General features: G+C 60.9%; 49 protein-coding genes (1 of these 49 cut by a window edge). 26 read left to right on the forward strand and 23 right to left on the reverse strand.

Annotated elements, in window-relative coordinates; translation table 11 throughout:
• Positions 1-718: 718 nt before the first annotated feature.
• The 3 genes from M5C71_RS30330 to M5C71_RS30340 are packed head-to-tail and all read right to left on the reverse strand — an operon-like array spanning position 719 to position 2487.
• On the reverse strand, positions 719-1390 hold the full coding sequence (locus M5C71_RS30330) for a GNAT family protein (protein WP_103499202.1): 672 nt from the start codon (positions 1388-1390) through the stop codon (positions 719-721).
• A 17-nt stretch (positions 1391-1407) separates the two neighbouring features.
• Positions 1408-1854 (reverse strand): GNAT family N-acetyltransferase, encoded by a 447-nt coding sequence (locus M5C71_RS30335; RefSeq protein ID WP_248769460.1) that lies wholly within the window; start codon positions 1852-1854, stop codon positions 1408-1410.
• 9 nt (positions 1855-1863) lie between these two features.
• Complete coding sequence (locus M5C71_RS30340) at positions 1864-2487, reverse strand: FMN-binding negative transcriptional regulator (RefSeq protein WP_177104106.1); 624 nt, start codon at positions 2485-2487, stop codon at positions 1864-1866.
• A gap of 90 nt (positions 2488-2577) precedes the next feature.
• Here M5C71_RS30340 and M5C71_RS30345 point away from each other — a divergent pair, with 90 nt between their 5' ends.
• Positions 2578-4128, forward strand: a complete 1551-nt coding sequence (locus M5C71_RS30345; protein ID WP_248769461.1) for a PLP-dependent aminotransferase family protein — start codon at positions 2578-2580, stop codon at positions 4126-4128.
• 86 nt (positions 4129-4214) lie between these two features.
• Positions 4215-7565: a DUF6543 domain-containing protein gene (locus tag M5C71_RS30350; RefSeq protein ID WP_248769462.1), complete on the forward strand. Its 3351-nt coding sequence runs from the start codon at positions 4215-4217 to the stop codon at positions 7563-7565.
• Between the two features lie 38 nt (positions 7566-7603).
• Here M5C71_RS30350 and M5C71_RS30355 read toward each other — a convergent pair whose 3' ends face one another.
• Together M5C71_RS30355 and M5C71_RS30360 are read right to left on the reverse strand one after the other, a co-directional pair.
• Positions 7604-8704 carry a polyamine ABC transporter substrate-binding protein gene (locus M5C71_RS30355; RefSeq protein ID WP_152736621.1) on the reverse strand — a complete coding sequence of 367 codons (1101 nt, stop codon included), beginning with the start codon at positions 8702-8704 and terminating at the stop codon, positions 7604-7606.
• A gap of 12 nt (positions 8705-8716) precedes the next feature.
• Positions 8717-9748, reverse strand: a complete 1032-nt coding sequence (locus tag M5C71_RS30360; RefSeq protein WP_248746929.1) for a histone deacetylase family protein — start codon at positions 9746-9748, stop codon at positions 8717-8719.
• Positions 9749-10048: 300 nt separating this feature from the next.
• Between M5C71_RS30360 and M5C71_RS30365 the strand changes: the two genes are divergently transcribed.
• A complete protein-coding gene (locus M5C71_RS30365) occupies positions 10049-12583 on the forward strand; it encodes an autotransporter domain-containing protein (protein ID WP_248769463.1) in 2535 nt (844 codons plus the stop codon).
• A gap of 15 nt (positions 12584-12598) precedes the next feature.
• On the opposite strand, the gene M5C71_RS30370 is transcribed toward M5C71_RS30365, so the two are convergent.
• The 5 genes from M5C71_RS30370 to aspA form a co-directional block, all read right to left on the reverse strand.
• Positions 12599-13591, reverse strand: coding sequence for an AraC family transcriptional regulator (locus tag M5C71_RS30370; RefSeq protein WP_248769464.1), 993 nt, complete (start codon positions 13589-13591; stop codon positions 12599-12601).
• 206 nt (positions 13592-13797) lie between these two features.
• A complete protein-coding gene (locus M5C71_RS30375; RefSeq protein ID WP_103499211.1) occupies positions 13798-14193 on the reverse strand; it encodes a hypothetical protein in 396 nt (131 codons plus the stop codon).
• 533 nt (positions 14194-14726) lie between these two features.
• Positions 14727-15731, reverse strand: a complete 1005-nt coding sequence (locus tag M5C71_RS30380) for an asparaginase (RefSeq protein ID WP_248769465.1) — start codon at positions 15729-15731, stop codon at positions 14727-14729.
• Between the two features lie 133 nt (positions 15732-15864).
• The gene (locus M5C71_RS30385) at positions 15865-17310 is read right to left on the reverse strand and encodes an alanine/glycine:cation symporter family protein (protein WP_103499213.1); all 1446 of its coding nucleotides are present in this window, start codon (positions 17308-17310) and stop codon (positions 15865-15867) included.
• Between the two features lie 395 nt (positions 17311-17705).
• Positions 17706-19130, reverse strand: a complete 1425-nt coding sequence (aspA, locus tag M5C71_RS30390) for an aspartate ammonia-lyase (protein WP_103499214.1) — start codon at positions 19128-19130, stop codon at positions 17706-17708.
• A 181-nt stretch (positions 19131-19311) separates the two neighbouring features.
• Between aspA and M5C71_RS30395 the strand changes: the two genes are divergently transcribed.
• The 5 genes from M5C71_RS30395 (at position 19312) to M5C71_RS30415 (ending at position 22995) form a co-directional block, all read left to right on the forward strand.
• On the forward strand, positions 19312-20229 hold the full coding sequence (locus M5C71_RS30395) for a LysR substrate-binding domain-containing protein (RefSeq protein WP_248769466.1): 918 nt from the start codon (positions 19312-19314) through the stop codon (positions 20227-20229).
• Between the two features lie 211 nt (positions 20230-20440).
• Positions 20441-20932: a 5-(carboxyamino)imidazole ribonucleotide mutase gene (gene purE / locus M5C71_RS30400; protein WP_040071792.1), complete on the forward strand. Its 492-nt coding sequence runs from the start codon at positions 20441-20443 to the stop codon at positions 20930-20932.
• Between the two features lie 11 nt (positions 20933-20943).
• Complete coding sequence (locus M5C71_RS30405; RefSeq protein WP_103499414.1) at positions 20944-22026, forward strand: 5-(carboxyamino)imidazole ribonucleotide synthase; 1083 nt, start codon at positions 20944-20946, stop codon at positions 22024-22026.
• A gap of 106 nt (positions 22027-22132) precedes the next feature.
• On the forward strand, positions 22133-22378 hold the full coding sequence (locus M5C71_RS30410; protein ID WP_103499413.1) for a GlsB/YeaQ/YmgE family stress response membrane protein: 246 nt from the start codon (positions 22133-22135) through the stop codon (positions 22376-22378).
• Between the two features lie 80 nt (positions 22379-22458).
• On the forward strand, positions 22459-22995 hold the full coding sequence (locus M5C71_RS30415) for a DUF3299 domain-containing protein (protein WP_248746922.1): 537 nt from the start codon (positions 22459-22461) through the stop codon (positions 22993-22995).
• 141 nt (positions 22996-23136) lie between these two features.
• Here M5C71_RS30415 and M5C71_RS30420 read toward each other — a convergent pair whose 3' ends face one another.
• Together M5C71_RS30420 and M5C71_RS30425 are read right to left on the reverse strand one after the other, a co-directional pair.
• Entirely contained in the window at positions 23137-24039 is a 903-nt protein-coding gene (locus tag M5C71_RS30420; protein WP_152736629.1) for a D-hexose-6-phosphate mutarotase, read from the reverse strand.
• A gap of 51 nt (positions 24040-24090) precedes the next feature.
• Positions 24091-24489 (reverse strand): acyl-CoA thioesterase, encoded by a 399-nt coding sequence (locus M5C71_RS30425; RefSeq protein WP_040071787.1) that lies wholly within the window; start codon positions 24487-24489, stop codon positions 24091-24093.
• Between the two features lie 372 nt (positions 24490-24861).
• Here M5C71_RS30425 and M5C71_RS30430 point away from each other — a divergent pair, with 372 nt between their 5' ends.
• The 10 genes from M5C71_RS30430 (at position 24862) to M5C71_RS30475 (ending at position 37375) form a co-directional block, all read left to right on the forward strand.
• The gene (locus M5C71_RS30430) at positions 24862-26151 is read left to right on the forward strand and encodes an MFS transporter (RefSeq protein WP_103499410.1); all 1290 of its coding nucleotides are present in this window, start codon (positions 24862-24864) and stop codon (positions 26149-26151) included.
• A gap of 258 nt (positions 26152-26409) precedes the next feature.
• The gene (locus M5C71_RS30435) at positions 26410-27399 is read left to right on the forward strand and encodes a phosphate ABC transporter substrate-binding protein PstS (protein ID WP_103499409.1); all 990 of its coding nucleotides are present in this window, start codon (positions 26410-26412) and stop codon (positions 27397-27399) included.
• A gap of 416 nt (positions 27400-27815) precedes the next feature.
• Positions 27816-29849, forward strand: coding sequence for an ABC transporter permease subunit (locus tag M5C71_RS30440; protein WP_178129710.1), 2034 nt, complete (start codon positions 27816-27818; stop codon positions 29847-29849).
• A 15-nt stretch (positions 29850-29864) separates the two neighbouring features.
• Complete coding sequence (gene pstA / locus M5C71_RS30445) at positions 29865-31535, forward strand: phosphate ABC transporter permease PstA (RefSeq protein WP_103499407.1); 1671 nt, start codon at positions 29865-29867, stop codon at positions 31533-31535.
• 160 nt (positions 31536-31695) lie between these two features.
• Positions 31696-32529 (forward strand): phosphate ABC transporter ATP-binding protein PstB, encoded by an 834-nt coding sequence (pstB, locus tag M5C71_RS30450; RefSeq protein ID WP_103499406.1) that lies wholly within the window; start codon positions 31696-31698, stop codon positions 32527-32529.
• A 113-nt stretch (positions 32530-32642) separates the two neighbouring features.
• A complete protein-coding gene (gene phoU / locus M5C71_RS30455) occupies positions 32643-33404 on the forward strand; it encodes a phosphate signaling complex protein PhoU (RefSeq protein WP_100939820.1) in 762 nt (253 codons plus the stop codon).
• A gap of 160 nt (positions 33405-33564) precedes the next feature.
• Positions 33565-34494 carry a response regulator gene (locus tag M5C71_RS30460; RefSeq protein ID WP_248769467.1) on the forward strand — a complete coding sequence of 310 codons (930 nt, stop codon included), beginning with the start codon at positions 33565-33567 and terminating at the stop codon, positions 34492-34494.
• 252 nt (positions 34495-34746) lie between these two features.
• Complete coding sequence (locus tag M5C71_RS30465; RefSeq protein ID WP_248746919.1) at positions 34747-35814, forward strand: hypothetical protein; 1068 nt, start codon at positions 34747-34749, stop codon at positions 35812-35814.
• Between the two features lie 297 nt (positions 35815-36111).
• Complete coding sequence (locus M5C71_RS30470) at positions 36112-36417, forward strand: XRE family transcriptional regulator (RefSeq protein WP_248769468.1); 306 nt, start codon at positions 36112-36114, stop codon at positions 36415-36417.
• A gap of 64 nt (positions 36418-36481) precedes the next feature.
• On the forward strand, positions 36482-37375 hold the full coding sequence (locus M5C71_RS30475) for a M23 family metallopeptidase (protein WP_248769469.1): 894 nt from the start codon (positions 36482-36484) through the stop codon (positions 37373-37375).
• Between the two features lie 6 nt (positions 37376-37381).
• On the opposite strand, the gene M5C71_RS30480 is transcribed toward M5C71_RS30475, so the two are convergent.
• The 3 genes from M5C71_RS30480 to phoB all read right to left on the reverse strand — a co-directional run bounded on the left by M5C71_RS30480 (position 37382) and on the right by phoB (position 40981).
• On the reverse strand, positions 37382-38725 hold the full coding sequence (locus M5C71_RS30480; protein ID WP_248746917.1) for a hemolysin family protein: 1344 nt from the start codon (positions 38723-38725) through the stop codon (positions 37382-37384).
• A gap of 137 nt (positions 38726-38862) precedes the next feature.
• Positions 38863-40185: a phosphate regulon sensor histidine kinase PhoR gene (phoR, locus tag M5C71_RS30485; RefSeq protein ID WP_177104144.1), complete on the reverse strand. Its 1323-nt coding sequence runs from the start codon at positions 40183-40185 to the stop codon at positions 38863-38865.
• Between the two features lie 106 nt (positions 40186-40291).
• A complete protein-coding gene (gene phoB / locus M5C71_RS30490; protein WP_003176964.1) occupies positions 40292-40981 on the reverse strand; it encodes a phosphate regulon transcriptional regulator PhoB in 690 nt (229 codons plus the stop codon).
• Between the two features lie 154 nt (positions 40982-41135).
• Between phoB and M5C71_RS30495 the strand changes: the two genes are divergently transcribed.
• A complete protein-coding gene (locus M5C71_RS30495) occupies positions 41136-41513 on the forward strand; it encodes a hypothetical protein (RefSeq protein ID WP_103499399.1) in 378 nt (125 codons plus the stop codon).
• A 139-nt stretch (positions 41514-41652) separates the two neighbouring features.
• On the opposite strand, the gene ubiA is transcribed toward M5C71_RS30495, so the two are convergent.
• Positions 41653-42543: a 4-hydroxybenzoate octaprenyltransferase gene (ubiA, locus tag M5C71_RS30500; RefSeq protein ID WP_248769470.1), complete on the reverse strand. Its 891-nt coding sequence runs from the start codon at positions 42541-42543 to the stop codon at positions 41653-41655.
• Positions 42543-43106 carry a chorismate lyase gene (locus M5C71_RS30505; RefSeq protein WP_248769471.1) on the reverse strand — a complete coding sequence of 188 codons (564 nt, stop codon included), beginning with the start codon at positions 43104-43106 and terminating at the stop codon, positions 42543-42545. Before M5C71_RS30505 ends, ubiA begins: the two co-directional genes overlap by 1 nt.
• A gap of 203 nt (positions 43107-43309) precedes the next feature.
• Between M5C71_RS30505 and M5C71_RS30510 the strand changes: the two genes are divergently transcribed.
• The 3 genes from M5C71_RS30510 (at position 43310) to M5C71_RS30520 (ending at position 45133) form a co-directional block, all read left to right on the forward strand.
• On the forward strand, positions 43310-43477 hold the full coding sequence (locus M5C71_RS30510; RefSeq protein ID WP_103499396.1) for a rubredoxin: 168 nt from the start codon (positions 43310-43312) through the stop codon (positions 43475-43477).
• A gap of 43 nt (positions 43478-43520) precedes the next feature.
• On the forward strand, positions 43521-44669 hold the full coding sequence (locus M5C71_RS30515; protein ID WP_248769472.1) for an FAD-dependent oxidoreductase: 1149 nt from the start codon (positions 43521-43523) through the stop codon (positions 44667-44669).
• A gap of 188 nt (positions 44670-44857) precedes the next feature.
• A complete protein-coding gene (locus tag M5C71_RS30520; RefSeq protein WP_040071769.1) occupies positions 44858-45133 on the forward strand; it encodes an HU family DNA-binding protein in 276 nt (91 codons plus the stop codon).
• A gap of 314 nt (positions 45134-45447) precedes the next feature.
• On the opposite strand, the gene M5C71_RS30525 is transcribed toward M5C71_RS30520, so the two are convergent.
• The 4 genes from M5C71_RS30525 to M5C71_RS30540 all read right to left on the reverse strand — a co-directional run bounded on the left by M5C71_RS30525 (position 45448) and on the right by M5C71_RS30540 (position 51047).
• Positions 45448-45741 (reverse strand): hypothetical protein, encoded by a 294-nt coding sequence (locus M5C71_RS30525; RefSeq protein ID WP_248769473.1) that lies wholly within the window; start codon positions 45739-45741, stop codon positions 45448-45450.
• Positions 45738-46007 carry a hypothetical protein gene (locus M5C71_RS30530; RefSeq protein WP_103499393.1) on the reverse strand — a complete coding sequence of 90 codons (270 nt, stop codon included), beginning with the start codon at positions 46005-46007 and terminating at the stop codon, positions 45738-45740. Before M5C71_RS30530 ends, M5C71_RS30525 begins: the two co-directional genes overlap by 4 nt.
• Complete coding sequence (locus M5C71_RS30535) at positions 46004-50446, reverse strand: RHS repeat-associated core domain-containing protein (protein ID WP_248769474.1); 4443 nt, start codon at positions 50444-50446, stop codon at positions 46004-46006. Before M5C71_RS30535 ends, M5C71_RS30530 begins: the two co-directional genes overlap by 4 nt.
• A gap of 262 nt (positions 50447-50708) precedes the next feature.
• Positions 50709-51047: a hypothetical protein gene (locus M5C71_RS30540; RefSeq protein ID WP_247263079.1), complete on the reverse strand. Its 339-nt coding sequence runs from the start codon at positions 51045-51047 to the stop codon at positions 50709-50711.
• A gap of 225 nt (positions 51048-51272) precedes the next feature.
• Between M5C71_RS30540 and M5C71_RS30545 the strand changes: the two genes are divergently transcribed.
• The 3 genes from M5C71_RS30545 to M5C71_RS30555 all read left to right on the forward strand — a co-directional run bounded on the left by M5C71_RS30545 (position 51273) and on the right by M5C71_RS30555 (position 55591).
• On the forward strand, positions 51273-51728 hold the full coding sequence (locus tag M5C71_RS30545; RefSeq protein ID WP_349294023.1) for a transcriptional regulator: 456 nt from the start codon (positions 51273-51275) through the stop codon (positions 51726-51728).
• Positions 51729-52000: 272 nt separating this feature from the next.
• Positions 52001-53026, forward strand: a complete 1026-nt coding sequence (locus M5C71_RS30550) for an ATP-binding protein (protein ID WP_248769476.1) — start codon at positions 52001-52003, stop codon at positions 53024-53026.
• Positions 53027-53071: 45 nt separating this feature from the next.
• Positions 53072-55591 (forward strand): S8 family peptidase, encoded by a 2520-nt coding sequence (locus M5C71_RS30555; protein ID WP_248769477.1) that lies wholly within the window; start codon positions 53072-53074, stop codon positions 55589-55591.
• Between the two features lie 178 nt (positions 55592-55769).
• On the opposite strand, the gene M5C71_RS30560 is transcribed toward M5C71_RS30555, so the two are convergent.
• Positions 55770-56186 carry a hypothetical protein gene (locus tag M5C71_RS30560; protein WP_248769478.1) on the reverse strand — a complete coding sequence of 139 codons (417 nt, stop codon included), beginning with the start codon at positions 56184-56186 and terminating at the stop codon, positions 55770-55772.
• Positions 56187-56788: 602 nt separating this feature from the next.
• Here M5C71_RS30560 and M5C71_RS30565 point away from each other — a divergent pair.
• On the forward strand, positions 56789-57250 hold the full coding sequence (locus M5C71_RS30565; protein WP_248769479.1) for a type II toxin-antitoxin system antitoxin SocA domain-containing protein: 462 nt from the start codon (positions 56789-56791) through the stop codon (positions 57248-57250).
• 139 nt (positions 57251-57389) lie between these two features.
• Here M5C71_RS30565 and M5C71_RS30570 read toward each other — a convergent pair whose 3' ends face one another.
• Positions 57390-57439, reverse strand: partial view of an SMI1/KNR4 family protein gene (locus M5C71_RS30570; RefSeq protein WP_248769480.1) — the end only. The gene runs 424 nt beyond the window's last position; 50 of the gene's 474 nt are visible here — the last part of the coding sequence; its start codon lies off the right edge, out of view — the gene reads right to left on this strand; its stop codon occupies positions 57390-57392.

Here is a 57439-nt window from a genome sequence, read left to right on the forward strand (position 1 = left end):
GTTAGTTTTGTGAGCGGCCGTGTTGGCAGCGATATTGTTCCGATTGGTTTCGACAATACCGGTGCTCGTGGTGGTAGGCCGGTGTAGCGGTGGCACCTGAGGGAGCGGTGGCTGTTGACCGGGAGCGCATTGCGGGCATAGTGGCGGGAGGGGCGACACGTATATCCCAACAGCAGAGCCGTCGGGCTGGATGTATGCCTCAACGGGGGCCGTATTCCCGTTGTTAGGTTTGACCCAAAAAACGCCGGGAGCGGTGGGGTTTGGGTCGACGACCGTATAGGTATTGGGCCTTAGACCTTGTGGGTACTGAGGGACTGGTGGCTGTTGACCGGAACCAATGGGAGCCTCCCACACAGTGCCGCCCTCTGGGGTCGTTCCGAGATAGGTAGCATTCGGGTCGATAGGTCGGCTGAGTATTGGCGTCTGCGGATAGGCTAGTACCTGCTGACTGGCAATAACACTGGATGCCAGTGCGACCGATATGGCGAGTCGATTAAGGGGCGTTGGCATGGAATTTCGACCTCCTGGAAAATTGAGGCCGAAATGTATCTATCCATGTAATCGATAAATGTCGGGATTTTTACCCGTCTTTTGCAAGATATGTCACCGGTTTGGTGACGATTCGAGGTGTGTTTTATGACCCTGTGGTCTTACGGTGGCCGACGCGTCAGCCACCGTATTTTCAGGTCGAGGGGCGCTGCGCTTTCAGGCTGTCCGGTTAACCCCGGCACTCGACCAGGGACTTGATTTGCCCGACCTCGGTCAGGTTCTCTTCCGACAACCAGCGCTCGAACCCGGCATTCACCGTCGGCCATTCCGAATCGATAATGCTGTACCACGCCGTATCGCGGTTCCTGCCCTTGACCACCATATGCTGGCGGAACACGCCTTCGAAGCTGAAGCCCAAACGCTCGGCCGCCGTACGCGAGCGGGCGTTGTCGTTGTTGCACTTCCATTCCAGGCGCCGGTAACCCATGGCGAAGGCTTCCTTGGCCAGCAGATAGACCGCCTCGGTGCTCTTGGGCGAACGCTGCATCGGCGCGCCAAAGGTGACGTGGCCGATTTCGATACGTCCCTGGGCCGGGACGATTGACATCAGGCTGAGAATGCCCTGGACCTCACCGCTGGCCTTGTCGACCACGCTGAAGAAATACGGATCGCTATTGGCCGCATGGTTGTTCAGCCAGTCATTGAAGGCGCTGCGCTCCGGGAATGGACCGTAAGGCAGATAATCCCAGAGCTTGGGATCGGCGCCGGGGCCCGTCAGGGCCTGCCAGAGATCGTCGCCATGGCGGGCCGGATCGAGTTTTTCCAGGACGATAAAACGCCCCTCCAGACGCTGGGCCGAAGGTGCCGGCGCGCCTTTCCAGTTTGCTAGGGATATCGACATGAGGCTTTCCTTGAGGCTTACAACGCTTGGCGAAATTGAATGAAACCGGGGCGCTCGGCAATCCGTTCATACAGCTGGATGGCCGTGGCGTTGGTCTCGTGGGTCAGCCAGTGGACTTTATTGCACCCGGCCTCGGCCGCCGTGGCATAGACATGCTCGATCAGCAGCCGTCCCAACCCGGTTCCGCGCTGGCCGGGCGCCACGAACAGGTCCTGCAGGTAGCAGGAATTCTGCTCGCTCCAGTTCGACCGATGGTAGATGAAATGCACCAGGCCCACGGCCTTGCCGTCCTGCCAGGCGAGGGCGGCGTGGGTGGTTTCGGCCGGGTCGAGAAAACGTTGCCAGGTCGACTGGTAGATCGCGTCCGGCAGCTCGGTTTCATAGAACTTCAGATAGGCCTGCCATAGCGGGCGCCAAACGGCCTGGTCGGCGGCGCTGACCGGGCGGATCTCGATGGAACTCATGGTGACTCCTTAGCGCATCAATTGGGCGAGGGCTTGGTCCTGGCTGTCGGCGCTGGCCGCCAGCCCTTGTTGCACGCCGGCTTGGTCGGCGGCGCTGCGGTTCTGGCTGAGCTTGCGTTTGCCTTCCAGGCGCTGGATCGGTATGGCAAAACCGACAATGGCCTTGAGCATGCTCTCGATGTACGGCGCGGGGGCGTCGGCAACTTTCCACGGCTTGTCCCGGCCCGCTTCATGGCGGTCGGTCAGGGCGCTGACCAGGTTGAGCAGGCGATCAGCGTCATCGAATACTTCGGCCTGGCCGTAGGCATGCACGGCCACGTAGTTCCAGGTCGGCACGACCTTGCCGTGCTCGGCCTTGGCGGGATAGAAGGACGGGCTGACATAGGCATCGGCTCCCGGGAAGATCACCAGCACTTCACCGCCCTCCGCCAGTTCCTGCCACTGCGGATTGGCCCGGGCCAGATGGCCATAGAGCGTGCCATTGGGACCTTGCTCGGGTCGCAGCAACAGCGGCACATGGATGGCTTGCAGGCCGAGCTTGCCATGGGTGACCAGTGTCGCCAGGCGAGTGCCCTGGATATGTTGCTGCAGGGTGAGCAGGTCTTGCTCGGAAAAGGCGCTGGGTGTGTACATGGAAATTTTCCTTGGCGAATACCCTCATCCTAGGCAGGCTATTGGTTGGTTGTAAGAGCCATTACCGGCGATTTTCATAGGTCCAATGCCATGCCCAGTCCATCGTTGCCCCTGCCGTTCGATCCTGCCGGGATCCACCTCGATCCGGCCAAGGGCCTCAGTCGCCAGCTCTATCAGGCCCTGCGCCTGCGGGTGCTCGACGGGCGCCTGGCCAGTGGCAGTCGTCTGCCGGCCAGCCGCGATCTGGCCAGCGCCCTGGCGATTTCCCGCAACAGTGTGGTGCGGGCCTATGACCAGCTCTACGCCGAAGGCTTTATCGAGGGCCGGATCGGCGATGGCACCTACGTCGCGCAACTGCCGGAAAAAGCCCTGCCGATCAAAAAGTTGTCCACAAAACTATCCACAGGGTTTTCAACAGGCTTACCCACAGGGTTATCCACAAAATCACCCGAAACCGCTGGGGTTACATCCAGTAAAGTTATCCACAATCTGGCCATGGAGCGCATCGAGAGCAACCCGATGCACAAGCCACCGAGCGGTCCGCCGCGGGCTTTTCGGGTCGGCGTGCCGGCGTTCGACCTGTTTCCCTTTGGCGTCTGGGCCAAGCTGCAGGCGGCTTTCTGGCGTAAACCGGATTTGCAGTTGCTGTGTTACGGCGAGGCGGCGGGGGAGGCGCGCTTACGCGGCCTGATCGCGGCGTACTTGCGCAGCTCTCGGGGCCTGTCCTGCACGCCTGAGCAAATTGTGATCACCAGTGGCGCGCAGCAGGGCATCAGCCTTTGTGCACAGTTGCTGGTGGACCCCGGCGATGGCGTGGCGGTGGAGAATCCCGGGTACCGCGCGGCCCGTTTGGCCTTCGCGGTGGCGGGGGCCACGCTGCATGGCGTGACGGTGGACCATGAAGGGCTGAATTGCGTCGAACTCGCGCAATTGCCGGACTGTCGGCTGGCCTATGTGACCCCCTCCCATCAATACCCCACCGGCGTGATCATGAGCCTGGCCCGGCGCCTGGAGCTGCTGGCCTGGGCCGAGCGCACCGGCGGCTGGATCGTCGAGGACGACTACGATGGCGAGTACCGCTACAGCGGTGCACCACTGGCGCCCTTGGCGGCGCTGGATCGGCAGGGGCGGGTGCTGTATGTCGGGACCTTCGGCAAGATCGCCTTTCCGGCGTTGCGCCTCGGCTACCTGGTGCTGCCGTCGACGCTGGTCGAGGCCTTTGCCCAGCGCCGCGCCCTGGATATGCGGCACTCGGAGGTCAGCACCCAGGCGGTGATGGCCGAGTTCATGGCCGCCGGGCACTTCCAGCGGCATATCCGCCGCATGCGCCGGGCCGCGCTGAGCCGGCGCAACGCCTTGTTGGCCCATTGGCCGGCGAATATCCCGGGCTGTGGCGACTTGCCGGCGGTTGCGGCGGGCCTGCACCTGACGGTGCCGGTGGAGAGTCTGGCCCGGGAGCGGGAGTTGATCGCGCAGGCCGAGAGCGTCGGTGTCGAAATCAGTCCCCTGAGCAGCTACTGGATCACCCGGCCCGAACCGCCCGAAGACCGGCGTGCTGGTTTGGTCCTGGGCTTCGCGGCGGTGCCGGAGGCGGATATCGAGTCGGCGCTGGCGCGCTTGCGCACGGTCTGGAAGGTCTAGCCGCGCAGGGTATTAACCGGCTACCGCATACCCTCGCGCGGTCGATGTTTATTTATTCCCGGAACCCGCCACCAGGATAAATCGACATGACGTCCCCCCTTGCGCGCGCAGTCTTGAGCGAAAGCGAACAGGCTGAGAGGGTCTACACCCTCAGTGATTATTTTGCCCAGCGCCCGACCCTGGAAAGCGTGGCGCCCGGCCTGGTCCGCGACATGCTGGAAGATCACTACCCGGCGCAGGGCGAGCGGCTGACCCATGCCGCGCTGATCGAGCCGGAACCGTGCGGCAATCAGGTGGAATACCGGGTCCTGACCCTGGCGCACTTGTTGATCGAGCGCTTGCTGGGCGAAGAAAAGCGGATATGTCCGGCCGGCAGCTATGTGACGCTCTATCCGGGCGCGGAGCATCCAGAGCAGTTGTCCCTGAGCGTTGAGATGCTCGATACGCTGCTGGACGAGTGGGCTCCGTTGTTGCTGGAGGCGTACAAACAGGGTCTGGTGGACTTCTGGAACTCGCCACTGGCGGGGGATGTCGCCCCCTGGCAGCGCCTTTCCGAATTCTTCGCGGCGCAATTGCGCCTGGCGTGCGCGGCGCTGTCGGGGGACGAGTTGGCCACCGTGGAAGCGGTGCTCGACTATCCCGACCTGCGGGCGCGCCAAGCCAGGTTCGGCAGTGATTGCGCGCAGGCCTATATCCCTATCATCGATAGCCGCATCAAGGGTCCCGAGCCCTTGCGCATCCAGGCACTGGTTATCAGCCATTGGGTTGGCGAACGCCAGATCGTCTTGCTTTACAGCCTGTTCGGCGGGATAGAAACCTTCGATTCCACCCGAGCGCTTGAAGAGTCCCTGAGCGTGACATTGAGCGGCGAGGACTCGGGTTTCAGGAGTTACTCGCCGGACCATCATATCTTCGATGCCCTGACCGTGAGCCTGCTGGTACGCCAGTTGGAGGCCATCGATGCGATCAAGCCAAGTGACTATCGCGACCCGGAGGCCCTTGAGCAACACCTGCGTGAGTTGACTGGTTTGCAGGCCTTGTTCGGTGCCTTTCGTTCCGGTCACGAGGCGAAATTGGCGAGCCTGGATGACTTGCTCCCCGAGGCGTTGCGCAAGGCGTCGGCGGCGGATCGCACGCGTTATGGTCGTTACGTGGCGGCGCTCGCGACGGTGCATCGGGGTCATGCCGGCAAGGCGTTTCTCGATGGCATTCCCGATATCCGGACCTTTGCCGGCCAGTCGTTGCGGGCGAGTTTGCAGGCGAAATATCCAGCGGCCGCGAGCGTGTCGGTCAGCGATATCAGCGTGACCCTGACGCGTATCGCCAACAGTCCCTCCGAAATGGTCGACAGTGCGCTTGACGCTCGCTATGAGTCACAGGCCCAGGATTATGTCGCCATGGCGCTGAAGAACCTTGAGGCCTTTCCTCTTGGCGCATTGGCGCAGGTTCATTACCAGGGTCGGACAGCGCCTCCCTGGATGAGCTATGACGCGCTGCGCACGGCGGTGAGCGACGCCGATATCGGCAGGACCTACCCCGAGTTGCTCGGGCAGACATTGCAGCGCGATCAGGCCGAACGAGCCCGGCAAGAAGGGCTGTTTACCGACTACCTGCGGGTCCTGCTGCCGATGTGGGCGCTGGAGCTGCGGCTCGAGCGGAAACTGACGGAGACCGCCCGTCTTTATGTCGAGGCGGTGGTGACCCGGGACGTTGGCGTCCGTGAGGTGCTGGGGCAGCCCATCGTGGTCAGGCCAATGGCTTTTCTGGCGCATCCCGGTGCCACGGCGGACCGGGTGCGCAATATGTTTGTGATTGGCCCGCAGGCGACGGCCCAGGGCCCGCAGGTGCTGTGCCGCCCCGGCGCCAGGGTGCTCTTGCTTGAGTTTCCATCCTGGGTCGGCTTGTTGACGGCCATCCAGCGGGAGGGACCTTTGCAGCAGTCGGTCCTCGACGGCCTGGACAGCGCAAGGCGTTCAACCTATGAGGATGGCGGATTCAAGGAGCCGCACCTGACCCGGGTGACCAACTCCGATTGGAATATCCCGGACACCCCTGAGCCGGCTGCGCTGGACACCACGCCGCTGTCCGGGTCGTTTTGCGCGGCACTGTTCGCCGCCAGCGTCGAGGCGTTGATCGCGCAGGCCGAGGCGGACTCGGTGTCCAATGCCGAGGATCGCTGGAACCGTTTCGTCGATCTGGGTTGGGCCTTGTTCGGCCTGCTACAGCCCTTGTTGCCTGGGCCCCTGGCGGGTTTCGGCTGGCTCGTGCAATTGCTCTCCAGCCTCAAGGCCTTGGCCGATTCCCATGCGTCCCATCCCTGGGTGGCGTTCGCCGACGTCTTGCTGAACCTGGCGGTCGTGCTGGTGTATCACCGTCGGCCACTGATCGGGCAAGCCGGGGCCGTGGGCCCGAGGCCGGTCCTCAGTAACGCGGTGATCAAGGAACCTGCCGTCAGCGCGGCGAATCAACTGGTCTTTGCCTGGACCCGTCCGGGGCGTCAGTTCACGGCTTCCGAGCTGGTCCGGTTGGAGAAGTTCAAGCTGTCGCTGTCCGAGGCGCCCGGCACCTTGCTGGAGTCGGGCGACTGGAAAGGTCTGTATCGGCGCGACAAGCTTTTCTATGCCCGGGTCGACGATGCCTGGTTTCGGGTGTCGCGCAAACTCGATGGGGTGGTGATCATTGATGACAGTCACCCGGCGCGACAGGGTCCCTGGTTGAGGCTCGACAGCTCGGGGCTTTGGCAGTTGGATCGCGGCCTGCGCCTGCTGGGCGGCGTGGGCGAATTGAGTGTGCGTGCCGCGAAGAAGCTCAAGTCGCTGGAGAAGAAGGCCCGTGATCTGTTGGAGAGCGTGCCGATGCTGCTGGCGGACGCTGAACGCAGTGCGAGCCTGGTGCAGGTCCCGCGCGATATCGAGGACATGCTCGGGATGAAGGCGCAGCCATTTTCAGTGCTCGGCAGGGAACTGCGGGATTTGACCCAGGGGCTTTCACAGTCGCCCCGGTTTTTGATTGCCGACCTGGAGCAGGCCGCGAGCACCTTGAACAAAAAGGGGCTGAGTCTACGGATCAACCTGACCAAGAGGCGCTTGCCGACCGCCGCCGCCGTTGAGTTCCTGGCGCAGGAAGAGCAGATCACGATCCGCAAGCTGGGTGGCCGCCGGGATATTTCCGGCGGCAAGGGCGAAGACTTTCTCGAAGAGTACGAGATTCGTGACCGGCAGGGCAGGCCGTTGTGGTACGCGCATTTCCATTACCGGACGGCGGCCGCGCCGGTGGCCCATTTTTCCAAGGCTCACCTCAAGACCCGCGAGCAACGTTTAAAAGGGCTCAGTTTTCAGAGGGCCCAGGAGAGCGCCGGAAGCAAACCCGACGCTATCTGGCGTGAAAACATCGGACCCAAGCTGGCAGCGGCGTTGTTCCTGCCACCGAGTACCTGAAGATCGCCCCCACCCCCTGTAGGGGGCGGGGGCAACACTCAGATCCCGGACTTGATCTTGGTCCAGGCCCGCGTGCGGGCCCGTTCGGCCTTCTGGTCCAGGGGCTGCAAGGTGTAGAGGGTCTTCATCGCCGCTTCGGTCGGGTACAGGTTGGCGTTGTGGCGGATCGCCGGATCCACCATTTCGGTGGCGTCCTTGTTCGGGTTCGGATACCCGACAAAGTCGCTGATCGGCGCGATCACCTGGGGTTGCAGCAGGTAGTTGATAAAGGTATAGGCGTCCTGGGTATCTTTCGCCCCTTTGGGGATAGCCAGCATATCGAACCAGATTGGCGCGCCTTCCTTGGGCAGGCGCATGTCCACCACCACACCGTTCTTGGCGTCCTTGGCGCGGTTGGCGGCCTGGGAGAAGCTGCCGGAGTAGCCGACGGCCACACAGATGTCACCGTTGGCAATGTCCGCCATGTACTTGGACGAGTGGAAATAGGTGATGTACGGACGGATCTTCAGCAGCAGCGCCTCGGCTTTTTCATAGTCCTTGGGGTTGTTGCTGTTGGGGTTCAGGCCCAGGTGCTGCAAGGCCAGCGGCAGGATCTCCGACGGCGAGTCGAGCAGGGCGACGCCGCACTGCTTGAGCTTGCTGATGTTCTCTTCCTTGAAGATCAGGTCCCAGCTGTCCACCGGCGCGTTGTCGCCCAGCGCCGCCTTGACCTTGGCCGGGTTGAAGCCGATCAGGATGGTGCCGTACATATAGGGCACGGCGAACTTGTTGCCCGGGTCGTTGGCTTCGATCAGCTTCATCAGCTTGGGATCCAGGTGGTTCCAGTTCGGGATCTTGCTGCGGTCAAGGGGCTGGAACACCCCGGCTTCGATCTGCTTGGCGAGGAACACGTTGGACGGCACCACCACGTCATAACCGGAGTTACCGGTGAGCAGCTTGGCTTCCAGGGCTTCGTTGGTGTCGAAGATGTCGTAGACCAGCTTGACCTGGGTGTTCTGGGCCTTGAAGTCGTCCAGGGCCTTGGGGGTGATGTAGTCGAACCAGTTGTAGACCCGCAGGGTGCGCTCCTCGGCGTGGACGGCGGTGCTGAGCACGGCGGCGCAAAGGGCTGGGGCAATAAGACGCTTGAGCTTGTTCATTCTTCTAATTCCTCATTGAGCGTATTGGAAACCTTCGAGTACGTTCACGGCATTGATGCCGATTTCTTCTACCGCGTAGCCGCCTTCCATCACGAACAGCGTCGGCTTGCCCAGGCGGGCGATGCGTTCACCCATGCGCAGGTAGTCCGGGCTGTCGAGCTTGAACTGGGAAATCGGATCGTCCTTGAAGGTGTCCACGCCCAGGGAAACCACCAGTACATCGGGTGCGTAGCGTTCGATCTCGCCGCAGGCCTGTTCCAGCGCCGCGCTCCATTGGTCCCAGGCCGTGCCGGCAGCCAGCGGATAGTTGAAGTTGAAACCTTCACCGGGGCCTTCGCCGAGCTCGTCGGCATAACCGAGGAAGAACGGGAACTCGGCTTCCGGGTGGCCGTGGAGCGAGGTGAAAATCACATCGCTGCGCTCATAGAAAATCGATTGGGTGCCGTTGCCGTGGTGGTAGTCGACGTCGAGGATCGCGACCTTCCGATGGCCTTGATCGAGGAAGGCCTGGGCGGCGATGGCGGCGTTGTTCAGGTAGCAGTAACCGCCCATCAGGTCGCTGGCGGCGTGATGTCCCGGCGGACGGCAAAGGGCGAAGGCGCTGCGGGCGCCGCGCTGGATCTCGGCCTGGGCGGTGAGGGCGACCTGGGCCGCGCTATAGGCTGCCTGCCAGGTGCCGGCGGTGATCGGCGCGCCGCCGTCGAAGCTGTAGTAGCCGAGTTCGCCGTGCAGGTTCTTCGGGATCACCCGGCGCAGGGTGCGGGCCGGCCAGGTGAAGGGCAGCAGATCACCGTCATGGCCTAGTGCGGCCCAGCGCTCCCAGGCGCCCTGGAAGAAATTCAGGTAGGCCTCGTCGTGCACGCGGCGGATCGGCTCCAGGCCGAAATCCTCCGGCTCGCGCACCGGGCCGAGGGCCTGATGCTGCACGCGGGCCAGCACATGGTCGGCCCGCGAAGGCATTTCAAAGCAGGGCATCAATTGCCCGTCGATCAGCTCGCAGCGGCCGTGGTGCAGGTGGTGATCGTCGGAATAGACCGTCAGCATTTATTGTTCTCCGATAGCGTGGGCATGGCGTCATTCTTGATGCCCGGCGCCTTTGGGAGAACGGTGGGAGCGGCCAAAAGGGGATCGATATGGCCAAAATATATGTCCTGATTTCGCCCCTGAACGGAGCGAAGGGTGACGCCGTGGCCTGAAAAGGCGCACGCCCGGGGGTTAGTTGTTACGGATTTTTTCGGACAGCCTTACAGAGGCAACCTGCCGCCGCGATCCGCTTTGCCCGACAGTGGTCCTTGATAAGGATGGATACATTCTCGCCTCCGATAACTCCAGGTAGGGAATGACATGCCGCCGATACAACACCCCCTTGGCTGGGCCGTTGCGCTAGCCCTTTGCACTGCCTTCGCGCCACCTCTGCTGGCTTCCAGCCGGGTGAGCCGGGGCGACACACTGTATGTGGAGCATCTGGGCGATGCCTCGTCGATCATGGCGTCGAGCGCCGATGGGCTTTTTACCTGGCGCAATATCTCCCTGCGCAACGATGGCGTGGTGAAAGGCCTGAGTGGCTCGGGTGTCCGTGCCTACGGTAACGGCACGGTGTTGAACTGGGGGCGTATCTCCGGCGATCGTACCGAGGGTGTTTTTCTCACGGGGTACAACGGGGTCAGGATCGACGGGCTGGCGCGGGTAGAAAACTACGGCGTTATCGAGGCCGATGTGCCGAAGGGTGTCGGCAGTTCTTCGGGGCTTTCGATCGGCCGCGGCCTGGTGGTCAACGCCGAGGATGCGCTGATCCAGGGGCCCAGCTTCGGCATCCTGGGCCAGGGCAAAGGTCCGATCAACGTGGTGAACCGCGGCATTATTCGTGGGCACCGGGGGATCAGGCTCAATGGCAATCACGATGACAGCGTGACCAACCACGGCTTGATCGAAACCACCTACATACAAAACCAGGACCCCCATGGCTCGACCGCAAGCGCCTATATGAAAGGTGCCTACCGTGCCGGCACGGCGATAGATCTGGGGGGCGGCAACGATACCTTGGCGCTGTACAGCGGCTCCCAGGTGTTCGGGGCCATCGACGGTGGCAGCGGGTCGGACCTGTTGCTCCTTGAAGGGGGCAGCGGCATGTTGGGCAATACCCGCAACTTTGAATCGCTGTCGGTCAACCAGGGCACCTGGACCTTGACCGGTCCGGCGGATTTCAGCGCCCAGGCCCGTGTCGGCAACGGCGCGGAGTTGATCAATAACGGTGGGATCACCGGCGCCACCTGGGTTGATCAGTTTGGTGTCTATTCCGGCAGCGGCAGTACCGACAGCCTGGTGGTCAACGGGACGATGTTCGCCAACTCCCAGTCGGGTGCACCTATCGTCACGCGTGATCTCACGATGGGCCCTTCTTCGATGCTGGTGTATGGCATTGACCGCGATGGCGGCAGTTCGACCATCGACGTTGGTGGCACGGCCTATCTGCAAGGGGCGACGCTGGTCCTGAGGCCCACCGCCGACAGTGTGCCGTCGACCAGTGCGCATACGGTCCTGCGGGCCGGCCAGGTTGAAGGTGCTTTTCACAAGGTGGTCAGCGATCTGGCCTTCATGACCTACCGGCTGTCCTATACCCCCACGGATGTCGGGCTGATTTATAGCCGCAACTATGTGCCTCTGGAGCAGATCGCCGAATCCGGGAACGCCAAGCGCCTGGCGGCGAGCCTCGGGCAGACCGCGTATTTTGCCCCGGCCCCTGCGCCCGACGGGCAGCATGTCGATGACACCACGGCTGCGACGCCTGTCGCGGTCGGGCAGGCTTCGCAGCCCCCGGCCCTGGTCTCCAGCCTGATCACGAGTAACGCCGCGACGGCGAAAATCGCCATGAGTCAGCTCTCGGGCAGCCACAACGCCAACCTGGGCAATGCGACCCTGGGCGGTGCCGGCCAGGTCGGTGGCGGCATGCTCTCGGCGATGCGCCAGTGGAGCGATGACCGCCGTTTGCCTGGCTTCGAGACCTCCTCCGGCAGACCCGCCACGCTGGCTTTCGATGCGGATAGCCGTGGCGCAAAGGGTCGGGTGTGGGTTCACGGTCTGGGGAACGCGGGTAAACTCGAGAGCAGCCAGCAGAACGATCAGGCCATGCAGCGCAAGACCCAAGGCTTGCTGATCGGCAGCGACTGGGCACGGGCCGCCGATTGGCGCTTCGGGGTGGTGGGCGGTCAATCGCAGACGCGCCTGGATGGCAGCCATTTCAAGGGTACGATCGACAGCTGGCATCTGGGGGCTTATGCGTTGCATCAGAGCGGTCCCTGGGCGACCCGTCTCGGTGCCGTTCATAGTCGCCATGATGGCAACACCCGGCGTGATGTGGCTTTCGCGGGGTTCAGTGAGCGTCTATCGGGCAGGCACCAGGCCAGCAGCCAGCAGCTGTTCAGTGAGATCGGCTACGCCCTGGGCTTTGGCAACTTGAGTGTGGAGCCCTTTGCCGGCCTCGACTATCAGCGTTATCACCGTCGCGGCTACACGGAAAAAGGCGGCGATGCGGCCTTGAGCGTCAAGGCCCACTCCCAAGGCAATCTGCGCAGTACCCTGGGCGCGCGGTTTGCCCAGCAACACCAACTGGATCGTGGCATGAGCCTGGCGCCGCGCCTCAGTGCCGGCTGGAAACACCGGTATGGTCAACTCACCCACGCCGTCATGCAGTCGTCCGCGTTGGGCGGCGATGCGTTCGAGATCCGCAGCGCCACGCTGGATCGCGACAGCCTGGTGGTGGACGCGGGACTGGATTGGCGCTTCTCCGAGAACCATGCCCTGGGCGTCGGTTATACCGGGGAAATCGCCGACAATCGCCAACTGCACGGTGTTCAGGGTGAATGGACCTTGCGCTTCTGAGCCGCTGTTCGCGTCTTATGGGCGGAACTGACTCGGGCTGACCCCGCTCCAGCGCACGAAGGCGTGGCGGAAGCTGGCGGTTTCGCTGAAGCCCAGCTCATCGGCGATGCGGTGAATCGGTAGCCGGGCTTCCCCGAGCAGTTGTTTGGCACGCTCGAAGCGCAGCTCGTCGAGCAGTTCCTGGTAGCTGCAGCCCAGGTCATTGAGGTGGCGGCGCAGGGTGCGGGCCGAACACTTCATCTGCTCGGCCAGGCCCTCCAGGCCCGGCGCGGTGTGCAGTTGCGCGGCGAGCAACTGGCGGATGCGCCCCAGCCAGGCCTGGCGGCCGGTGAATTCGAGGTTGTGCTTGCGGCAACGCTCGGCCATGGCCTGGTGGGTAATGGCGTCCGCCAGGGGCAAGGGTTGTTCCAGCCAGCGCCGGTCGAAGGCGAACGCGTTGCTGTCGGCCGAGAATTGCCGCGGGCAGTCGAAGCTGTCGCTGTAGTTGGCCTGATAGTCCGGTGCTTCGTGCTCGAAGCGCGCCGCCAGCAAGGGCAGTGGGTGTCCCAGCAAGTCGTCGCAGATGACTTTCAGCGAGACCAGGCATAGCTCGGTGTTGAACACCGCCAACTGCGGGTTTTCCCGATAGTCCGCGGCGGTGAACCAGATGCGCTCGCCGTCGGTTTCCAGGCTTAGTTCGAAGAGTGTTCCCAATAGCGCCGGATAACGCAGGGCCAGGCGCAAAGCGTCACCGAAGGTGGCACTGGTGAGCAGGGCATAGCCGAGCATGCCGTAGGCCGACACATGCATGCGCCGGCCCAGTTCCAGGCCGATTTCCCGGCGCAGGGCCACGGCATTGGCGCACACCTGCATCTCCTGGTTGGTGGTGATGCGGGTGTCGGCGCGGCTCAGGTCGGCGGCGCTGATGCCGCTGCCGGCCAGCAGTGCATCGCTGGCAATGCCCTTGTCGCGGAAGGCGTTGAGCACCAGGGAGACGGCGTTGAGGGTGGTGAGGTGGGAGTGGAGCATGCTCGATTCCATCCTTGGGAGGTATGGGAATCGAGCAAGTTGTGTGCCGACGGCTGACGGATGGGGACAGCACGGATTTTGTGGTGTGGTGCCATCTGATGTGGGAGCGGAGCTTGCCCGCGAAGAACGATAACGCGGTGTCTATGAAAAACCGCGGCGTCTTCTTCGCGGGCAAGCTCCGCTCCCACAAAAGCTAGGGGGGCGTTTCAGGTCGGTGTCGGTTGCGACCCCGCCAACAACGCATCGACTACCGCCCGAGCCATTTCCACCGAATGGATCATCGACCAGATCAGCCCGCGTTCGACGCCGCTGCCGTATTCGGTGATTTCATCGGAGACCTCCTCGGCGCAGCGCAGCATCAATGACACATGGATCAGCGCCTGCTCGGCGCTGATGCCTTCCTGCACGTTGAACAGCGAGAGGTGACGGCCGTCGTTGACGCAGCCGGGGCGGGCGGCGGTTTCTTTCAGGGCGGCCAGCAGCGGCGGTTCGTGGCGCTGGCTGTTGAGCACCTGCAAGAGGTCGGCGTTGGCTTTCTTGAGAATGGCGGTGATCCGGGCGCGGGCGGTCCTGCTGGGCGGATCGGGGACGATTTTATCCATGCGATGACTCCTATTGATGTCATGGAGCCGACACTGTTCGCGACTAAACGAAGGGGGTGGCGGCTGTACGCAGGTTAGTCGACCGGCCAATAGGAAACCGGCGCACCCGAGGGTGCCCTACGCACAGCCACCATAAACCTGGGGGGCATAAAAAACGCCGACCATGAGGTATGGGGGCGCTGTGCGCCTATTGAGCTCGGGCGACTAAACCCGTTCACTGCAATGGGGCAGTGACGAACGAAGACTAGTCACGTGGCTGGACAGGCGCAAGGCGTTGGGATTTTCTAGGAAATGTCGCTCAAGAAAAAGCGATTTGTCTGGTGCTGAGGTTGTTCTGCCCAGGTTTTTTCAATCCCGGTGAGTGAATGGGTTGGCCTCAACACTGCCGTCTTGAGGCCGAACACGGACCTTGTAGGAGCAGGGCTTGCCCGCGAAGGGGCCCTTGAGGACGCCAAAAGCTTCGCGGGCAAGCCCTGCTCCTACAGGTTCCTTGTGTTCTTGAGATCAAGCAGGACCCCAGTCAGCGAGGTGGTTCAGCTCAACTCGCCACACAGGTCCAGCTCGACCAAGCGCCGCACTTCAGCCTGCTCCAGGCCCGCCCCCAACAACGCATGCAGCTTGCCGAACACCGCCTCACGGGTCATGCCGCCGCCAGACAACACGCCGACACCACGCAAACGGCTACCCGCCTCATACACATCCAGCTCGACGCCGCCTTCATGGCACTGGGTGATCGCGACCACCACGATCCCCAGTTTCTGCGCGCGCTGGAGACTGGCGAGGAACGCCGGGTTATCGCTCGGCCCGGTACCGCTGCCGAAGCACTCCAGCACCAGTGCCTGGATACCGCTGTCGATCAGGCCATCCAACTGCGCGGCAGCGATGCCCGGAACCAGCGGCAACACACCGACCGTCGTCAGTTGTCGGGCCTGGCCGTAGCCCAGTTGCACCGGCAAGGTCTGCGCCTTGGCCACGCCGCCCGTACGCTTCAGCGCCGCAAACGGATGCCGCCCAAAGCTGCGAATCTTCGCGCAACGGGTCGGCGAAAGCATCTCGCCATGAAAGTGCAGGTGTACCCCAGGCGCCAAGCCCTGGCCCAACGCAACCAGCGCACCGCTGACGTTCTCCCAGGCATCGCTGTCCGGCACGCCCGCCGGCAGCATGGAACCGGTAAACACCACCGGCGCCGGCAGCCCCAGCAACTGGAAGCTCATCGCCGCCGCGCTATAGGCCAGGGTGTCGGTGCCATGCAGGATCAGCACGCTGTCGCACTGTTGCACTTCCACCGCATCGACCACCGCATCCCGCAGGCGCAGCCAATACTCGGGGGTCATATTGGCGCTGTCGATCAGCGGGGCCATTTCGCGAAAACGCCAGTCCGGCACCTTCAGGCCGGGCTGCCCGGCGAGCTGTTCGCGCATCCGCGCTTCGAAACCGGACGCCGGGGCCAGGCCGTTGGCGCTGGCCTGCATGCCGATGGTGCCGCCGGTATAGAGGACCATGACGCGTTGTGCGGCAGGATAAGAGACGGAAGTCATTGCGGGTTCTCCTGGACGAATGCACCGTGCGCCGCAGCATGCCTGCGTGCGCAAGGTGTGTCACGTCAGGTGGCAGGACGCCACCTGGTAAGGTCTGTCGCGTCGGACGGCAGGGCGCCGCCCGTGGGAGCGATCAGCGTTGCGTGGCAGGCACGCCCTGGACAGCGTCTTGCTCGCGTGGCGCGGCTTGGCCCGGGGTTGGCCAGGCTGCCAGGTCCAGGTCCAGATCGGCGAACTTGCTCGAGTCGAACACCGGCTGGCTGACGCCGGCACGGCGCTGTGCGTCGTAGTCGCGCATCACCCGCAGGCCGACCTTGAACAGCATGGCCAGGGCGATCAGGTTGACGAACGCCAGGCAGGTCATGGTGATGTCGGCGAAGGCGAACACGGTCGACAGGTTCTGCACCGAACCCCATACGATCAGGGCCAGCACCAGGGCGCGGTACACCATCAGCACGATGCGGTTGCGGGTCAGGAACTGCAGGCTGGTTTCGCCCAGGTAGTAGTTGTAGAGGATGCAGGTGAAGACGAACAGCGACAGGGCGACGCTGACGAACAGGCGGCCCCAGTCACCGACCACGGCGGCCAGGGAGTTCTGGGTCAGGACGATACCGTCACCTTCGAAACCCGGGGTGTAGAAGCCCGACAGCAGGATCAGCAGGGCGGTACAGGTGCAGATCACGAAGGTGTCGAGGAACACGCTGAACGCCTGGACCACGCCTTGGGCGCCCGGGTGCTTCACAGCGGCCACGGCGGCGACGTTGGGCGCGCTGCCCAGACCGGCTTCGTTGGCGAACACGCCACGTTTCACACCCATGACGATGGCGCTGCCGAGCAGGCCGCCGAACGCAGGGTCAAGGCCGAAGGCGCTCTTGAAGATGGTTTCCAGCATGGCCGGCACGTGTTCGATCTGGCTGAAGATCACGTACAGGGTGACGCCGATGTAGGCCAGGGTCTTGACCGGAACCAGCAGGTCGGAAACCGAGGCGATGCGCTTGATGCCGCCGACGAAGACGATCGCCAGCAGGACCGCCAGGGCGATGCCGGTGTGGTTCGGCGAGAAGCCGAAGGCGTTCTGCAGCGAGTGGGTCACGGTGTACGACTGCAGGCCGTTGAAGGCGAAGCCGTAGGTGACCAGCAGCAGGATGGAGAACACCACCGCCATGCCTTTGAGCTTCAGGCCGTGCTGGATGTAGTAAGCCGGGCCGCCACGGTACAGGCCGTCGCCATCGGCGCGCTTGTAGACCTGGGCCAGGGTGCATTCGAAGAAGCTGCTGGACATGCCCACCAGTGCGGTGACCCACATCCAGAACACGGCGCCTGGGCCACCCAGGGTCACGGCGATGCCGACACCGGCGATGTTACCGGCGCCGACGCGGCCGGCGAGGCTCAGCATCAGGGCCTGGAACGAGCTCAGTTGGCCAGCTTGACCACGAAGGGACTCTTTGAAGACGGTGAACATGTGGCGGAAATGGCGGAACTGGACGAATCGCGAACGAATCGTGAAGTAGCTACCGAGCCCGACAATGAGCACGATCAGTAATTTCCCTGAGAGGAAGTCGTTGATGACCTCAAGCATGGAATGGTTCCTCGCTGTTTTTTGATGCAAAGGCGGCTCGTTCGAAATATCGCGTTACACCCGATGTCACTGGGCAGTGTGGGCTGGCGATCTTTCATCCCGAGCTTGCGCGGGTTGTTTTTAGTGTTGTTTCGCGTGTTTCAGTGCCGCTGTACCGCGGATCGCTTACGCGAAGAGGGGCGGCACTATACCTATGAGCACCGCAGTCGTCTGTACTCGTTTGTAGTACAAACGACGAAGCGCAGGGTATTTCTGGTGAAGGCAGGGGCCGGGATAGAGCCTTCGTCCTACTTTCGGTTGTAAAAAAAAGGGCCTGAAGAGTGACCTTCAGGCCCTCAAAAGGTGAGAGGTGTCTAGTCCCTCGACCTGGTGAGCGTGTTGCAGTCCGGTGAAGTTCAGCCCTTCAGGGGCACCAGACGCGGAGCAATCATGTTTTCCGGGCGCAGGATGTCGGCGAGCATGGCGTCGTCGAGCAGGCCTTCTTCGCGCACCAGTTCCAGTACGCCACGGCCACTTTCCAGGGCGATGCGGGCGATCCGGGTGGCGTTTTCATAGCCGATGTAGGGGTTCAGCGCGGTGACCAGGCCGATGGAGTGTTCCACCAGTTCGCGGCAGCGGGCTTCGTTGGCGGTGATGCCGACGATGCAGTGCTCGCGCAGCATGTCCATGGCGCGTTGCAGCAGGCGGATCGAGTCGAAGATCTTGAAGGCGATCAGCGGTTCCATCACGTTCAGTTGCAGTTGGCCGCCTTCGGCCGCGATGGTCAGGGCCAGGTCGTTGCCGATGATCTGGAACGCCACCTGGTTGACCGCTTCCGGGATCACCGGGTTGACCTTGCCGGGCATGATCGAGCTGCCGGGCTGACGCGCTGGCAGGTTGATTTCGTTGATGCCGGTGCGTGGGCCGCTGGACAGCAGGCGCAGGTCGTTGCAGATCTTCGACAGCTTGACCGCGGTGCGCTTGAGCATGCCGGAGAACAGCACGAAGGCGCCCATGTCGGAGGTGGCTTCGATCAGGTCGGCGGCCGGTACCAGCGGTTGGCCGCTGATCAGGGCCAGACGGTCGACCGCCAGTTGCTGGTAGCGCGGGTCGGCGTTGATGCCGGTGCCGATGGCGGTGCCGCCCAGGTTGACTTCGGTCAGCAGTTCCGGGGCCAGGGTCTTCAGGCGGGCCAGGTCTTCGCTCAGGGTGGTGGCGAAGGCGCGGAATTCCTGGCCGAGGGTCATTGGCACGGCGTCTTGCAGCTGGGTACGGCCCATTTTCAGGACGTGGCTGAACTCCTGGCCCTTGGCGGCGAAGGCCTGGATCAGGCTGTCGAGGCTGGCGAGCAGGGCGTCGTGGCCCAGCAGCAGACCCAGGCGGATGGCCGTCGGGTAGGCGTCGTTGGTCGACTGCGCCATGTTCACGTCGTTGTTCGGGTGCAGGTACTGGTATTCGCCCTTGCTGTGGCCCATGGCCTCCAGCGCGATGTTGGCGATGACTTCGTTGGCATTCATATTGGTCGAAGTGCCAGCGCCGCCTTGAATCATGTCGACCACGAACTGCTCGTGGAAGTCGCCGCGCACCAGACGGGCACAGGCTTCGCTGATGGCCGCGTGTTTGGCTTCGGTCAGGTGACCGAGCTCGCGGTTGGCGTCAGCGGCAGCTTGTTTGACCATGGCCAGGGCCACGACCAGCTTCGGGTAGTGCGAGATCGGGACGCCGGAGAGACGGAAGTTGTTCACCGCTCGCAGGGTCTGGATGCCGTAATACGCGTCGGCGGGTACTTCGAGTACGCCAAGCAGGTCTTTTTCTGTGCGGAAAGATGCAGCGGAGGACATGATAGAAATCATCTCGATAAGAACCCGGTCGGTGCCGGAACGTTGGCAATGCTAGGCTTGAGGGAATTTTTGGGCCAATGCTGTTCAGCACTGGCCTATGCACAAACGGCATAATGTGGATGTGACGCGTTGTGTATGACGAGCGTGTGAACCAAAATGGTGCGCATGGTGGGAGGCGCCGATGAATCTCGAAAGCAAATGGTTGGAAGATTTCAGTGCCCTGGCGGCGACCCGCAGCTTTTCCCAGGCGGCCGAGCGGCGCTTTGTCACGCAGCCGGCGTTCAGCCGACGGATCCGCAGCCTGGAGTCGGCGCTGGGGCTGACCTTGGTCAATCGCTCGCGCACGCCGATCGAGCTGACGGCGGCGGGGCAGTTGTTCCTGGTGACGGCGCGTACGGTGGTCGAGCAACTGGGCGAGGTGGTGCGCCATCTGCATCACCTGGAAGGCGGGCAGGGCGAAGTCATGCAGGTGGCGGCGGCGCATTCCCTGGCGCTGGGCTTCTTTCCGCGCTGGATCGCGCAGTTGCGCAATGAAGGGTTGAATATCGCCACGCGGCTGGTGGCGACCAACGTTGGCGACGCGGTGCATGCGTTGCGTGAGGGTGGCTGTGACTTGATGCTGGCGTTCTATGACCCGGATGCGGCGTTGCAGATGGACGCGGAGATCTTTCCGTCGCTGCACCTGGGGCAGACCGAGATGTTGCCGGTCTGTGCGACGGGGCCGGATGGCCAGCCGCTGTTCGACCTGGAGGGCGAGGTGAGCGTGCCGTTGCTGGCGTATAGCGCCGGGGCGTTCCTCGGACGCTCGGTGAACCTGTTGCTGCGCCAGCGCAATCTGCGTTTCACCACTATCTATGAAACCGCGATGGCTGACAGTTTGAAGAGCATGGCGCTGGAAGGGCTGGGCATTGCCTGGGTGCCGCATCTCAGTGTCCGGGCCGAGTTGGCGCGGGGCGAACTGGTGGTGTGTGGCGGCCCGCAATGGCATGTGCCGCTGGAAATCCGCCTGTATCGCTGTGCGCTGGTGCGCAAGGCCAATGTGCGTTTGTTGTGGCGCAAGCTCGAAGGCGCGGCGGCACAGACGCCGAGTCCGAATTGACCTGAAAGTCAGGTAAACCGGCCTTCAGCGGCTAAAATCCAGCAAACGACAGATGGTCGGTAAAGGTGCGTTTAACGCACTTTTTTCGGTATACTGCGCGGCCTTCGGCCGGCTTGCCCGGCCCCGATTCGTATGACAAGCCACGCCGGTCTCCCGCGTGGCTTGTTGTTTTTTGACGCGCCCGCGGGCGCCCAAGAGAAGAGGCACGACGATGAGTGCACTGGTTGGCGTGATCATGGGCTCCAAGTCCGATTGGTCCACCCTTAGCCACACCGCCGATATGCTGGAAAAGCTCGGCATCCCCTACGAGGTGAAAGTGGTCTCCGCCCACCGCACCCCGGACCTGCTCTTCCAGTACGCCGAAGAGGCCGAGTCCCGCGGGATCGAGGTGATCATCGCCGGTGCCGGCGGCGCGGCGCACCTGCCCGGCATGTGCGCGGCCAAGACCCACCTGCCGGTGCTGGGCGTGCCGGTGCAGTCGGCGATGCTCTCGGGCGTCGACTCGCTGCTGTCGATCGTGCAGATGCCGGCCGGTATTCCGGTCGCCACCCTGGCCATCGGCAAGGCCGGCGCGATCAATGCCGCGCTGCTCTCGGCGAGTATCCTGGGCGCCAAGCACCCGCATTTCCACACCGTGCTGAAGAAATTCCGTGCAGAACAGACAGACAGCGTGCTGGACAATCCAGACCCACGCGTCGCCTGAGGTTGATGACGATGAAGATCGGTGTAATCGGTGGCGGCCAGTTGGGCCGCATGTTGGCGCTGGCGGGTACGCCGCTGGGGATGAACTTCGCTTTCCTGGACCCGGCGCCGGATGCCTGTGCCGCCGCCCTCGGCGAGCATCTGCGCGCCGATTACGGCGATCAGGATCACCTGCGCCAGTTGGCCGACGAAGTGGACGTGGTGACCTTCGAGTTCGAAAGCGTCCCGGCGGAAACCGTGGCCTTCCTGTCGCAGTTCGTGCCGGTCTATCCGAGCGCCGAAGCCCTGCGCATCGCCCGTGATCGCTGGTTCGAAAAGAGCATGTTCAAGGACCTGGGGATTCCCACCCCGGCCTTCGCCGATATCCAGTCCCAGGCGGACCTGGATGCCGCCGTCGCCAGCATCGGTCTGCCGGCCGTGCTGAAAACCCGCACCCTGGGCTATGACGGCAAGGGCCAGAAAGTCCTGCGCAGCGCGGCCGATGTGGTCGGCACCTTCGCCGAACTGGGCAGCGTCGCCTGCCTGCTGGAAGGCTTTGTGCCCTTCACCGGGGAAGTCTCGCTGATCGCCGTGCGCGGCCGTGATGGCGAAACCTGCTTCTACCCGCTGGTGCACAACACCCACGACAACGGCATCCTGCGCCTGTCCGTGGCCAGCACCGACCATCCGCTGCAAGCCCTGGCCGAAGAGTATGCCGGCCGGGTGCTCAAGCAGCTGAATTATGTCGGTGTGCTGGCGTTCGAGTTCTTTGAAGTCGACGGTGGCCTCAAGGCCAACGAAATCGCGCCACGGGTGCACAACTCCGGGCACTGGACCACCGAAGGCGCCGAGTGCAGCCAGTTCGAAAACCACCTGCGGGCGATTGCCGGGCTGCCGCTGGGTTCGACCGCCAAGGTCGGCGAAAGCGCGATGCTCAACTTTATCGGCGCCGTGCCGCCGGTGGAGCAGGTGATTGCCATCGCCGATTGCCATCTGCATCACTATGGCAAGGCGTTCAAGGCCGGCCGCAAGGTCGGTCACGCGACGCTGCGTTGCGCGGACAAGGCGACGTTGCAGGAGCAGATCCTGCGGGTCGAGGCGTTGATCGCCGAGTAAAGATAGTCAGTGCCGGCGGGAACCTACGGTTGCCGCCGGCCTCTGATGGCAGGATGTCAAAGTGCTGACTAGGCTTTGACTGTGCACACTCACCGAGGGAAATGCCATGCACATTATCTGGACAATTTTTATCGGCCTCATCGTTGGCCTGGTAGCGCGTTTCCTTAAGCCGGGCGACGACAGCATGGGTTGGATCATGACCATCCTGCTGGGTATCGGTGGTTCGCTGGCGGCGACCTATGGTGGTCAGGCGCTGGGGATCTATCACGCGGGTCAGAGTGCCGGCTTTATCGGTGCGGTTGTGGGCGCGATTGTCTTGCTGGTGATCTACAACCTGATCAGAAGAAACTGATCCAGGCGATCAAACCCTCTCTGCCGCCATGGCGGAGAGGGCTAGAATGTGCGACATCCTCTCTGTTTTCGAGTCTCCCCATGCGCCGTCTTCTTTTGACCCTTGTTTTCCTGGGCAGTGGCCTGGCCCATGCCGGTGAACTTCCGGAAACCGACTGGCTGGAACTGATGCCCAAGTCGGACCAGAAAGCCCTTGAGCAAATGCCGGAAATCACCCACAACACGCCCGAGGGCGACGGTACTTTTACCGCCAAGGGTGGGTTGAAGCAGAGCAAGGGTTTGCCGGCGGTGATGTATTCGACCAAGACCGTGGCGGCGATGGACGGCAAGGACATCCGCATCGGTGGGTATCCGGTGCCGCTGGAGACCGACGCCAAGGGCCGCAGCACGCTGTTTTTCCTGGTGCCGTACCCGGGCGCCTGCATCCACGTGCCGCCACCGCCGCCCAATCAACTGGTGCTGGTGCGGTATCCCAAGGGTTTGAAGCTGGATGATATCTATACGCCGCTGTGGGTGACCGGCACGCTGAAGATCGAGAAGGTCAGCAATGACCTGGCCGACGCGGCGTATGCGCTGGATGCGGGGAAGGTGCGGGTGGTGAAGGAGTCGGATCTGTAAGGCGCGAGGTCTTCGGCGCTTGTCAGATCGCCTTCGTGGGCAAGCTCCGCTCCCACATTAAGTCCTGAGTCGTGCAAAAAATTTGCGTACGACTCCGCCCTTGTGGGAGCGGAGCTTGCCCGCGAAGGCCGCGACGCGGTATCAAGCCAAGCGCTGACTACCGATAGTCACACCCAACGTATGGCTGGCACCCGGCGCCAGCGTCACCACATCATCCATCACGTTCGCCGTCTCGATGCAGAGCATCTTCTGCCAACCATCATCGGCCATATCGGTAAGCTGACTGGCCCGGCCGATCCACGGATTCCAGATCACCGCCGTGCGCGAGCCGCTGCTGGTCAGCTGAATACGCCGCTGCCAGTCCGAGTCGACAATACTCAACTGTGCTGGCGCATCCTGGTAGATACGGTCGGTCTCGCCGCTAAAGTGCAAGCTGCCCATCTGCGTCGTCGACTGCCAGTCCTTCAGCGTGTCGATATAGCTCAGGCCATCAACCCCTTCAACCTGCACATTACGTACATCGCTGACGGCGAAATAGGTGTGCAGCGCCTGGCTGATACTGACGGGATGATCGTCCTGATTTTCGCTGGTCAGCTCGACCTGCAAGGTCTCGCCCAGGCGAATACGCAGGGTCAGACCAACCTTGTGCGGCCAACCCGGCAGGCCGCCTTCGGGCAGCGGCAGGCTGAACGTCACGTTCACCGCCTCGCCTTCCGCTTCGATGCCCTCCAGCGTCCAGTTCATCGTCCGCACAAAACCGTGGGCCGTGGCGGCCTCGCTGCTCTGGCGCATGGCCTGCACGCTGTCCGGATTACGCGAAAAATTGCCGAACCACGGCCAGCACACCGGCACCCCAGCGCGAATGCCCTGGCCTTGCTTGAACACGGCCTCGTTGTTGAGCCAGATCAGCGGCGGTTGCCCGGCCAACTGGTAACTGAGGATCTGCGCGCCTTGTTGCGCCACCAGCAATTCGGCCTGGCCGTGGCTGATCCGCCAGCCGTTCAGCTCATCCAGTTTTACTGCTTCAACATGGGGCGTGGTCATGGTGTTCTCGCAAGACAGGGAGTTGTAACGGGCCGCAGGCGGGCGGCCGGATTAACGCCGTGGCACGGAGCGGGTGCGCCCGCTGCCGTCGATGGCCACGAACACAAACGCCGCTTCGGTGACCTTGCGCCATTCGCTGGTCAGCGGATCGTCGCTCCACACCTCGACCATCATCCGCATTGAGCTGCGGCCGATTTCTTCGGTATGGGTATAAAAGGACAATTGCGCGCCGACGGCGACCGGGACCAGGAACGCCATGCGGTCGATGGACACCGTGGCCACCCGGCCGCCGGCCACTTTACTGGCCATGGCGGTGCCGGCCAGGTCCATCTGGCTGACCAGCCAGCCGCCATAAATGTCGCCGAAACCGTTGGCTTCACGCGGGAGCGCGGTGATTTGCAGGGCGAGATCGCCTTGCGGGATTGGATCTTCTTGTTCGAGTTCGATCATGCCGGGGTGCCTCTGACCCGTAACGCTACGTTGGTACTGCAGGTGAATAGCCGTCTTCAAGAAAAACGATTCAGCCCGAACATACTACGTTCGTTACGTTTCTCGTAAGCCGCACTAAGGGAAACTCTGCGAAAGCGGCTGGTTCGGCCCAACGGCGTTTTCGCACAATACCCCTCTAGCCTGCGGGTTTTACCCGGCGCAGGGCACGAGTATATCGGTCGGTAGACCGCGAGACGACCTCCCGGTTCTCATTTTTGCCGACGAATGCGCCGATCCATGTGCTTTTACGAACAATTTGCTATCGTGCCAGACCTGCTCCCAGCCTGAGTCGAGCCTTGCGTGGCTCATAGACGTGCCCAATAAGAGAAGCCCATGACCACCGCGTCCACCCCGATTGCGCAACCCGCGCGCCCGCTGACCCGTAACGACTACAAGACTTTATCGCTGTCTGCCCTGGGCGGTGCGCTGGAGTTCTACGACTTTATCATTTTCGTGTTTTTTGCCGCAGTGGTCGGCAAGTTGTTTTTCCCGGCGGACATGCCCGAGTGGCTGCGCCTGATGCAGACCTTCGGGATTTTCGCCGCCGGCTACCTGGCCCGGCCACTGGGCGGCATCGTGATGGCGCACTTCGGCGACCTGCTGGGGCGCAAGAAGATGTTCACCCTGAGTATTTTCCTGATGGCGGTGCCGACCCTGATCATGGGCCTGCTGCCGACCTATGGGCAGATCGGCATCTGGGCGCCGATCCTGCTGTTGCTGATGCGGGTGATCCAGGGTGCGGCCATCGGTGGTGAAGTACCGGGGGCCTGGGTGTTCGTCGCCGAACACGTGCCGGAGCGCAAGATCGGCTTTGCCTGCGGCACCCTGACTTCGGGCCTGACCGCTGGCATCCTGCTCGGTTCGTTGGTGGCGACCCTGATCAACAGCCTTTATACCCCGCTGGAAGTGGCGGATTACGCCTGGCGGATCCCGTTCCTGCTGGGCGGTGTGTTCGGCCTGTTCTCGGTCTACCTGCGCCGCTGGTTGCACGAGACCCCGGTATTTGCCGAGCTGCAGAAACGCAAGGCGCTGTCCGACGGCATCCCGCTGGGCGCGGTGCTGCGTGATCATCGCGGCGCGATCCTGATCTCGATGCTGTTGACCTGGGTGCTGTCCGCTGGCGTGGTGGTGGTGATCCTGATGACCCCGACCGTGCTGCAAACGGCCTTTCACTTTTCCCCGACCATTTCGCTGGAAGCCAACAGCCTGGCGACGATCTGCCTGACCCTGGGTTGCATCCTTTCCGGTGCGCTGGCCGACCGTTTTGGTGCCGGGCGGGTCTTCGTATTCGGCAGCCTGGGGTTGATGGTGACGTTCTGGACCTTCTATAGCACCGTGCCGACTCATCCCGAGTGGCTGTTCCCGCTGTATGCCCTGAGCGGTCTGTTCGTCGGCACCATCGGTGCGACGCCTTACGTGATGGTCAAGGCGTTCCCGGCGGTGGTGCGCTTCAGTGGCCTGTCGTTCTCCTACAACCTGGCCTACGCGATCTTCGGCGGCCTGACCCCGATGATCGTCACCCTGCTGCTCAAGGAAAGCCCGATGGGCCCTGCTTATTATGTAGCGATCATTTGCGGCATCGGTGTGCTGGTGGGCGGGTATCTGTGGTCGAAGGGGCGTTAAGCTGCGACGGTGGAAATGGGAGTCCCTCTATATAAAGGAAGAGGGTTTCAAATTGTTTCAGTCTTGACATGATTCAGTGCCGCGCGACGGCGGCGTAGTCCAGTAAAGGCGGGCGTTTGCCCGCTTTTGCGTTCAAAAAACCAGCGTTTTGCGCATGATGGCCATTCATCTAACTGTCATATACCAGTCATAGAGTGTTCATCCGGCCTACTGATACTTGGCCCCGATCTGATAAACCCTCTCTGCTAGGAGCAAGGCATGAAACTGAAGCGTTTGATGGCGGCAATGACTTTTGTCGCTGCTGGCGTTGCAACTGCCCACGCGGTCGCCGCTGGTGTGGACCCGGCCATTCCGTCTTATACAAAAGCCACGGGCGTATCGGGTAACCTGTCCAGTGTTGGTTCCGACACCTTGGCCAACCTCATGACCCTGTGGGCCGAGGGCTACAAGAAAGAATACCCGAACGTGAACATTCAGATTCAGGCCGCCGGTTCCGCTACCGCGCCGCCCGCCCTGACTGAAGGCACTTCGAACCTGGGCCCGATGAGCCGCAAGATGAAGGACACCGAACTGGCGGCCTTCGAGCAGAAGTACGGCTACAAGCCGACCGCTATCCCGGTCGCCGTGGATGCCCTGGCCGTGTTCGTGCACAAGGACAACCCGATCAAGCACCTGACCATGGAACAAGTCGACGCGATCTTCTCCTCGACTCGTCTGTGCGGCGCCAAAGCCGAAGTCAAGACCTGGGCTGACCTGGGTGTGACCGGTGACCTGGCCAACAAGCCAGTGCAACTGTTCGGCCGTAACTCGGTATCCGGCACCTACGGCTACTTCAAGGAAGAAGCCCTGTGCAAAGGCGACTACAAGCCTAACGTGAACGAACAACCGGGTTCGGCTTCCGTTGTGCAGTCCATCAGCTCCTCGCTGAACGGTATCGGCTACTCGGGTATCGGCTACAAGACCGCCAGCGTGAAAACCGTTGCCCTGTCGAAGAAAGGCAGCACCGAGTTCATCGAAGACAGCGAAGAAAACGCCCTGAACGGCAAATACCCGCTGTCGCGTTTCCTCTACGTCTACGTCAACAAGGCACCGGGCAAGCCTCTGGCACCGCTGGAAGCCGAGTTCGTGAAACTGGTTCTGTCCAAGCAGGGTCAGGAAGTGGTTGTGAAAGACGGCTACATCCCACTGCCCGCCAAAGTTGCCGCCAAGGCACTGGCTGACCTGGGCCTGAGCGAAGGCAAGCAGTAAGCCTTCGGCCGGGACGCCAGTCCCGGCAGCAACACCAAGGCGCGGTCTGATCCCAATCGACCGCGCCCTTCATTCCGAAACCGCTGCCAGCCTTGCTGGGCGGCGGCTTCAGTGCGTCACCGCATTGTCATCTTTCTGTCATACAGGACCGCTAGGGTGTGCGCATGAACGATCTGGCCAATTCCACCATGACTACGACTTCACCCCCCAAGCGCATTGATTTCAATACGCCTGAGCTGCAACGCAAGCGCCGAATCCGCGCGCTGAAGGATCGCCTGACCCGTTGGTATGTGTTCATTGGCGGCCTCGCCGTCCTCGGGGCGATCACCCTGATCTTCTTCTTTCTCGGTTATGTGGTCCTGCCCCTGTTCCAGGGCGCCTCGCTGACCGCCGAGAAAAGCATTACCCCCGCCTGGATCCAGGACGCCGGCAAACCCCTGATGATCTCCCTGGAAGAGCAGAACCAGGTCGGCATGCGGGTTTCCGACAAAGGCCAGGTGCTGTTCTTCAATGTCCAGGACGCCAGCGAACTGTCGCGGGTCGACCTGCCGATTCCGGCCGGCACCACGGTCACCTCTATCAGTAAGGACCAGCCGGGTATCCCGCTGGTGATTGTCGGCTTGTCCAATGGCCAGGCGCTGGTGTTCCGTCATACCTATAAAGTGACCTACCCGGACGGCAAGAAAACCATTTCACCCGCGGTCGAGTACCCCTATGGCGAGGCACCGATCATTCTTGATGACCAGGGCCGTGCCCTTGAGCATGTGAACCTGAACGCCGCCGACACCACGTTGGTCGTGGCCGGCTCCACCGGTGCGCAACTGCACGTGCTGGCGCTGACCAAAGAAGAAAACATGATGACCGGCGAGGTCACCAGCGAGCAGAAGAGCATCGAGCTGCCGCAGATGACCGAGCCGGTGAAGGCGATCTATATCGATCCGCGCCAGCAGTGGCTGTATGTGATCAACGGGCGCGCCCAGGCCGATGTGTTCAGCCTGCGCGACAAGAGCCTGAACGGTCGTTACAAACTGCTGGAAAGCGCCAATGCCGAAGTGACCGCCAGTACCCAACTGGTGGGCGGTATCTCGCTGATCATTGGTGACTCCACCGGCGGCCTGGCCCAGTGGTTCATGGCCCGCGATCCGGATGGTGAACTGCGCCTGAAAAATATCCGCGGTTTCCAGATGGGCACCGCGCCGATCGTCGAAATCACCGCCGAAGAGCGTCGCAAGGGCTTTGTCGCCATGGACGCCTCCGGCAAGCTCGGCATTTTCCACAGCACCGCGCACCGGACCCTGCTGGTCAACCAGGTGGTCGACGGCCAGGGCCTGTTCGGTCTGTCGCCGCGGGCCAACCGGGTGATCGTCGAGCAAGGTGGCAAGATCCAGCCTTTGGTCCTCAATAACCCGCACCCGGAAGTCTCCTGGAGCGCGCTGTGGAGCAAGGTCTGGTACGAGAACTACGACGAACCCAAGTACGTCTGGCAATCGACCGCCGCCAACACCGACTTCGAACCCAAGCTGAGCCTGTCGCCGCTGACCTTCGGTACCCTGAAGGCCGCGTTCTACGCCATGCTCCTGGCCGCACCGCTGGCCGTCGCCGCTGCGATCTACACCGCCTACTTCATGGCCCCGGGCATGCGCCGCAAGGTCAAGCCGGTGATCGAATTGATGGAAGCGATGCCGACGGTGATCCTCGGCTTCTTCGCCGGCCTGTTCCTGGCACCTTATGTAGAAGGGCATCTGCCGGGGATCTTCAGCCTGCTGATGCTCCTGCCGATCGGCATCCTGGTGGCCGGCTTCGCCTGGAGCCGCCTGCCCGATTCGCTGCGCCTGCGGGTGCCGGACGGCTGGGAAAGCGCGATCCTGATTCCGGTGATCCTGTTCGTCGGCTGGCTCTCGCTGTTTATGAGCCCGCACCTGGAGAACTGGTTCTTCGGCGGCGACATGCGCATGTGGATCTCCCACGACCTGGGCATCACCTACGACCAGCGCAACGCCCTGGTGGTCGGCCTGGCCATGGGCTTCGCGGTGATCCCGAACATCTACTCCATCGCCGAAGACGCCGTGTTCAGCGTGCCGCGCGGCCTGACCCTGGGCTCGCTGGCCCTGGGCGCCACGCCGTGGCAGACCATGACGCGGGTGGTGATCCTCACCGCCAGCCCGGGGATCTTCTCGGCGCTGATGATCGGCATGGGCCGCGCCGTCGGCGAGACCATGATCGTGCTGATGGCCACCGGCAACACCCCGGTCATGGAGATGAACCTGTTCGAGGGCCTGCGCACCCTGGCGGCCAACGTCGCGGTGGAGATGCCGGAGTCGGAAGTCGGCGGTAGCCACTACCGCGTGCTGTTCCTCTCGGCGCTGGTGCTGCTGCTGTTCACGTTCATCATGAACACCCTCGCGGAACTGATTCGTCAGCGTCTGCGCAAGAAATACTCGTCGCTTTAAGAAAGGTAGAAGTCTGTGAAACAGAACTCCCTGAACAGCTGGTTCAAGAGCGGCGCCCCCGGCGTCTGGATCAGCGGTGGTGCGGTATCCATCGCGGTCATCATGACCATCGGCCTGCTGGCCGTGATCGCTGTGCGCGGCCTGGGCCACTTCTGGCCGGCCGACCTGGTGCATGCCCAGTACAACGTGCCGGGCCAGGCCAACCAGCTCGTGGTCGGCGAAGTGGTACAGAAGGAAGAGGTGCCGCGCGCGCGCCTGAAAACGGCCGGCTTGCCGGTACCGGACGAAGGCCCCGAGTTCATGACCCGGGAGCTGATCAAGGTCGGTAACCGCGACCTGAACGGCAACGACTTCACCTGGATCGTCGGCGAGTGGTTGCAGGACCAGACCTACCCGGCCGAACTGATGACCATCGAGCGTCGTGAGTGGGGCAATTTCTACGGCACCCTGGTCAACGTCAAGGAGAACGGCAAGGTGATCGCCGAAGGCGAAGCCGCCTGGCCCGAGTTGCAGGCCCGTGTCCAGCGCGTGAACGGGTTGGCGGCGCAGATCAAGACACTCGAGAAGAGCGACATCGGCGCCATCAACGCCGGCCTCGAGCGGATTCGTCTGCACGGCCGCAAGCTGGAACTGGAAGGCCGGCTCGATGCCACCGCGCAAGCCGACATGGCGACCGAACGTGCCGAACTGAATGCCCGTTACCAGGACATCGAAGCGCACCTGAGCGATCTGCACACCCAGTTCAACCGCGACAGCCTGACGGCCCGCGATGCCAACGGCAAGGAACTGGAAATCAGCATCGGCAAAGTGGTCCACGCCTATCAGCCGAACGCCATGGGCAAGCTGACCAAGCTGGGCTTCTACTTCAGCAAGGTCTGGGAGTTCCTCAGCGACGATCCGCGTGAAGCCAACACCGAAGGCGGGATCTTCCCGGCGATCTTCGGCACCGTGATGATGACCCTGATCATGGCGATGATCGTGACCCCGTTCGGCGTGCTGGCGGCGGTCTACCTGCGTGAATACGCCAAGCAGAACGCGCTGACCCGGATCATCCGCATCGCGGTGAACAACCTGGCCGGTGTCCCGGCGATCGTCTACGGCGTGTTCGGCCTGGGCTTCTTCGTCTACGTGCTGGGCGGCTCGCTGGACCGGCTGTTCTTCCCCGAAGCCCTGCCGGCACCGACCTTCGGTACCCCGGGCCTGCTCTGGGCCTCCCTGACCCTGGCGCTGCTGGCGGTGCCGGTGGTGATCGTGGCGACCGAGGAAGGCCTGGCGCGGATTCCCCGCACCGTGCGCGAAGGTTCGCTGGCCCTGGGAGCGACCAAGGCCGAGACCTTGTGGAAGATCGTCCTGCCGATGGCCAGTCCGGCCATGATGACCGGGATGATCCTCGCCGTGGCCCGCGCTGCCGGCGAAGTGGCCCCGCTGATGCTGGTGGGGGTGGTGAAACTGGCGCCGTCGCTGCCGGTGGACGGCAACTACCCGTACCTGCACCTGGACCAGAAGATCATGCATCTGGGCTTCCACATCTACGACGTCGGCTTCCAGAGCCCGAACGTCGAGGCCGCTCGTCCGTTGGTCTACGCTACGGCGTTGTTGCTGGTGCTGGTGATCGCCACCTTGAACCTGTCGGCCGTATGGATTCGCAACCACCTGCGCGAGAAGTACAAGGCGCTGGATAGCTGATTGCCGTCCCTGTAGGAGCGTGGCTTGCCCGCGAAGGGGGCCTCAAGACCGCCAAAAGCTTCGCGGGCAAGCCACGCTCCTACAGAACGGCGTTACCGTTGACCCAGGCGTTGTGTCGACGGCTCATTGAACCGAATTTGTTAGCGCAGGGAGTTACCCCATGCAGCATGAACCCCAAACCCACGGCATCAACATGTCCGCCCTGGGCCGTAGCAAGCAGAGCCTGGACCTGGCGAGCGAAACCGTTGCCATCGAAGTCCCGAAACTGAGCCTGTACTACGGCGAGAAGCAGGCGTTGTACGACGTCAGCATGAATATCCCCAAGCAGCGCGTGACCGCCTTTATCGGCCCGTCCGGTTGCGGCAAGTCGACGCTGCTGCGCACCTTCAACCGCATGAACGACCTGGTGGACGGTTGCCGCGTAGAGGGTGAAATCAACCTCTACGGCAACAACATCTACCGCAAGGGCGAGGACGTCGCCGAGCTGCGCCGCAAGGTCGGCATGGTGTTCCAGAAACCCAACCCATTCCCCAAGACCATCTACGAAAACGTGGTCTACGGCTTGCGTATCCAAGGCATCAACAAGAAGCGTATTCTCGATGAGGCCGTGGAATGGGCCCTCAAGGGCGCGGCGCTGTGGGAAGAGGTCAAGGATCGTCTGCACGACTCGGCCCTGGGCCTGTCCGGCGGTCAGCAACAGCGTCTGGTGATTGCCCGGACCATCGCGGTCGAACCGGAAGTGTTGCTGCTCGACGAACCGTGCTCGGCACTCGATCCGATCTCGACCCTCAAGGTCGAAGAGCTGATCTACGAGTTGAAATCTAAATTCACTATTGTGATCGTCACCCACAACATGCAGCAGGCCGCTCGGGTTTCCGACTACACCGCGTTCATGTACATGGGCAAGCTGGTGGAGTTCGGTGACACCGACACCCTGTTCACCAACCCGGCGAAGAAACAGACAGAAGACTACATCACCGGTCGTTATGGCTAGGTGAGGAAGCTGCAAGTCGTCAGCGACAAGCGGCAAGCACGGGCAGCCTGAGCATATTCATAATTCGGCTTGAAGCTTACAGCTTGAAGCTTGCAGCTTTCGCGGAGCGACACATGATTGATAAAGACGGTCTTACCCATCACATTTCCGCGCAGTTCAACGCGGAACTGGAAGAAGTACGCAGCCACCTCCTGGCCATGGGCGGTCTGGTCGAGAAACAGGTCAACGACGCGGTCACCGCGTTGATCGAAGCCGATTCGGGCCTGGCCCAGCAAGTGCGCGAAATCGACGACCAGATCAACCAGATGGAACGCAATATCGACGAGGAATGCCTGCGCATTCTCGCCCGTCGCCAGCCGGCGGCCTCTGACCTGCGCCTGATCATCAGCATCTCCAAGTCGGTAATCGACCTGGAGCGCATCGGTGACGAAGCGACCAAGATCGCCCGTCGCGCCATCCAGCTGTGCGAGGAGGGCGAGGCGCCGCGTGGTTATGTCGAAGTGCGTCATATCGGCGACCAGGTGCGCAACATGGTCCGTGACTCGCTGGACGCCTTTGCCCGCTTCGACGCCGAGCTGGCGTTGTCGGTGGCGCAATACGACAAGATCATCGATCGCGAGTACAAGACCGCCCTGCGCGAGCTTGCGACCTACATGATGGAAGATCCGCGCTCGATCAGCCGGGTACTGAGCATCATCTGGGTACTGCGGTCCCTGGAGCGCATCGGCGATCATGCACGGAACATCTCCGAACTGGTGATCTACCTGGTGCGTGGCACCGATGTCCGGCACATGGGCCTCAAGCGCATGCGCCAGGAAGTTGAGGGCACCTTGTCCGAAACTGCTAATGTTCCCGGCGAAGCTGACGATAAGTAAGATTGCCTGAGAAAAACGCCCGGCCTAAGGTCGGGCGTTTTTGTTTGTGGCGTACGAATTTTTACGAGCACCCGCGAACGAAAAGTCCCGGTGTGACCAATCGCTGTTGGCAAATAGCCATTAGTCAGTATGCTAGCCGGGATTTTCAGAGGAATGGTCAATGAGTAAAGTCAGTGTTTTGGTGGTGGATGACGCGTCGTTCATCCGCGATCTGGTGAAGAAATGCCTGCGCAACTACTTCCCGGGCATCCGGATCGAAGACGCTGTCAACGGGCGCAAGGCCCAGGCGGTACTGGCTCGCGAAGCGTTCGACCTGGTGTTGTGCGACTGGGAAATGCCGGAAATGTCCGGTCTGGAGTTGCTGACCTGGTGCCGCCAGCAGGACAACCTCAAGACGATGCCGTTTGTCATGGTGACCAGCCGTGGCGACAAGGAAAACGTGGTTCAGGCGATCCAGGCCGGTGTTTCCGGTTATGTGAGCAAGCCGTTTACCAATGAACAGCTGCTGACCAAGGTCAAGCAGGCGTTGCACAAGGTCGGCAAGCTCGACGCCTTGATGAACAGCGCGCCGACCAAGGCCAACTCGGCTTTTGCCAATGACTCCCTGAGTGCCCTGACCGGCGGTCGTGCCGAAGTGGTCAGCCCGGCGGCGGCGCAAGCCCCTGCGGCGGCCCCGTCCAAAGGCCTGCTCAACAGCCCGCCGGTGCGTCCGGCCACTGCGGCATCGCCAGCGGGCGCCGCCGCAGCCTCGGGCGGTCGTGGCCAGGGCCAGTTGCGTCTGTCCAGTGGCACCCAGCAGTGCGTGATCAAGGCACTGAGCATCAAGGAAGCCTTGTTGGTGGTACGGCGTACCGAGATCCTCCCGCAGGTGCTGGAAAACGCCGTGCTGGACCTGGAGCAGGGCGATAACGCCGAGATCGCCCGTTTGAACGGCTATCTGCATGCCATCGTCGCCCATGAGCCGAAGCCGGACAGCGAATGGCTGCAACTGACCTTCCGTTTTGTCGACCAGGACGCCCAGAAGCTGGACTACATCTCCCGCCTGATCGCCCGTGGTACCGCCCTGAAGCACTTCGTTCCCGGCGCGTAAGCCCCGCGGACCGGCTTCTTCTCGCGAGCAAAGGTTCGTCCCCACATCGTTCAGACGCTGTCTGTGGTGGCGGGCCTGCTCCGGGTCTCTCCTTCGGCACAATCCCCGCCTTCCATCCCCGTACCGGCTTTCGCGCGCATGCACCACTCGTCGCAACTGTCATTTCTGACAGGTTACGTCTTCAGGCACTTTCCCTAGATTCGATGCAGTCAACTGCCTTTTGCAGTTGCCTTGCGAAACAGGAGATAGGTGATGACCAAGTTTCTCAGCTTGAAGGAAAGAGACCGAGTCGCCGATAAATTGCGCGTGAAGCTGGAGCCGTTGCGGGCCGCTACGATCGATCAAGCCGTGGATGGAAAGATCTCATTTGCGGATCTGGAGAAGGGACTGACCATTCGTATTCCCTTTGTCGAGGGGATGAGTGTGGGGGGGCGCTACCACGTGTTCCTTACGTCGTGGGATGGTGATGGCGTCTTTGGTGTCGGTGGAATGATCCCGTTGGAAAACCAGGACACAATAGTGCCCGTGCCGCCTGATCGGGCGCTGGCCTTTCGAGGACAGCAGGTCGCGTTGTATTACTTCTATTTGGAATACCCGCCTGAAGAGTGGAAATCGCCGACCGTAGTGCTGTCAGTGGAGGGGCTGATATACAAACCGGTGGTGGAAGAAGCGGTTGATGGTGTCATCCCGTTGTCAGCGCTTTCGCAAGGGGTAAACCTACGAATCAGAGCTTCGTCGTCAATGACCCAGGGCGCCCTGGTTTCTATCTATTGGTGGGGTTCCAACGCGGATGCCTGTTTCGTCAAACACCTCGTTATCGGGACGGAGCCGGCTGAGGACCTTGTCGTGGCCGTCGAACCTGGCTATCTGACGCCGATCAAGTACGGAAACGTCAAGGTTATCTACACCGTGCTATCAGCAGAGGGGACTCGGACATCTCCCCTTCTTGAGCTTGGAGTCGCGGGTGATTTGGCTGTGCCCGAGGCGGTCTATGGAGTTGGACAAGACATCCGCACCGGGGTTGACCTTGAGCTTATCCAGGAGGACGGTGGAATTCCGATGCGGCTCAAGACCCAAGGGATGGTTGCGGGCGATGTGGCGATACTGATTTTTGTCGGTGGCCTCCTCGGCAGCGAATTTGTGTTTCGCCATACGGTGAAGGCATCGGACATCACCGCTGGTCATATAGCGTATGGAGTACCGGCTTCGTTTCTATCATTAGGGTGGGCTGTCAAGGTCTGGAGTTTGGTTGACCGCCTGGTGGGCGGAGCTATCGGTTCTCCCGAGCTTCTCCTGAGTCTGCATTTGGATACGGATTAAAACGAGCGCCCGATAAAGTGCCGTGGTGCAGGTTCTACGATAGGGCGGCGAGGCGGGTGGCGCCCGGCAGTGCGCCCTCCGTCCTTGCCGCCTTCGGAAGCCTTTCGTCCGAATCCTTCCGTTCAGGTTGTTTTATATCTGTTTCGATATAAGCTGTTTAAGAGTCATGTGGGTGGTCGCCTTTGCGCCAAGCTTTGAAACAACCTCGCACCACGGATATCCCGTTCATTGATTAGGCTTTTTCTGCCGTCGACGGGAAAAGCCTATATCTAGGCACAAGGAGATAGGAGCAACGCTATGACCAACGCCATCAAGACTGAACGTTTCGCCTCTGTCTGGGATGCCCTTGAGGACACTCCTCGGGAGGCCGCCAACATGCGCCTGCGCTCCAAGCTGATGATGGAGCTGATCAGCCGGGTCAACGCCTGGGAGCTGTCGCAAAAGGACGCAGCCAAGCGCCTGGGGATCACCCAGCCGAGGTTGAATGACCTGCTGAACGGCAAGATCGACAAGTTCTCCCTGGATGCGCTGGTGAACCTGTCCGAGCCGGCTCAATTGAACGTCGACCTGTGTTTTGGCCCCAGGGCCATCCAGCTGGCGTGATTCACACAAATGCCCTGGCCACCTGCTAGTCTGGTCGCCATGTTTTATTCGGCGACTCTCGCTTATGCTCCTGCGCCTGCTGCTTTCCTGTGGTCTGTTGATGGCCGCCACCTCGGCTGCGGCCATGACCATCTACAAGTACACCGATGCCAATGGGGTGGTCTCCTACAGTGACCGCCCGGCGCCGGGTGCCCAGGTATTCGTGTTTCGTGATCGGATGGTCGAGCACCTGGAGCGTCAGGTACGTCTGGATATCCGCAAGCAGAAGGGCGGTGATGAGGTCTACGTGCGCAACGACCTCTATGCCCCGGTGGAGATCGAGCTGGGTTTCGGTGCCCTGAAGAACGTCAGCGGTGCGCCGCAGTCGATCCGCAAGGTCCTGCCGGCCCGCAGCAACCAGCGCCTGGCGCTGCTCACGGCGATTCAGGCCGGCGAGCCGATGCGCTACGTCCCCAGGTTCCAATACTTCCTGGGCGACCCTTCCGGGCAGGCCCAGGGCTACCGTTACCCCTTTCCCTGGCGCGGCGGGCCGTTTCGCCTGACCCAGGGGCCGAATGGGCAGTACAGCCACTTCGGCGCCAAGAGCCGTTACGCGATGGACATCGCCATGCCGGTAGGCACGCCGATCATCGCGGCGCGGGGCGGGGTGGTGATCAAGACCGAGAACGACCAGAGCGGCGGCGGCAAGAACCCTTCGGGCAACTTCGTGCGGGTGCTGCACGACGACGGCACCATGGGCGTGTACCTGCACCTCAAGCAAGGCTCGGTGAGCGTGCGCGAAGGCCAGCGGGTGGAAGTGGGCAGCCCGCTGGCGCTGTCGGGCAACACCGGCAACAGCACCGGGCCGCACCTGCACTTCGTGGTGCAGCGCAATACCGGGATGGGGCTGGTGTCGATTCCCTATCAGTTCAGCCAGCCGCTGGAGGCGTTGCCGAATTTTGCCTTGAGAGGGAAATAACCCCCATCAGTCGAGCTTGAGGACCTTGGCCAGGATGATCTTCGGTCCTTTCATCTTCTTGATGATGATGCGCAGGCCTTCGACTTCCAGCACTTCTTCCTCTTCCGGCACCCGCTTCAGGGAGTCATAGACCAGCCCGGCGAGGGTTTCCGCCTCGATATGGTCCAGGTCGATGCCCAGCAGGCGTTCGACCTTGAACAACGGCGTATCGCCACGCACCAGCAACTTGCCCGGCTGATAGGCGAGGATGCCGCGCTCGGTCTTGCGGTGTTCGTCCTGGATATCGCCCACCAGCACTTCGAGCACGTCTTCCATGGTCAGGTAGCCGATCACCTTGCCGTCGGCTTCTTCCACCAGGGCGAAGTGCGAGCCGCCCTGGCGGAACTGCTCCAGCAGGCGCGACAGCGGCATATGCCGCGATACCCGCTCCAGCGGCCGGGTCAGCTCGGCAAGGTTGAACGACTCGGGAATATGGTCCAGGGCCGCCAGTTCCAGCAGCAGGTCCTTGATGTGCAGCAGGCCGACGAACACGTTGCGCTCGGCGTCGTACACCGGATAACGGCTGAACTTGTGGCGACGGAACAGCGCGAGGATTTCCTTGAGCGGCGCATTGCAGTCCAGGGTCACCAGGTCTTCACGGGAGTTGGCCCAGTCGACCACCTCCAGTTCACCCATTTCCACCGCCGACGCCAGCACGCGCATGCCCTGGTCGCTGGGGTCCTGGCCACGGCTGGAGTGCAGGATCAGCTTGAGTTCTTCACGGCTGTAATGGTGTTCGTGATGGGGGCCGGGCTCGCCTTGGCCAGCGATCCGCAGGATGGCGTTGGCGCTGGCGTTGAGCAGGTAGATGGCCGGGTACATCGCCCAGTAGAACAGGTACAGCGGCACCGCCGTCCACAGCGACAGCAGCTCGGGTTTGCGAATCGCCCAGGATTTGGGCGCCAGCTCACCGACTACGATGTGCAGGTAGGAAATGATGAAAAAGGCGGTAAAGAACGACACGCCCTTGATCACCTCGGCGGAGTCCACCCCGACGGCGCTGAGCAGCGGTTGCATCAAGTGGGCGAAGGCCGGCTCGCCGACCCAGCCCAGGCCCAGGGAAGCCAGGGTGATACCCAGTTGGCAGGCGGACAGATAGGCGTCCAGCTGACTGTGCACGGTGCGCAGGATCTGCCCGCGCCAGCCGTTCTTGTGGGCAATGGCCTCGACCCGGGTCGAGCGCAGCTTGACCATGGCGAATTCCGCCGCAACGAAGAAACCGTTGAGCAATACCAGGATCAGAGCGAAAAGAATCATGCCGAAGTCGGCGAAGAGCGAAGCGAGGGTCAAGCTACTAGGGGAAGGGTCCATGATGGGGTTTTACGGGTTCCGTATTTCAATTTGAAGTAGGTGGGCTGAGGCCTGAAAGGCAGGCACAAGTCAACCAATGTAGCGGCAGATGCGCCCGTTGCCTAGTGGCCAGGCCCGGCCGGTGTCCCGGCAAGGCCTCAGGCGGGCAGGTTGTGGGTGCTGTTGCGCGTCACCTGGACCGGGGCGAAATGGCAGGTGAAGGTGCTGCCATGGCCCAATACGCTGCTGATTTCCAGGCGGGCGCGGTGACGCAGCAACACGTGTTTGACGATCGCCAGGCCCAGGCCGGTGCCGCCGGTGTTGGAGTTGCGGCTGGAGTCGACCCGGTAGAAGCGTTCGGTCAGGCGTGGCAGGTGTTTGTTGTCGATACCGATGCCCGAGTCCTGCACGCTCAGGTGCGCGCCGTGTTCGTCGCCCCACCAGCGAATGCGGATATTGCCTTCGGCCGGGGTGTATTTGACGGCGTTGAACACCAGGTTGGAGAACGCGCTGCGCAGTTCCGCCTCGCTGCCCTTGAGGCGGATGGCGCCGTCGGCTTCCAGGGTGATGGTCTGGTTGCGTTGCCCGGACAGGGCCTGGGCATCGTTCTTGATCGACTGCAACAGCGTGTCGATGCGCACCGGCTGGTTGTCCGACGGGTAGTCGGTGGCTTCCAGCTTGGCCAGCAACAGCAGGTCGTTGAGCAGGGTCTGCATGCGGCTGCCTTGCTGCTGCATCTGCTGCAGGGCGCGAACCCAGCGTGGGTTCACCTCCTGGACATTGTCGAGCAGGGTTTCCAGGTAGCCGGAGATCACCGTCAGTGGCGTGCGCAGCTCATGGGAGACGTTGGCGACGAAGTCCTTGCGCATCTGTTCCAGCTGATGGATGCGGGTCACGTCGCGCACCAGCATCAGGTGCTCGTTGTTGCCGTAGCGGGTGATATAGAGCTGGATACGCAGGCGGTCATTGGTCGGCGAGGGAATTTCCAGCGGCTCGGCGTAGCTTTCCTGTTCGAAGTATTCCTTGAAGCGCGGATGCCGCACCAGGTTGGTGACCGGCTGGCCGCTGTCCTGGGGCGTCTTGAGGCCCAGCAGGGTTTCCGCCGCGCGGTTCCACCATTCCAGGTTGCCGTCGCTGTCGAGCATGATCACCGCGTCCTTGAGGGCGGCGGTGGATTCCTGGACCCGGTCGATCACTGCTTGCAGGCGCCCGCGCACGCGCTGGTCGCGACGTTGCAGGTGATAGATGCTGTCGAATACGTCGCCCCACAGGCCATAGCCGTCCGGCGGTGATTCTTCGGGTTTGTGATGGCGCAGCCATTGATGCAGGCGCAGCAGTTGCTTGAGGGTCCAGCCCAGGTAAAGCCCCAGGCCCACGGCCAGGCTCCAGCCGTAATACCCGCTGGCCAGGCCTGCCACCAGGCAGCCGGTGACCAGCAACAACAAATGGCGGATCAGGGTGCCATGCCAGTTTTGATTCACTTCAACATGCGTCCTTGGAGGCGAAGCCGTTCGAGCGACAAGCTTCAACGCTGCCAGTTTGAAGCGGCTCGGTTACCGATGTATTGCGGGTTGTTTGCAGCGGTTCTCAACCCTTGGTCGAGAAACGATAGCCGGTGCCGCGCACGGTTTGTACCAGATTTTCGTAGGCATCGCCCAAGGCTTTGCGCAGACGGCGGATATGCACGTCGACGGTGCGCTCCTCGACATAGACATTGCCGCCCCAGACCTGGTCCAGCAACTGGCCACGGGTGTAGGCGCGTTCCTGGTGGGTCATGAAGAACTGCAACAGGCGGTATTCGGTAGGCCCCATTTCCGCGGGTTTGCCGTCGATGGTCACCCGGTGGCTGATGGGGTCGAGCAGCAGGCCGCCGACTTCGATGGGGGCTTCGCCGTCGGTCGGGCCGGCCCGGCGCAGCACTGCCTTGAGGCGCGCCACCAGCTCCCGTGGGGAGAATGGCTTGGTGATGTAGTCATCGGCGCCGACTTCAAGACCCTGGATCTTGTTGTCCTCTTCGCCCTTGGCGGTGAGCATGATGATCGGGATGTCACCGGTCAGCTCGTCGCGCTTGAGGCGCCGGGCCAGCTCGATGCCCGAGGTGCCGGGCAGCATCCAGTCGAGCAGGATCAGGTCGGGTTTGCGGTCGACGATGATCGCGTGGGCCTGCTGGGAGTTTTCCGCTTCCAGGCAGTCATAGCCGGCCATTTCCAACGCAACGGCGATCATCTCGCGGATGGGCGCTTCGTCGTCGACGATCAGAATGCTCCTGCCAACCATATCCCTTCACCCTCTTGTCATTTAACTGTCTTGCGCCGCATTAGATAACGAAATTATTGCAGACATGTGACAGCTTTTTTCCGCACGCCGCAATGGTCATATTCATGGGCTACGCTGGGGGTTCGAATCCTACAACCACAAAAGGAAGGTTCTTATGACTTACTCTTCGTTTTCGTTGAAAGCCCTGATGGTAACGGCGGCGTTAACGCTGCCGACCCTGGTTTTCGCGGCTGAGCCGGCCATGATGAAAAACGGCATGATGGTCGATAGCAAGGGGATGACGTTGTACACCTTTGATAAGGATGCCAACGGCAAATCCATGTGCAATGGCGATTGCGCCAAGAACTGGCCGCCGATGATGGCTCCTGCGGATGCCAAGGCTGAGGCTGGCTGGACAATGATCAAGCGCGATGACGGCACGATGCAGTGGGCGCATAACGGCAAACCGATGTACACCTACAAGATGGACGCCAAGCCTGGAGACGCCATGGGTGATGGCAAAGGCGGTATGTGGCACATGGCCAAGCACTGATTCACCGCAATACCTTGTAGGAGCAGGGCTTGCCCGCGAAGAGGCCCTTGAGACCGCTAAAAGCTTCGCTGGCAAGCCAGGCTCCTACAGGTTCCGTTGTGTCCTCTGGAACGGGTGCCTGGCTGGCGAGCGGGGTTGCTCAGCGCGCCGCGTAATCCAGCACCACACCCAGGAAAATCGCCAACCCCGCCCAGTGGTTGTGCAGGAACATCTTGAAGCAGAGCTGCGGGTCCTTGCCTCGGGTGACCCAGAATTCCCAGACAAAACACAGCGCCGCAGCCAAAAGCCCGATATGGAACCAACCCCCCAGCTCGAACCGCGCCCCGGCCAGCAGCAGACAGCCGAGCATCAGGCCCTGCAAGGTCAGGATGATCACCCGATCGGCCTCGCCGAACAGAATGGCAGTGGATTTCACGCCGATCTTCAGGTCGTCCTCACGGTCGGTCATGGCGTAATAAGTGTCGAATGCCACCGTCCACAGCACATTGGCGATATACAGCAACCAGGCCGTGGCGGGCAGGCTGCCGGTCTCGGCGGTGAAGGCCATCAGGATGCCCCAGGAATACGCCGCCCCCAGCACCACTTGCGGGTAATAGGTGTAGCGTTTCATGAACGGGTAGCAGGCCGCTACCGCCAGGGCACCGAAGGACAACCACACCGTGGTCGCATTGGTGCACAGCACCAGCAGGAAACTGATTCCCATCAGCAGGGCGAACACCGCCAGGGCTTCCTTGCCGCTGATCCGCCCTGCCGCGATGGGCCGCTGCTCGGTGCGTTTGACGTGGCCGTCGACCTTGCGGTCGGCGAAGTCATTGATGGCGCAGCCGCCGGCGCGGGTCAGGATCACGCCGAGGGTGAAGATCAGCAGGTTGCCCAGCGACGGTACACCCTTGGCCGCGATCCACAGGGCGCTGAGGGTCGGCCACAGCAGCAGGTAAATGCCGATGGGCTTGTCCATGCGGGTCAGCTGGAGAAAGTCCCAGGCCCGTGGGTGCAGGCGGTTCATGGATTTGAGCAGGTTCAGGTACATCAGCAGTTCTCCCCACAGGTACTGACGGCGTGCCACAGGCTCGGCAGGAAAATCTCCGCCACCAGCAGGCTCAGCGGCCCGCGATTGAAACGTGAGCGGCGGCCCCAGAGATGATCGGCGCGATGCTCCGGCGGCAGCCAGGGCGCCGGGTAATAGCAGACTTCGATGGCCTGGCGCTCGAACGCCTGGTCGCAGAACAGCAGTTCACCCAGTGAACGGCTACCCAGCTCGTCCATATTCAGGCCACCTTCGCGCAAGGCACTCTGCGCCGCGACGCTGCGGGCGAACACCCAGGGCTGGCCGTGACCGCGCAAATACACCTCGCGCACCCAACCCAGGCTTTCACCCGGCAACTCCAGCGCGGCGCACTCGTCGTCGCGCAGCGGTTGCCAGCCTTCGAACAGTGGCGTGACACTGAAAGCGTTATCGGAAAGTGCTGTAAGACGACGAGTAAGAGACCCTTCGTCAAATAACCAGTCGAGGGTTGGTGCGTCTGGCGGGGTGGTCAGCCGGCTCTGGGTGAGCCAGGCGGGAGACGCTGGAACGGGGGCTTTGTGCGGCACGATGGGCAGTTGATTGGCAGCCAGTGAGGCGCCGAGCTTATCACAGGCGGTTCGGCCGTTTAGAGCACCCGGCTGATCAAGGCTGTCGATCGTGCTTGCATCGGCGGCCTTCGATCAGTACAAAACGCCCTGAGCCGGACGGCAACGCTGTGCCTATCGACTGTCCGTGCCGTTAAAAGCCTGGGAACCGAGGAAGTAACGAGATGAAGAAGTGGCAATGTGTGGTTTGCGGGCTGATCTATAACGAAGCCGACGGTTGGCCGGATGATGGCATCCTCCCCGGGACCCGCTGGGAAGATGTCCCCGCTGACTGGCTGTGTCCGGACTGCGGCGTCGGCAAGACGGATTTCGAAATGATCGAAATCGCCTGATCGATCAATTTTTAAACAGATGTCTATGGACTTGGAGAAAGGAATGAGCGCACCTGTCGTGATCGTCGGTACCGGGCTGGCCGGTTACAACCTGGCCCGGGAGTTTCGCAAGCTCGACAGCGAAACCCCGCTGCTGCTGATCACCGCCGACGACGGGCGTTCCTACTCCAAGCCCATGCTCTCCACCGGCTTCGGCAAGAACAAGGACGCCGATGGCCTGAGCATGGCCGAGCCCGGGGCCATGGCCGAACAACTCAAGGCCGAGATCCGCACCCACACCCGCATCAGCGGCATCGACCCGGGCCACAAACGCCTGTGGATCGGCGAGGAAGCGGTGAACTACCGTGACCTGATCCTGGCCTGGGGCGCGGAAACCGTGCGGGTGCCGGTGGAAGGCGATGCCCCCGAGGCGATCTTCCCGATCAACGACCTGGAAGACTACGCGCGTTTCCGTGCGGCGGCGGCGGGCAAGCAGCGTGTGCTGCTGCTGGGCGCCGGGTTGATCGGCTGTGAGTTCGCCAATGACCTGATCCTTGGCGGTTACCAGGTGGAACTGGTCGCGCCGTGCGAACAGGTCATGCCGACGTTGCTGCACCCGGCGGCGGCCGCCGCTGTGCAGGCGGGCCTGGAAAGCCTTGGTGCGCGTTTTCACCTGGGCCCGGTGCTGACCCGCCTGCAACGCAGCGGCGATCACCTGGAGGCGCATCTGTCGGACGGCGCCACCGTGGCCTGCGACGTGGTGGTCTCGGCCATCGGCCTGCGTCCGCGCATCGACCTGGCCGCCGCCGCCGGCTTGCAGGTCAATCGCGGGGTGGTGGTTGATCGCCACCTGAAAACCTCCCACGCCAATATCTACGCCCTGGGCGATTGCGCCGAGGTCGATGGCTTGAACCTGCTGTATGTCATGCCGCTGATGAGCTGCGCCCGGGCGCTGGCCCAGACCCTGGCCGGCAATGCCACCGCGGTGAGCTACGGCGCCATGCCGATCACCGTGAAGACGCCGGTGTGCCCGCTGGTGGTGTCGCCGCCGCCCCGTGGCAGCGAAGGCGTGTGGACGGTCGAAGGGCAGGGCGCCGACATCAAGGCCCTGTGCCGCGACACCGGCGGTCGGCTGCTGGGTTATGCCCTGACCGGTGGCGCGGTGATGGAAAAACTGGCCCTGAACAAGGAACTTCCGCCGTTGCTGGCGTAAATACCGGTCCTTCTGTCGTAAACACCCGCTTCTTGCCCCTACAAAGGTCGTAACGAGACTGGCGCGGGACCTTGCCTCGTGCCATCCTCACTCCCGTCTGCCGCAGAGTAGAGCCTGCGGCGCCTTGGGCGCTGTTCCGGAAGAACAGCACGGACATAACAACAAAAAACCGTCAAAGAGGCTTCATTATGCGTAAACCAGAACTCGCCGCTGCAATTGCTGAAAAAGCGGACCTCACGAAAGAACAGGCCAGCCGCGTGCTCAACGCCGTCCTCGAAGAAATCACCGGCGCGCTGCACCGCAAAGACAGCGTCACCCTGGTAGGTTTCGGCACCTTTCTGCAGCGCCATCGCGGTGCCCGTACCGGCAAGAACCCGCAAACCGGCGAGCCGGTGAAGATCAAGGCCAGCAATACCGTCGCATTCAAACCGGGCAAGTCGCTCAAAGATAGCGTCAACCCGTAAGCGTCAGGTACCACTCCCGGAGCAACGGGAGGGCTGTAGGAAAAATGGGCACGCCGATCGGATCGGGTGCCCATTTTTCATTCTGGCGGTGCTGTCGCAAGGCCCCCACTGTTCAGTGTCGAATCAACAATCTGCAGACGACCGGATAGCCATGTGGGAGCGGAGCTTGCCCGCGAAGAGGCCGGTGAGAACGCTAAAAGCTTCGCGGGCAAGCTCCGCTCCCACTTCAGGTACGTGTTCCGCCATCAGAATATCGTCGTGCCCAGCCTTTGTGTGCTGGCTTGTCGGGATGCCGCATTACGGCGATGGCGGTTTCAGGGTTTCGGCAGGGCTGCCAGGCAAGCGGCGGCCGCATCGACCACCCCTTCCAACTGACTCTCCTCGGTGTAGGAGAAGTTGCCGTATTGGGCCATGGCCCGGCAGGTCGAGAGCTGTTCCAGGGCTTCGCGAACATCGCCGGCGGCTCTGAGTTCAGCCGTCTTGTCGATGAAAAACTGAGCGGACTCGTTGCGGCTTTTCTGCAATTGCGCGATCAGCGTGCCTAGGGCGGTGGACAACTGTCGTACCTGGTCGTCGAGGTCATCCTCCTCGTAGAGGGCGACCATCATGGGCGTTTCTGGCGCATGAGCAGTTTTTCGAAGTGAGTAATGAGATCGGTCCATTGTGGATAGGTCATGCCGTCGATGAAAAAGTCTCCCAGCCATTTGGGATGACAACGCATTGTCAGGTTCTTGATCGCTTCGTTGCGCTGACTGTCGTTGCTAGCCGGGTCCAGCACGATGTCTACCAGTGCCTGGATCTCATCGGCTTCGTCTTCATAGCCCGAGCGTCTCAGCAGGTCGCAGAGGGTGTCGTTGCATTCTTTGAGGTTCATAGTCGTTCCGTTGCTCCTGAATATCGTCCGCCGGCCGTAACGACTTGCCATCCGCCGCCGACCTTGTCCGCGCCCCATTGTGGTTGGGGAGCCACTCGGCCTTCCAGCAGGACCTGGTCGCGGGTCAGGGCGACCTGGCCTTCGTGTACCGCGCTGTTGCTGTTGGGCAGCGCCAGGTTCGCGCGTCTGTCCGCTGCGGTCGCGCCCGCCGAGCCACGGGTGACGTAGATTTGCGAAGCAGTGCCGGGTTTGTGCTCGGTGATGGTGAACACATCACCTTTCTTTCCTCGAGTGGCGTAGATCTGCCCCTGGAAGCTATCGACGGTTTCACGCTGGATTTTTTGGTTCAGCCCCCGGCTTTTCAGCAGCTTGCGCGCGGAGTTACGGGTAATCGGCACTTTGCCCGAAGGACCACAGCTTAGTCCAAGGGGGTCGACCCAGGTCAGAGGGTTCGGCGCATAGGCATACAGGTTGAGGCCGCCGGCCAGGCCGATCGGGTCGGGTGTGGTAAAGCGCCCGATATCCGGGTCGTAGAAGCGGAAGGTGTTGTAGTGCAAGCCGGTTTCGCGGTCCAGGTACTGCCCCTGGAAGCGCAGGTTCTGCTCCTCCAGGTAATGGGGCTCGCGTGTTTCGCTGACGGTATTGCCCCAGATCCGGTAGCGCGCCCGCCAGACCACATGGCCGTCGCTTTCCGTCAGTTGTTCGGGCAAGCCGCTCTGGTCGTTGTGGTAATAGCGGACTTTCTGCAAGGCGCCGCTGCCGTCGACCCGGGCCAGCGGCTCGTGGCCATCGTCCGCGTAGAGGTAGAGGCTGCTCAGGCCGTGTCGGTGTTCCTGCAGCAGGCGCAGACCGTCCCAGGTGAAGCGCGTCTCGCCCAGGGGGTAACCGTGGCTGTCGTGCTCGCTCTTGGCGATACGCCGGCCCAGCGGATCGTAGCTCATGCGCACCACGGTTTCCCGCGCACCGTCCTGGTTGCGCACCTCGATCAGACGGTGCTCGGCATCGTAGGCGAAGCGCTGGACCCGATGGCTGCCGCTACGCTTCTCGATCATCCGGCCGAAGGCGTCGTAGCGATAGCGCTTGTCCTGGTAGGTCAGCAGCTTGTTGTGCAGCACCCGGCCGCCTGTGGGGCCGTCCAGCAGATTGGCGGCGGCGTCGTAGGCGAAGGTCTCGTTCTGGCCCTGGACGCTGTCCTGGCTGGCGACGATGCGACCGCTGGCGTCGTGGTGCATCAACTGTCGATGGGTGCCGCCCGGCTGTTGTTCGAGGCGGCCGACCAGGTGATCGGCGGGATCGTAGTCGAAATGTTGCTGCGCCGGCGCGGGCAACGCCGAAGGTTGGCTGATCGGGCGGCGCAGGCGCGAACGCAGGCGTCCGGCGCGATCGTATTCGCTGCGGGTATCGAGTTGACCTTGGGTGCGCAGCACCTCGCGGTGCAGGCGGTCACGCTCGAAGTCGCTGATGACCCGGCTGTCCAGATTGATCTGGTGCAGATGACCACTGCCGTAATACAGCCGATTGAGCCAGCGACCATCCGGCAACTGCGTCTGGATCAGATTGCCCAATTCGTCGTAGTGATGCTGGAGGCTGCCCGCCGTGCTTTGTTCTTCCAGCAACTGGCCAAGGGCGTCGTAGGCGAAGCCCAGGCTCTGTGCCTGGCCGTCATTATCGGTAAAGGTGACCGCCGTCAGTTGATCCAGCATGTCGTAGCTGTATTCGGTGCGGCCGTCGTCGGTGATTTTGGCTGTCAGGCGTCCGGCAGCGTCGCGTTCGAGGTGATGGACAATCGGTGCGACCGGCGTTGCGGGGACTAGCGCCAGGCCGCTGCCATGGGGCGCGGGCAGGGTATCGACGCGAGTGACATCGTTCCGGGCGTTGTAGGTGTAGCGGCGGGCGCTACCGTCCAGGTCCTGCTGTTCCACCAGGCGGTCGCCGGCATCCCAGGCGAAGCGATAGCTTTCGCCGTTCTCATTGCTCAGCGCCTGCAAGCGTCCATAGGCGTCGTAGCTGAACTGCACCTGCCGACCGCTGGCATCGATGCGCTGGCGCACCTGGCCGCGACGGTCGTAGTGGTAGGCGATGGTCTGTCCGGCGGGGTCGGTGTAGCCGATCAACTGGCCGTCGGCATTGCGCTGGTACTGGTGCGTGCGGCCGTCCGGCAAGTGGCTGTTCAGCAAGCGGCCCTGGGGGTCGTAGTCGTACTGGGTGCGTTCGCCCAGGGCATCGGTGATCGTGCGCAGCAGACCGCGCTCGTCGTAACCCAGGCGTGTCGGGTAGCCGGAGCAGTCGATATGTTCGAGCAGTTGACCGAGGGGGCTCCAGCGCAGGGTTTTGCTTTTGCCGCTGGCGTCGATGATCTCGACGGTCTGGCCCTGGGCGTCGACGCGATAGCGGGTAACGTGACCCAGTGGATTGGTTTCCTGGATGCAGTTGCCACGGTTGTCGTAGCGGAACTGCCAGCTGTTACCCGCCGCGTCGGTTTCCACCAGCGGCAAGGCCCAGTGCTCCAGCCAAAGGGTCGATTCGCTGCGGCCCAGTGGGTCCTGGGTGGTGCACAGGTTGCCAGCTTCGTCGTAGCTGAATTGGTATTGGCCGCCCTGGGGATCGATGGCGCCGAGCAACTGGCGTTCGTCACTCCACTGGAACTGCCAGGTCTGGCCGAGGTTGTCGGTGTATTCGGTGATCTGGTGTTGCGGGTTCCAGCGCCGGGTGCTGGTGCGCTTGAGGTTGTCGGTGACGCGGGTGGTCCCGGCGTCCAGGTCGTAGTCGAAGGCATATTCATCGCCTTCGTCGGTCCAGTGACGTACCACCCGCCATTCGCGGCCGTCGATCTGTGCCCATTGGTAGAAGCAGCGCAGGCCGACGGACAGTTGGTGCTCCACCAGCCGCTGGCCGTCATCGTAGGCGAAGCGCCGTTGCGCATGGCCGGTGGCATCCAGTACTTGCGCCAGGTCGCCGCGCAGGTCGTAGGTGTAACTGACCAGAAGCTCGTTCGAATGATCCGGGTACAGGCGCTCGATCCGGCTGACCCGGTTCGGCCATGTGTCGCTGTAGATCAGTTGGGCCTGGACGAGATCGAAGGTGTCGCGTAGACGCAACAGTCGCCCTGACTCGTCGTAGTCGAGATAGAGGCGGTTGTCGTTGCGGTCGCCCAGTTGGGTCAGACGCAAGTGAGTGGGCTCGCCGGGCTGGGTTTCGAAGAGGCGATAGAGACCGTCGTCGCTTTCGATCAATAATTGACCATTGCCATGCCGGCGGACGCTCAAGCCTTCACCGGCACTGAACACCGCGCTGCCCAGGGGGATCGAGCCCATGTCGATACGCCGAGCCTGTTCGTCGGTGTAGATCAGTCGTTCGCCACCCTCGGGGTGTGCTTCGACCTGCACGCTGACTTCATAAGGCACGCTCCAACCTGCGCCGAACAGGCCGTTGCGACGCTCGTCGCGGCTGTTGTAGAAGCGTTGCCAGTCGAGGCGCAGCAGCCCCGGCAGGGCGAAATCCAGATCGTCCAGGCCACCCAGTACCTTGGCGCCGGTGGCGGCGTGTACCGGGTTCGGCGAGCCGGCGATGGCATTGGTCAGTGCGCCGATGGCCTGGCTGGTGACAAAGGAATTGACCCCGGCCAACAGCATGCACGGCAGGTTGCTGAGAAATTTGCCCTTGCTGCCCTTGAGCATCATCAGCGCGGTGATGGCCAGGCCGACGCCCGGAGTCTTGCCGCTACGGATCTCACGCACCACCACCGAGCCGCCGCCGATGGTGACGTTGGGTGAGATCAAGCCGGACGAAACGACGGTAGCGTCACAGGTACTGCGGTCGCCACTGCGCACGGCGGGCTGCCCGTTGATGCTGACCTTTTCCGACCCTTCGGCGAGAAACTGCGGCGGCATCGGCGGATGCTTCATGCAGGTCACCAGATCCAGCGGCTTGGGCACGGCGCCGGGAGCGGGCGTTGCCACCGTGGGTCGCCACATCTGGGCAAAGAAGCCCTTGGCGATATCCAGGTAGCTGGCTTCCGGGGCCGGCTCATCGCTGTCTGGCGTGCCGGCCGCTTCGACGTGGGACGGCACCGCACCGGCGGCGCGGGCGGCGGGAATCGAGTTGATCAGGGTATTGGTCGAGCCGGTGAGGATGGTGGCCTGCACCGTGGGCGGAAAGAGGCTGTTGCCGATGCCCTCGCACATCTTGCTCAGGCCCTTGTCGGCGCCGGTCTTGCTCATCGCCACGCCGACAATGACCCCGACCACGGCGCCCAGGACACAGGCCCCGAGGCCGCCGGTGGCGACGGTGATCCCGGTGGCGGCAACCACGGCTGCGGTGGCCAGTGCGCCGATGGCGACGTTGGCCGCGACCTCGAGCACGCCGCCGAGAATATCGGCCATCATCGAGGTATGGGACAACGCGTCGCCCAGGCGGGCAGCCCAGAGCGGGTCAGACATGAAAGGTCATCAAGACAGGTGGTCCATCATCAGGTCAAGAGCGGTGCGGAGTATGAATGATCTGATGTTGGTGGGAAATTATTCCTACTGCGATTGCGGGGGTGGATCACAGTTGTCGAGCAAATAGCGGGCGCACGCCTCCAAGAACATCGCGCCCCTTGTAGGAGCAGGGCTTGCCCGCGAAGAGGCCAGCAAGCCTTGCATCGTCTGTCCGACCGCCATCGCCAGCAAGCCGGCCGCTACAGGGGGGCCTGTATTTATTTCAGCCCGCGTTCACCTGAAGCAGCTGCAACGGAGCGTGCCTCTCGCCGGCCTCGATGAGCAGCCCATCGACCTTCTTCAGCGCCGTCAACAAGCTACCCACGCTGCGGGCATTGAGCCGCACGCCATCGGTGAAGGCCTTGTTGATCGAGACCATGACACTGGAAACGCTCTCGTCCGCCTGCGCCTCCAGCAAGTTGTCCCGCAGGTGAGTGATCAGCTCCTTGAAATGTGGATCGTCCAGGGAAAGGGGGGCTTCCAGATCGTGCTTCTTCAGGGTGCTGATCAGCAACCCCAAGGCCACGCTGGCCCGCATCAACGCTCTTTCTCGTGCATCCATTCGCTGTCTCCTGTGTCGAGGTCCGGCTCTAGTGACGACTCAAGGATAGACCACGCTGGGGATGGTGCTTTTGAAGGGGCGGGTGAGCGACGACTGGTCTGGTGGTAGCACTCTGCACCAGAGCGTTTCATTGTTTTTCCGTTGGGGCCGCATGGGGTGTAGATCACTTAGGATGATGGCTTGGATTTTGAAAAGTATTTGATTCTCATAAAGGATATTTCCCCCATGTTTGAAAAACAGAACGATCAAGTAGTGACCTCGGCTCGGTTGTTGTCTGCATGCCATGAAAAGATCAAAGATGACAGAGATCTTAAAGATCGAATGGCGTTAATTGATGAGCTTTACTCACATGCGAACAGTGAGGGCCATGCGGCTGCACGCTTTGCCGAGTTGGTGGCTGATCGTGTGTATGAATATGAGGCCGAAACAGTTTTTATTCCTTATTCTTCTCAGTCGCAAGCGTTGGCATTTCTGATGGATGAGAGGGGGGTTAAGCAAAAAGATCTCTCTGCTATTACGACTCAAAGTGTGGTGTCCGAAATTTTAAACGATAAAAGAAAAATGACAGGTATGCAGCTAAAAAGGTTGTCCGAAATTTTCAGGGGCCCGGTTGAGTTTTTTATGCCGGCCGATGAGGCTTTGCGGACAGCCCGGGAACCCTATGCGGGTAATGCGGGATGAGTCCGAGAATGAAGCCTCCAGCAGGGCATTCACCACTGCACGAGCCACTTCAAGCCGAATGCAGCATAATGGGGTTGGTATGCAGACTGATTTCGTCATCATTGAGCTCCGCGATTTTGAGCAATCGCCGGCTGCTGAGACCGTGGTTACGCGGCCGCTGCTGGCCGTGTGCAGAAGCTTTCTGACGATCGTGTGTAGGCCTCACATACCCAATCGACTAGACTAGCGGAATCGAAGCTACAGCCCACAGATCAGACAGGGAAGACGCTCCAATGGCTACGGCCCGACAAATCATTGCTCTGTTAAGCAGTCACAATCAAGGCGACGAGGAGCAATTCCTATCTATCGCACTTCAAGTGGCGGCGGCGGAAGCACGTCGGGGGCGTTTAGAGGTTGCCAACGAACTCAAAATGCTCGTAGACACTGCTCGCAAGGTAAGAACGCCTCTCAAAGGCGTTACTTCCCGGGTAAGCGGCCAAGTAGCTATTCCAATTTCTAAGCCACGAGGAGATCTTGAAAACCTCCTTTCTGTGACGTACCCGAAAACTCAAATCCAGGATTTAATCCTGAACGAGCCCAAGCGGGATAGGCTAAATCGTCTAATCCATCAGCAAAGGCAACGTGACAAGCTACGCAGTCATGGCCTGTTTCCAAGTTCGCGTTTATTGCTTGTTGGGCCACCTGGGTCAGGTAAAACCTTAACCGCATCGGTACTTGCTGGCGAGCTGCAGCTACCACTTTTCACTATTCGACTTGAAGCAGTTATAACTCGCTTTATGGGTGAGACGGCCTCCAAGCTTCGACTGATTTTTGACCAGATTGCTTCTGTTCGTGCTATCTACTTGTTCGACGAGTTTGACGCGATCGGCGGACGACGGAATGCTGACAATGATGTAGGGGAAATGCGGAGAGTCCTTAACTCTTTTCTTCAGTTTTTGGAAGAGTCGAATAGCACTGATAGCTTAGTTGTAGCAACGACGAATCATCCGGAACTATTGGATCGAGCACTGTTTCGCAGATTCGATGACATCCTTGAGTATTCCTTACCGGATGCCGATGGTATTAAAGCAGTCCTTAATAGATACTTGCATGCTTATATTCCTAAAAGATCTTCGTGGGTAAAAGTTATCGAGGCTGGGAGTGGTCTTAGCCAAGCAGAACTAAGCCGAGCTGCCAGCGAGGTTGTTAAGGAAATGATTCTTGGGAGCGTAAAACAGGCATCAGTCGAAACAATAGTTTCTGCACTGAAAGAGCGTCATGCGCTGAGAAATGCTATGTCGGGGTTAACTCCAGCCTAGTTATTCGAGTCAGGCAGGAGCCACAGGATTTAAGGATAATTCCATATGACTTCAACGTACAGCCTGCCCCATCTACGCTTCGAAGGCTTTCGAAGTGAGCACCCCTATCAGCGCCCCCAAAAAGACTTGAGTGGGGTGTCTTCCGGGAGGGATGCAACGCATGGCAGTCGTTTGCGCGAAAAATTTAATCTGGCATTTCAATCTGCAGCGGGTCAGAACAGATATTTTGATACGGATATTAGTGAGACAGCAGAAGCCCTTTATTTTGAAGTTACTCTTGCTGTAGATACGTCTGTACCAGATTTGAACTGGAAGACGAAAAATATTCGTTTGTCGGCACTAAGGGCAGCTGAGAACGGGGAGGTAATCGGAGCACTTTATGTTCCTCAGGACTCCATTGAGTTTCTGAATACAAAATTACAGGAGTATGCCGAGCAGAAATCGGCGTCAGGAAAGTCAAAAAATGAGAAAAAATTCTCTCCTGTAGAAAATTTCAGCTTGGGTGACGTAGAAACACTCTGGACAGATTCGCGTGCATTCCCTCGAGGTATGACGACAAACTTATGGTGGGAATGCTGGTGTATTCGCTCGAGAGCTGAGCGGGTCCGTCGGATTGCGCATAGACTTAAGTTGCGAGTTAATGAAAAAAGTCTGATATTTCCTGATACTGAAGTTTTAATGATTTACGCCAGTACATTTGAAATCACGATATTAGTAGGGAACTCGGACGGTATAGAAGAACTACGAAAAGCCACTGACAACCCTTATTTTTTTACTCGTTTGACGGCAAGCGAAAAAACGGGCTGGGTTTTAGATTTGGTCTCCCGAATAACTCCCCCGGCATTGGGCTGTCCAGCCGTATGCATACTGGATAACGGCGTGAACCATGCTCATCCATTCCTTAACATCGCCATCTCTGACGAAGATTGCCACGCAATTAACTCGGCCTGGGGCACGGATGATCATGATGGGCACGGTACCAATATGGCTGGGACTGCCCTTTTTGGGGACCTTGCCTTTGTTCTGGCGGACCAGAGAACCGTAGAGCTGGCTGCGAGACTGGAGTCAGTAAAATTTCTTCCTCCTCCAGGCATGAATAGAAACGACCCCTCAAGCTATGGTGTTATCACTCAAGCTGCTGTGAGCCTGGCGGAAACCAACGCACCGATGCGTAATCGAGTGTTCTGTATGGCTGTGTCCAATGACGATGTGTCCGGCGAACGTCCTACGACCTGGAGCTCTGCAATTGACCAGATTTGTTCAGGTTCAATGCTGGGAGACTTCAACGATAAGGGGCTTCCTGGCCCAAGAAGACTATTCATTCTTTCAGCAGGCAATATCCCGGACTCAGATTTACCACTGGATGAGTCAGAGCTGGGTGAGTTCCCCATAGAAGATCCAGGGCAGGCATGGAACGCTTTGGCCGTCGGCGGATTTACCGACAAGACCGATTTGCACGATGCTCCTGGGTACGAGGGGTGGAGTGCTCTTGCCCAAGTCGGTGATCACAGTCCCTATAGCCGACCGTCCATAGATTGGGAGCACTCACGTAGCCCGATGAAGCCAGAAATCGTTTTTGAGGCTGGCAACAAGGCACTCAGCCCTGATGGTCGTCAGGTAATTTCGGGGCTGTCTGCCTTGTCCAGTCTGACAACATCTCGTGATTTTATAAAAAATCCATTCGAAGAGTTTTGGGCCACTAGCTCAGCAACAGCCCAAGCAGCAGGTTTGGCAGCCGCGATCATGGCTAAATTTCCGAACTTCTGGCCAGAAACAATAAGGGGGTTGATGATACACAGTGCGCAGTGGACTCCTGCAATGCTAGGTCGCCTTAAAGGTAAGACAAAGAAAGAACGTATCGCGCTCGCTCGTCATTTTGGTTACGGTGTTCCGCAGCTACAGCGGGCACTTGCTTCTGCACAAAATGATTTGGCTCTAATCTCAGAAGCACACATCCAGCCATTCAAAAAAGCGCTGAATGAATATGGAAAGGAAGTCAAGGGGCCATGTTTCAATGAGGTCCAGTACTACGACTTGCCTTGGCCTAAAAGCGAGCTGGAGCGCTTGGAAAACCAGGAGGTTCAGCTAAAAATAACGCTTTCTTACTTTGTTGAACCAAGTCCAGGCGAAATGGCACAAGTGATACCCGCAAGATACCAGTCTTATGGCCTGCGCTTTGCGCTCAAGCGAAAATCAGACACGGACATTACCTTCAGGCATCGGCTAAATAAGCTCGAACGTCAGGGCGAGAAACCGCCACCTGCCGAAGCGGATGATAATTGGACGTTTGGTTCACAGAGTGTCGCTGCAGGATCGGTACATAGTGATGTCTGGGTGGGGCCGGCAATTGATCTAGCCGCTAGAGACAAAATTGCAATTTACCCGGTATCGGGGTGGTGGCGTTATCGTGAGCATCTGAAGAGGTTTCGATCTACGGCTCGTTATAGCTTGATTGTGTCAATTTCTTCAGCCGGAGAGGATGTTCAGCTGTACACAGAAATCGCGAGCATAATATCGTTGCGTGTTGAAACTGATGTTTCTATTGAAGTTAGCTCAAACGTTTAATACTAGTTTAGTGCGCAGTACTCGCTCCTTGTTGTAAGCATAAGTCCTGCTTTCCCGAGTGATATCAGCAACTATCGGAGGTAGCTGCTGATATGAATTTTACTTCGAGTATACGGCTCGTCGTCGGCTCTGCCAGCCAGCGACGTAGCTGGTATTAGATAAGTCTGTTCGGCGAGGGTTAATCTGGATGAATTGAGCGCGATCCCTCCAGCAATGCATCCACCACCGCCCGGGCTACTTCCACCGAATGCAGCATACCCCAGAACAGCGCCCGCTCGACGGGGTTGGTATGCAGGCTGATTTCGTCGCCGTTGAGTTCAGCCGTTTCGAGCAGTCGTGACACGTAGGTCAGTGCATCCTGGGCATTGATGCCTGGTTGGATGGCAAACAGCGTGGGCTTGCAGGGATCTTCAGGGATGACGGGTTTGGTGGATGTGAAAGCGAGGGTGTCGAGCAGTCGAGGTGTGTCTGTAGAGGATGATATGCCCTTGTCTAAAGGACCATTCGGTATTCTACGCAGGTATGTCTCTTTATCTGTGGTACTGGGGATTTTGCGAGCGGCCGGCGGATCGGGGGTGATCTTCTTACTAGTCATGGAGACTCTCCTATTCAAGATAAGGGATTCATCCACTCTCGCTGCGACACAAGGGTGGCGAACTGCACGCAGGTTCGCAGACCGGTGAATAGGAACCGGCAGGGCTAGGCCTCCTGCGCACAGCTCGCCATAACGCGAGTACAAAAATACCGCTTTCGCGGCGCTGTGCGCCTATTCACTAGCGGGCTGCGAAACCCGTATCGCTGAATTTGCAGCGACGACCAAACTCTAGCCCTCACTGCGGGCGCACACAATATTCTCCCACGTCTGAAGTGCGTAGGAAATACGAGATTTTTTGGCGGGATATTTCTTTTGTTGGTGGTTGGAGGCGTGAGCTGAGTGTCGGATTAATAAAGCCGCACTGTAATTTCTGCTTATTTTATTCAAAAAATGAAGTGTTATACGATTCGCAGGGCGAGCCACCGCCTGTCCCGCGGAGGCGCTGTGGTCATTTGGCTTTATTGAGGAAATGGCACCATGGTTCGTAGGATAAGTGTGCTGAGGATGTAGAGCAGAAAATAGAAAGACTTTGCATGAAGATCGATGGATTGACGGGTTATGTGGTGGGTGAGAATATGCAGCGGTGAATAGGAGGAGTGATTATGGCGTTTCACAAAGCTCTGGATATAGCAAATTGGTTTATAGCGAAGTGTGCTGAATCGGGCGATCTCATTACTCATTTAAAAGTTCAGAAGCTACTTTATTATGCGGAAGCCTGGACTCAGACGCTGATTGGTAAAGAGCTTTTCCCTGAGCAGATTCAGGCTTGGGCTCATGGACCGGTTGTTCCTGAGGTGTTTCAGGAGTTTAAGAAGTATGGGTGGAACCCACTGCCAGTTCCCGAAGATGAAAAAATCCCAGCCGTTTGCGCTGAGGCCGAAGACATAGTGATTCAGGTTTTTGAGGCTTACGCTGACCTGCCTGCAAAAACACTTGAGGACATGACTCACAAAGATGCGCCATGGGTTAAAGCTCGAGGTAGTTTGAGTCCGGAGGAGCGCTGCGAGGTCATTATGCCAAAATCTGAAATTTGCGAATTTTTCAGAACGAAGTATGCGGCGTAAATTTATGGCTAGCAGGTTGCCCAAAATACAGTGAGTGATGGAGTAGAAATTTGGAAAAAGGCGTTTCTTGAGGAACGTAGAAATGAGGGGCGCCCTTTGGCAGGACATTGGCGTGCTGAATGTTAGTTGATGTAGTGGCCTATTCTTCGTCTAGATCTTCTTCGTGGATCAGCCTTTGAATGAAACGAG

The organism is Pseudomonas sp. MWU12-2345, from assembly GCF_023242385.1.
Classification (GTDB): Bacteria; Pseudomonadota; Gammaproteobacteria; order Pseudomonadales; family Pseudomonadaceae; genus Aquipseudomonas; species Aquipseudomonas gingeri_D.

Bases quoted from the DNA above. Each gene is read 5' to 3' on its own strand.
- M5C71_RS30330 (WP_103499202.1), bottom strand. From the start codon at position 1,390: ATGTCGATATCCCTAGCAAACTGGAAAGGCGCGCCGGCACCTTCGGCC.
- M5C71_RS30335 (WP_248769460.1), bottom strand. From the start codon at position 1,854: ATGAGTTCCATCGAGATCCGCCCGGTCAGCGCCGCCGACCAGGCCGTT.
- M5C71_RS30340 (WP_177104106.1), bottom strand. From the start codon at position 2,487: ATGTACACACCCAGCGCCTTTTCCGAGCAAGACCTGCTCACCCTGCAG.
- M5C71_RS30345 (WP_248769461.1), top strand. From the start codon at position 2,578: ATGCCCAGTCCATCGTTGCCCCTGCCGTTCGATCCTGCCGGGATCCAC.
- M5C71_RS30350 (WP_248769462.1), top strand. From the start codon at position 4,215: ATGACGTCCCCCCTTGCGCGCGCAGTCTTGAGCGAAAGCGAACAGGCT.
- M5C71_RS30355 (WP_152736621.1), bottom strand. From the start codon at position 8,704: ATGAACAAGCTCAAGCGTCTTATTGCCCCAGCCCTTTGCGCCGCCGTG.
- M5C71_RS30360 (WP_248746929.1), bottom strand. From the start codon at position 9,748: ATGCTGACGGTCTATTCCGACGATCACCACCTGCACCACGGCCGCTGC.
- M5C71_RS30365 (WP_248769463.1), top strand. From the start codon at position 10,049: ATGCCGCCGATACAACACCCCCTTGGCTGGGCCGTTGCGCTAGCCCTT.
- M5C71_RS30370 (WP_248769464.1), bottom strand. From the start codon at position 13,591: ATGCTCCACTCCCACCTCACCACCCTCAACGCCGTCTCCCTGGTGCTC.
- M5C71_RS30375 (WP_103499211.1), bottom strand. From the start codon at position 14,193: ATGGATAAAATCGTCCCCGATCCGCCCAGCAGGACCGCCCGCGCCCGG.
- M5C71_RS30380 (WP_248769465.1), bottom strand. From the start codon at position 15,731: ATGACTTCCGTCTCTTATCCTGCCGCACAACGCGTCATGGTCCTCTAT.
- M5C71_RS30385 (WP_103499213.1), bottom strand. From the start codon at position 17,310: ATGCTTGAGGTCATCAACGACTTCCTCTCAGGGAAATTACTGATCGTG.
- aspA (WP_103499214.1), bottom strand. From the start codon at position 19,130: ATGTCCTCCGCTGCATCTTTCCGCACAGAAAAAGACCTGCTTGGCGTA.
- M5C71_RS30395 (WP_248769466.1), top strand. From the start codon at position 19,312: ATGAATCTCGAAAGCAAATGGTTGGAAGATTTCAGTGCCCTGGCGGCG.
- purE (WP_040071792.1), top strand. From the start codon at position 20,441: ATGAGTGCACTGGTTGGCGTGATCATGGGCTCCAAGTCCGATTGGTCC.
- M5C71_RS30405 (WP_103499414.1), top strand. From the start codon at position 20,944: ATGAAGATCGGTGTAATCGGTGGCGGCCAGTTGGGCCGCATGTTGGCG.
- M5C71_RS30410 (WP_103499413.1), top strand. From the start codon at position 22,133: ATGCACATTATCTGGACAATTTTTATCGGCCTCATCGTTGGCCTGGTA.
- M5C71_RS30415 (WP_248746922.1), top strand. From the start codon at position 22,459: ATGCGCCGTCTTCTTTTGACCCTTGTTTTCCTGGGCAGTGGCCTGGCC.
- M5C71_RS30420 (WP_152736629.1), bottom strand. From the start codon at position 24,039: ATGACCACGCCCCATGTTGAAGCAGTAAAACTGGATGAGCTGAACGGC.
- M5C71_RS30425 (WP_040071787.1), bottom strand. From the start codon at position 24,489: ATGATCGAACTCGAACAAGAAGATCCAATCCCGCAAGGCGATCTCGCC.
- M5C71_RS30430 (WP_103499410.1), top strand. From the start codon at position 24,862: ATGACCACCGCGTCCACCCCGATTGCGCAACCCGCGCGCCCGCTGACC.
- M5C71_RS30435 (WP_103499409.1), top strand. From the start codon at position 26,410: ATGAAACTGAAGCGTTTGATGGCGGCAATGACTTTTGTCGCTGCTGGC.
- pstB (WP_103499406.1), top strand. From the start codon at position 31,696: ATGCAGCATGAACCCCAAACCCACGGCATCAACATGTCCGCCCTGGGC.
- phoU (WP_100939820.1), top strand. From the start codon at position 32,643: ATGATTGATAAAGACGGTCTTACCCATCACATTTCCGCGCAGTTCAAC.
- M5C71_RS30460 (WP_248769467.1), top strand. From the start codon at position 33,565: ATGAGTAAAGTCAGTGTTTTGGTGGTGGATGACGCGTCGTTCATCCGC.
- M5C71_RS30465 (WP_248746919.1), top strand. From the start codon at position 34,747: ATGACCAAGTTTCTCAGCTTGAAGGAAAGAGACCGAGTCGCCGATAAA.
- M5C71_RS30470 (WP_248769468.1), top strand. From the start codon at position 36,112: ATGACCAACGCCATCAAGACTGAACGTTTCGCCTCTGTCTGGGATGCC.
- M5C71_RS30475 (WP_248769469.1), top strand. From the start codon at position 36,482: ATGCTCCTGCGCCTGCTGCTTTCCTGTGGTCTGTTGATGGCCGCCACC.
- M5C71_RS30480 (WP_248746917.1), bottom strand. From the start codon at position 38,725: ATGGACCCTTCCCCTAGTAGCTTGACCCTCGCTTCGCTCTTCGCCGAC.
- phoB (WP_003176964.1), bottom strand. From the start codon at position 40,981: ATGGTTGGCAGGAGCATTCTGATCGTCGACGACGAAGCGCCCATCCGC.
- M5C71_RS30495 (WP_103499399.1), top strand. From the start codon at position 41,136: ATGACTTACTCTTCGTTTTCGTTGAAAGCCCTGATGGTAACGGCGGCG.
- ubiA (WP_248769470.1), bottom strand. From the start codon at position 42,543: ATGTACCTGAACCTGCTCAAATCCATGAACCGCCTGCACCCACGGGCC.
- M5C71_RS30510 (WP_103499396.1), top strand. From the start codon at position 43,310: ATGAAGAAGTGGCAATGTGTGGTTTGCGGGCTGATCTATAACGAAGCC.
- M5C71_RS30515 (WP_248769472.1), top strand. From the start codon at position 43,521: ATGAGCGCACCTGTCGTGATCGTCGGTACCGGGCTGGCCGGTTACAAC.
- M5C71_RS30520 (WP_040071769.1), top strand. From the start codon at position 44,858: ATGCGTAAACCAGAACTCGCCGCTGCAATTGCTGAAAAAGCGGACCTC.
- M5C71_RS30525 (WP_248769473.1), bottom strand. From the start codon at position 45,741: ATGATGGTCGCCCTCTACGAGGAGGATGACCTCGACGACCAGGTACGA.
- M5C71_RS30530 (WP_103499393.1), bottom strand. From the start codon at position 46,007: ATGAACCTCAAAGAATGCAACGACACCCTCTGCGACCTGCTGAGACGC.
- M5C71_RS30535 (WP_248769474.1), bottom strand. From the start codon at position 50,446: ATGTCTGACCCGCTCTGGGCTGCCCGCCTGGGCGACGCGTTGTCCCAT.
- M5C71_RS30540 (WP_247263079.1), bottom strand. From the start codon at position 51,047: ATGGATGCACGAGAAAGAGCGTTGATGCGGGCCAGCGTGGCCTTGGGG.
- M5C71_RS30545 (WP_349294023.1), top strand. From the start codon at position 51,273: ATGTTTGAAAAACAGAACGATCAAGTAGTGACCTCGGCTCGGTTGTTG.
- M5C71_RS30550 (WP_248769476.1), top strand. From the start codon at position 52,001: ATGGCTACGGCCCGACAAATCATTGCTCTGTTAAGCAGTCACAATCAA.
- M5C71_RS30555 (WP_248769477.1), top strand. From the start codon at position 53,072: ATGACTTCAACGTACAGCCTGCCCCATCTACGCTTCGAAGGCTTTCGA.
- M5C71_RS30560 (WP_248769478.1), bottom strand. From the start codon at position 56,186: ATGACTAGTAAGAAGATCACCCCCGATCCGCCGGCCGCTCGCAAAATC.
- M5C71_RS30565 (WP_248769479.1), top strand. From the start codon at position 56,789: ATGGCGTTTCACAAAGCTCTGGATATAGCAAATTGGTTTATAGCGAAG.